Origin of the sequence: Acinetobacter sp. YH01025 (genome assembly GCF_013420185.1) — a bacterium.
Lineage (GTDB): Bacteria > Pseudomonadota > Gammaproteobacteria > Pseudomonadales > Moraxellaceae > Acinetobacter > Acinetobacter indicus.
Genome location: NZ_VOYR01000001.1, coordinates 115,344 through 173,014, shown reverse-complemented (window position 1 = coordinate 173,014; position 57,671 = coordinate 115,344). Strand labels below are relative to the sequence as shown.

Here is a 57,671-nt window from a genome sequence, read left to right as displayed (position 1 = left end):
AGAATCCAAAGTTTAAACAATAAGCGGATTTTTCCTCAAAAGCAGGCATTGTTGCGGTTTTCTGCTACAATGCCGTCCTTGTTCAATATCAGTGTAAGTGAACACGTCTTATGTCTATGCAGCAATCCTACGCAAACATTCTTACTGCCGTTGGTGAAGATTTAAATCGCCCTGGTCTCAAAGATACGCCTATGCGTGCTGCTAAAGCATTTTCGTATTTAACCTCGGGTTATAGCCAGACGTTGGCTGAAGTGACCAACAACGCCGTGTTCCCGTCTGATAACCGTGAAATGGTGCTGGTCAAAAATATCGAATTCTATTCGCTATGCGAGCATCACCTGCTGCCATTTTATGGCCGTGTGCATATTGCCTATTTACCGGAAGGCAATGTTTTGGGACTGTCTAAATTTGCCCGTATTACTGAAATGTTTGCGCGCCGTTTACAGATTCAGGAAAACCTGACCCAGCAGATTGCAGAAGCCGTGGCTGAAGTGACCAAAGCCCGCGGTGTTGCGGTAGTGATTGACTCTGCACACATGTGCATGATGATGCGTGGTGTTGGCAAGCAGGAATCGACCACACGTACCGTGTCATTTATTGGTGACTTTAAAACTGATAAAGATGCACGCCGTGAGTTTTTAAGTGCCGTACCTGAAAGTTACTAAACCTAAATAATGCTGGAGCCTCGACATCTGTTGGGGCTTTTTTATGTCCTGTTTCTTATACTACCGCTGGTTTCCCTGTTATTTTAAGGAATGCAAATGTCTTCAATTTATTTAGCCGGTCAGGGCCTGACCCAAAGTGAATGCAGTGTCGACTTCCCGCGTCCGGATCGTTTGGTCAAAGGCAATCCCAAACGTGATACCTATAGTGCCTATGAACATCCCAATATGAGCTGTGGCATCTGGCAGTGCGAAGTCGGCGCCTGGAATATTGTCTTTGCTGACAATAAACAGGAATTCTTTAATGTGATTGAAGGCGTGGTGCGTATTCATGACCAGCACGGACAATATATTGAAGTTACCGCCGGTCAGGCCGGAATTATTCCACCGGGTTTTGTCGGTACCTTTGAAGTGGTTGCAGCAGTGAAAAAATATTATGTGGTGGTTGAGGCCTAAAATACCGCTTGAGCTTTTTGATGTTTTGGCTGGTTTTATCTTGCTGCTTTGATATAAAAAACGCCCGACAGTTTTGGGCGTTTTTTCATGCCGGGATGAGACTTAAAAGGCTTATTTGGCCAGATAGACCTGATTACGTCCGGCATTTTTGGCGCTATATAAGGCTGCATCTGCGGCATCCAGAAAACGCTGATAATCCGGATGGCCATCATACTGCACTGCGCCAATACTCACGGTAAATTTAAAACTCTCACCTTCAGCAGAACGGATTGGGGTATCTTCAACCCGGCGACGGATGGTTTCGGCAATCATCTGGGCCCGGTTCCAGTCACTATCGACCAGCAGCAATAAAAACTCTTCCCCACCAACCCGGAAAGCATAATCACTGCCCTTGCTCGATTCCAGCAGCACTTCGGCCATAAACTGCAAGGCCAGATCACCGGCGGCATGGCCATAGCGGTCATTAATCTCTTTAAAGAAATCGGCATCAATCGCCAGTAGACTTAAAGGTGAGCGGTTTTTGCGCGAGAACTGGATTTCACGAATCAGGATGGTATTTAAATAACGCCGGTTTAACAGCTGGGTCAGCGAATCATTGCCCGTGCCGATATATTCCGCCACCTGAAACAGCTGATCGACCAGATGCTGGATTTCGCGGTTTTTACAGCGAATCTGCTGAATCAGTAACAGCTTCTGCTGCTGATTGGAAGTGTCCAGCAGCTGCTGGTTCAACTGATCCACCTGATAAATCCGCTGGATAATAAACTCGACCTGCTCGGCGCTGGCAAAAGCATAGGCTGCTTTATGAATGAACCACAGGCCAAATTCAGATTTGGAGAGTGGCGGATGAAACAGCTGTGACTGGTCAGAAAAGGCTTTAAACATCAGCTCATTTTCCCAGTCCAGCAGACAACCGCGCTGGCGGTCTTTTTGCACGGCCACATCCTGCATGGCAGAAAACAGGCGGTAGGTGTGTTTCATATCATTATGAATTTCCACCTTGGCCTCATAAGTGCGGCACATAATTTCCGCGGCCAGGCTCAGCACCTGGGTCATATAATCGGCAGCAGCCAGTACATCGGCCTGCGGGGTTTGCAGAAAAAAGGCAAAACTTTTGCGCTGGATTTCGCGGATGCCGCGAATAATCAGCCAGGAGGGAACGCCAATACGCGCATGCACTTCCCCAACTTTCAGCTGCTTGGCGACAATGGCTTTAAAATCCTGCTTGAACGGAACTGCAAAACTGTCCAGCAGCCATTGCTGCAAGGCATTTTTCAGGCGGCTACGCACCAGTTCATCAGACAGGAAATAAGAGGCTTCCTGCTCCTGCATCATCTGTCGATAAAATTCGGCCACCAGCACCGTGACATGCTGTTGAATGAACTCGAAGCTATAGCTTAAATCGGTTTCAGAAAATTGCCCGCAAATCGCCTGCCACTGCGCTGCAAGTTCCTCTATACGCTCTTGGTTCATACAACCGCCTCACACAGATGAATTACAGCGCAGATTTTAACGCAGCTGTCACATAAGACAATTCTTTTGTGAATTAAATGAATATTCACTTAATAACAATCTGGATTTTCAAGCCTGACTTCACGACTTCAGCTTAAAAGAACCAGGCATAACCAAGACTGGTCTGATGCCAGTCCTGTTGATCCTGCTGCTGATATTCCCAGCCCAGACGAATCGCATGCTGCGGATTCAGCACATATTGCAGCTGGCTGTGCAGTCTCAAATTCCATTGCTGGGCATCTTCCCAGTATGGCAATTCCACTTGCAGCACACTATTCAGCTGCGGACTCCAGATATTCTGGCAGCCCAAGGTGGGTCCGACACCCACGCGCCAGCCACGACCCAGTGCTTTACCGGCCTGTAGATGGTTTTGTAGCTGGGCATAGCAAATATGCTCACGGTCGGCACTGGCCCAGCTATAGCCCATCTGGACCTGTAAATTGGCTACACCATGCTGTTCCTGAGTGCTGAACTGACCATGCTGATCGAGCGCTTCCTGGGTCCAGCCCAGATTAAAACCCCAGGACAATGGTGTTTTAAACGGCGTAATCGGGTTATAGGAGTTCACCGCCAGCACATCGAGCTGACTCAGTTTTAGGGTTTCATCCCGATATTGCAGCGCACCCTGTAAAAATAGCAATTGAGTCCCAGTGCGAAAACCACCTTGCGGATCGAGCAGATCATGATAGGCTTGCCGATGGCCCAGTTCGATAAAGGATTGTCCCTGCACTTCACCAGTGCTTAACGTCAGATTACGCGCATGATGGCCCTGGCTTGGATCAACGTTTGGGACGTCCGGCGCGCGGCGCTGCTTGTCGACCTGAAGCTGGCTTCGCAGGCTGAGTAATTGGCGTAAACGTGGCTGGGCAAAACCGGTTTCGACCTTGCGGGCTAAAAACTGCAGGTACAGATCATCGTAGGCCATTTCCAGTATTTTGGCCTGCTCTAATGCGGTATAAGACTGTAATAACGTATTTAAATCGGCAGATTCGGCAAAAGCCAGCTGATGTGCAGCTTGCGCCAGGTCTGTACCATGCTGGCGGGCTTGAGCCAGTAACTGGGTTTCTAGTGCCGGGCGATAGACCGTGTCTTTGACCAGATCTGAATCTGCCAGCGCCTTGATGGTTTCAACTGGAATCGACGCCACTTTAAACTGTTGCTGTAAATTCAGCTCTGGACGGACCAGATCAATCAGGCCCAATAAACGATAGGCACAGTTATCACTGACAAAATAATAGGGAAAGCTGACGTGCTTCATTTCCCAGATATGTTCCACCAGAAAACGGGTTTCATCCGGGCTTAAATCCAGCTCGTATTCCCATAAATCGCGGCTTTCCAGATCACCATATTCCTTAACCTTGCGGTAATACGGCATGAGGGAATATTCACCCGGATACTGTCCGGTCAGACCTTTCCAGGCATAGGACCAGCTTTGCTCACCCGGCACTGTGGCCGCATAATTTACCGCATAGGAAATCAGGTTCAGTTCCTGCTGATCTTTCGGGTCCAGTCGCAGCAAGGTATGCCCGAACATGGAGCTGGGATTGCCCATAAAATCGGTGGCATAAATTAAAGTGGTTTTGTATGGACGAATCTGGCCAATCCATTCATCCAGTTCCGGACAGGCCACGGCAGCCAGTTCCGTCTGTGGAATATTCAGTTGTTGCACCAGCCAGCGGCTACGTGCCGGAAAACGGCATTGTACCGATTGATTTGGCTCGGCCTGCTGAAACAGCGCTGCAATATTCGCCTGTAATTCCTGATTTAAATCGGGTGTTTTGGCCTCTGTTAAAAAATAGCCGGCATAGCTGACAGTACTCTGCCCGGAAGTATTGGCATACATTAAGCGTTGCCAGGTATTTTGCTGTGCCAGTTGCTGCTGTTCAGCACGCTGGATATACAACTGTGCCGGCGTTGAAGATTCAGAAGAAGACGTCGCGGCATACGCCACAGGAGATAACAAAGCAGCACATACAAAAGCAAGAGGTTTCATTCAGCAGATCAATTCTTATTCGGTTCTTATATAGAGAAAAACCCTGCCAGAAGACAGGGTTTTATGGGATGCTTAATTAGACGTAGGCTTTTAAGATGTCGTCTTGTGCCATCACTGACTGTAAAGAAGCCAGCACTTCAACAGAAGTCTGGTTGTCAGCTGAATAAATTTCAGAGAAGTTTTGTTTGGTCACTGCAAAGAAACGTGCTTTGTCTTCTGCTTTAATGCTCAGTAATTCAGCCAGTACGTTCAGGCTTTCACCCTCGCCTACAGCCATATCACGCGCCAGCGTTTCGGCATTTTCATTGGTAAATGTCACCACTTGCGCAGTTACAGTACCAGTACCGCTACAGCCTAAAGTACCGAAGGTAATACCGAACAACTGGTTTGCAAAAATACCATTGGTTGTAGCAGCTAAAATTTTAGGCACTTTACCAGACTGACCTGCCCAAACTTGAGAACCAATACCACAGCCGGCATCAGCGTCTGCAAATGCTGCTGTTGAACCTGCTGCCAATACTGCTGCCAAAGCTAATTTTTTTAACATAAAAGTCTCCAGAATTTATTATCTGAGTTTGTTATTGTTTCACAATGTGTAATTTTTATTACACTGTTTAAAGATAACGCATCCGCCAGCGAACACAAAACACTTTATACCAAAGTGGAAAAATTATTTTTCTGTATCCTTTAAGTGCGCAGGTTTCAGTTGCCAGATGCCATTTGGCTGACGATCACCCAGAATTTTCAAGACCAGCACCAGACTCAGCAATAACAGCAGATACCAGGACCCCAACTTGCCCCAGCCAACCATATGCCAGCTGTCGACCTGACTTGGATACAGCCAGATCTGGTAAAAGGTGCTGATATTTTCTGCAATCCAGATAATAAAGGCCAGTAACAACAAGACCGGTAACATCGGCAGCTGCATCCGGTGATGCTGCAATTCAAACTGGATACGGGTTTTCCAGAATATCAGTACGCTCCAGGCAAACAGCACATAGCGGATATCCGGCACAAAAAACTTGCTCATAAAATTAATATAAGACAGCACCGCCAGACTCAGCATATTGGCAAAACCCGGCAAGCGAGTAAAAGATACCCGATACAAACGCAAGGACCGGGCAAAGAAACTGCCGACGGCCGAATACATAAACCCGGCAAACAGCGGCACGGTCATAATTTTAAATACGGCCGGCTGCGGATACTGCCAGGACGCAATCGCCGGATGGGTCAGAAAAATTTCCATAATCATCGCCAGCAGATGAAACAGCGCAATGACTTTAGCCTCGGCCCAGGATTCCAGCTTGAGATACAACAGTAAAATCTGGATAAGGACCGCATAAAACAGCAAATAGTCATAACGGAAAAAACCGTAATAGTCCTGGCTACCCAGACTGGCGGTAAAAGCAAAAGCTATCAGCAATAAAATTCCAAATAAGGCAGCCGAAGCTGCCTTATAAGTGAATTCAAAACCTGATTTTAAAATTGTGATCAAGGTTGAATCCTAATATTGTTGCATCTTCTTAAAGGTACTTGGCACTGTATTCATGCACCGTATCAATAAAGACTTTCGGATTGGCCGGATCAACCCATTGGGTAATACCATGTCCAAGGTTGGCAATATAGCCAGTTTTTTCACCATGGGCATAGGCATCATCCAGCATGGCTTTGGTCGCCTTGGCAATTGAGTCCGGGCTTCCATATAACGTGGCTGGATCGAGGTTGCCCTGTAAGGCAGCACGGCCATTCACGGTTTGGCGCGCCACATTTAATGGCGTGGTCCAGTCCAGACCAAAGGCATCGGCACCGGTGGCCACCATTGGCTCCAGCCATTGACCGCCGCCTTTGGTAAATAGAATGACCGGAATTTTACGGCCATCTTTTTCACGTTGCAGACCCGCTACAATCTTTTGCATATAGTTCAGCGAGAACTCGATATATTCACGATGCGCCAGTGCCCCGCCCCAGCTGTCAAAAATCTGTACCGCTTGTGCACCAGCATCAATTTGCGCATTCAAATAGTCAATCACGGCGACTGCCAGACGGTCGAGCAAGGCATGCATCACTTCCGGCTGGGCATACATCATCTGCTTGGTAAAGCGGAAATCCTTGCTTGAACCACCTTCAACCATATAAGTCGCCAGCGTCCACGGACTGCCAGAAAAACCAATTAACGGCACCTGTCCGCCCAGAGCCGAACGAATGGTCGACACCGCATTCATGACATAGTCCAGATCTGACTTGGCATTAAAATTCGGCAGATTGGCGACATCCTGCTCGGTACGCACAGTTTTATGAAACTTCGGACCTTCACCAGCTTCAAAGTACAAACCTAAGCCCAAAGCATCCGGTACGGTTAAAATATCGGAGAATAGAATGGCTGCATCCAGCTCATAACGGCGCAAAGGCTGTAAGGTCACTTCACAGGCAAATTCGGTATTTTTGCACAAGGAAAGAAAATCTCCGGCCTTGGCACGGGTTTCACGATACTCAGGCAGATAACGTCCTGCTTGACGCATCATCCATACCGGCGTGGTATCTACGGGTTCACGCAACAAGGCACGTAGAAAACGATCATTTTTTAAGGCCGTCATTTACTTTCCTAACTTCGACTGAATCTTGCATCCATCATATCAAAAAGGCAGAAATTTTAATAACTTCTTTAGTCCTTTAAAAATGCCGGACTGTAAAAGATAAAAGTGATATTTACACAAAACAGATACTGCATCTCCTCATTTTTTCTGTAATACTTGTGTAGTTTTTAAAATGTAAATGAATAATTCTTAAGGTTGACTTACATGTTCGTTCGCACAGTACTCGCCATGAGTTTAAGTTGCATGTTTGCTGGTACAGCCCTGGCTGCAACCACTGCTGAACAGCCGTTGAATCCTCAATTGATTAGCGATACAGCGGTTGAAGATCCGATTGATCCGCTTGCAACAGACGCATCAGCGGCAGTCGTACCTTCAGAAGTTGAAACGCAAATTACGCAACAAGAAGAACAAGATTTAAACAAGGCTTCAGCGACCCTTGAAGACCTGCAAAATGCCGAAGATACCCAGGCTGATATCGGCAGCGCACCGACAACTGCTGCGCCTGCAACGACTTCAGCCAGCACAGCGCCAGCCAAAGCCTCCTGGACTTTAGATGGCCTGAACAATGCCAGCTGGTATGAAAATATTGGCAAAGGCCAGTTCCCGGTCTATGCGCGCGCGCATGTGATGCTCAATAATGCTCATGCTTCTCCGGGTGCGATTGATGGAACCAGCGGTAAAAATACCCTGAAAGCGATTGCCTCTTTCCAGCAGATGAACGGGATTAAACCGACCGGTGTGCTAACGCAGGAAACCTGGGATGCTTTAATTGCCCGTCAGGGTTCAAAACCGGCTTTCGTGGAATACACCATTACTGAAGATGACCTGAAAGGTCCGTATGTGAAATCAATTCCGGGCGATTATGCACTGCAAGCCAAAATGAAAGGCCTGCACTACACCAGCGTCACTGAAATGCTGGGTGAAAAGTTCCATATGGATGAGAACTTCCTGAAAAAGCTCAATCCAAATGCCAACTTTAACAAAGCCGGTCAAAAACTGATTGTGGCCAATGTGCGTAATGACCTGCCGGAAGATATCCACCTGATTGTGGCGCACAAAGGCGCTAAGCAGCTGTATCTATTTAACAGCCGCAACCAGATGATCGCATCATTCCCGGCCAGTATTGGTAATACCAACACCCCTTCACCAACCGGGACTTATAAAGTGACTGGTGTGGCACCAAACCCGTGGTACAGCTACTCGCCAAGTAACTTTATCCAGGGCAAAAACATGAAGCCACTGTCCTTACCACCAGGTCCAAACGGTCCAGTGGGGAATATCTGGATTGGTCTGAGCAAAAAATCCTTTGGTATTCACGGTACGCCAAACCCGTCGATGATTTCTAAATCCTATTCGCATGGCTGTATCCGTCTGACCAACTGGGATGCCAACGACCTGGGCCGTAAAGTCCGTTCAGGGGTTACGGTTAAATTCCTCGAATAATCTGCTTATACCCCATAAAAAGCCTGCCGATGCAGGCTTTTTTGATTACGGAGGTTTGAATCTATGACGTTGCGAATCTGGAACGATATGTTGCATTCCATGCCTAGAACAGGCACCAGGTAAAACACTAAGATAGCCTCAAGCTCAAAAAGAATTAGAGGATTATCTGATGAACGCCTACTTACATCGTAGTGAAGAACGTGGTCATGTTAAAGCCGGCTGGTTAGACACCAAACACAGCTTTTCATTTGGCAGCTGGTACAACCCGAAATACATGGGTGTGAGTGTGCTTCGTGTGATTAATGATGACCGGATTGCTGCCCACAATGGTTTTGGTACCCATCCGCATGACAACATGGAAATTTTAACCTGTGTACTGGATGGCACCATTTCACATAAAGACAGCATGGGCAATGAACGGCATATCAGTGCGGGTGAATGGCAGCTGATGAGCGCCGGAACCGGGGTTCAGCACAGTGAAATCAACCAGGGCGATGTACCAGTGCATATGCTGCAAATCTGGATTCATCCAAATGTGCGTGATGCAGAGCCAAATTATCAGCAAATTAAACTCGACCCACGTGAACAGCCGAACCAATGGCACCTGATTGTTGGCCCGAACGAGCAGGCTCCAATGCATATTCGCCAGCAGGCTGAAGTGAAAACCGCGGTACTTGAAGCCGGCCAAAGCCTAAACGTACAGGCGACCCAGCAGCTCAACTATGTGCATGTGATTCGTGGTGAAGTGCAGATTGGTGAACATACGGTTAAAGCTGGTGATGCACTGTTATTCGCGGAACATGCGGATATTCAGGCAACCGAAGAAAGCCAGATGATCTGGTTTGACTTACCGGGCAAATAAACCCGTCCTTCTCTCCCAAGGGCCATGATGATTTTGGCCCAATAGCCGCTCCATTGAGCGGCTATTTTTATGTCTTAAAGCCGGCCTTGATTGACTTTTACCTGAGTGTGAACAGCCTGTTTAAGCTGCACCCTTTGCAGCAACTCAAATACCATTTATGAAAATAAACTGAATAAAATCGGCCGATCGCCTGTAACCCGATAAAACTCTCAAAACTGAAACTATTTACATTCTCATTGGTAAAAACACTCTACATGAGAAAAATTCTCAGTTATGATAACTGCATAAAAATCATCCTGTGAATTGACCATGAATGCTTATACTGCAGCTCAGGCCAATGTCTTGACCATTCGGCAACTGAGCAAACAATTCGGCTCGCGTTTTGCGGTGCATCAGGCCAGCTGGTCTGCACAGCGCGGACAGATTCTCTGCCTGCTGGGCCATTCTGGCTGTGGCAAAACCACCATGCTTCGTCTGATTGCCGGATTAGAAACCCCAAGCAGTGGCTCAATCCAGCTTGAACAGCAAATCCTGTGGAATGAACAGCAACAGATTCCAGCCGAAGCGCGCAATATTGGCCTGGTGTTTCAGGACTATGCCCTGTTTCCGCATTTAAGCGTACTGGACAATGTCATGTTTGGCCTGAAAAAACTGCCCAAAGCACAGCGTCAGGCGGTGGCCGAACAGGCGCTACAGCATGTTTCGATGCAGCATCATCTGCACAGTTATCCCTATACCCTGTCTGGTGGCGAGCAGCAGCGCGTGGCCCTGGCCCGTGCCCTGGCACCTAAACCGCAGGTGCTCTTGATGGATGAACCTTTTTCCAATCTCGATCATCGCCTGCGTGACCAGATCCGGCAAAATACCATCGAAATTCTGAAGCAGACCGGCACCACCACAGTTATTGTTACCCATGATCCGGAAGAGGCGCTGCAAATTGCCGATCAGATTATCCTGATGCATCAGGGTGAAATTATTCAGATCGGTACGCCGAAAGCCCTATACCGGCAGCCAGCCACCTTATTTGCCGCCCGTTATTTTTCTGCCCTGAATGAAATTCCGGCGCAGCGTGTCGCGCAGCAATTACAGACCTGTTTTGGCGCACATCCCATCAGTGAAGCGCTGGCGCATCACCAAGAGCCAATCCGCTGCTGTTTCCGTCCACATCAGGTGCAGGTGTTTAGCCAGCCGACTACCGGTGCAATCCCGGCGACCGTGCTGTCCTCCAGCTTTATGGGGCATGCCGAACAGCTACGCCTGCAACTGGACCCCGAGACTATTATTCTGGCGCAGGTCAGCCCGGCACAGACCGCTTATCAGGAACAGGTTTATGTGCGCCTCGATCTGCAGCAGTGTTTTTTCTTCGCTCAAGATTCACAGCCGAAAGCCCATACAACCACCACGGCTGAAGTGGCCAACGCTTTTTAAATTGACAATAAGGAATGAAAAACGATGAAAGTAACAATCAAAATTCCACTGCTGGCCAGCGGCCTGCTGGCGCTGAGCGGTCTGGCGCAAGCCGCGCAGGTAAACCTGTATACCACGCGTGAACCGGTGCTGATTCAGCCCTTATTAAAAGAATTTACCGAAAGCAGCGGCATTAAGGTCAATACCGTGTTTATTAAAGATGGTCTGCTGGAGCGAGTGAAAGCTGAAGGACGCCGTTCACCGGCCGATGTGATGCTGACCGTCGATTTTGGCAATCTGGTGGATCTGGTCGAAGCGGACCTCACCCAGCGCGTGAATTCCAAAGTATTAAATAATGCCATTCCGGCCAATTTACGTGCAGCCAATGGCCACTGGTATGCCCTGTCAATGCGTGCCCGTGCAGTCTATGCCTCCAAAGAACGTACGCCGCTGAACGCCATTCATTATGAAGATCTGGCCAATCCGCAATGGAAAGGTAAAATCTGTATCCGTTCGGGTAGCCATCCCTACAATACCGCGTTAATTGCCGCCTATATTGCCCATCATGGTGAAAAAGCGGCAGAAACCTGGTTACGCGGCGTTAAAGCCAATCTGGCGCGTCCAGCCAGTGGCGGTGACCGCGATGTGGCGCGCGATATTCTGGGTAAAATCTGTGATATTGGTGTGGCCAATACCTATTATGTGGGCACCATGCGCAATGGCAATGCTGAACAGCAGCGCTGGGGCAATGCCATTAATGTGGTGTTACCGCGCTTTAAAAATGGCGGCACCCATGTCAATGTCTCAGGTGCAGTTGTAGCCAAACATGCGCCAAACCGCAAAGAAGCGGTACAGTTACTGGAGTTCCTGGCCTCAGATCAGGCCCAGGCCATGTATGCACAAAGTGGTTATGAATATCCCGTCAAACCAGGCGTGAAGATTGATCCGATTATCGCCAGTTTCGGCAAGTTAGATATTGATTCACTGCGTTTAAGTGAGATTGCTCGCCATCGTAAGGCAGCCAATCTGCTGGTTGATAAAGTCCAGTTTAATCACTAAACCTGAATCATCAGATAGCGCGGGCAGACTGCTGCTCGTGCTATCAGTCTTATGTCCATGTCCAGCCTGTTGATCCCCCGATGACCCAGAAAAAATCTCCTGTAACTGCACTTTTTTCACTCAGTGGCCTGTTTACCCTGCTGGCCTGTCTGCCTGTGCTGGCTTTGCTTTGGACGGCCTTACAGGGCAATAGCGAGATTTGGGACCATCTGCTGCAATATGTGATTCCTCCCACCCTGATTGAAACCGGCCTGTTGCTGTTTGGTGTCGGGATTCTGACGATTCTGATTGGTACCGGCAGTGCCTGGCTGGTCACGGCCTATCAATTCCGTGGCCGTGGTTTTCTGGACTGGGCACTGTTACTGCCCTTGGCCGTACCGACCTATATTATTGCCTATAGCTATATTGATATTTTGCATCCGATTGGTCCTGTGCAGACCCTGCTGCGGGACTGGCTTCAGCTAGAAATGCAGCAGCTCTGGTTTCCGAATATCCGCTCGCTCTGGGGCGCGATTTTTCTGCTTAGTTTTGTGCTGTATCCCTATGTCTATTTAAGCACCCGTGCCATGTTCCTGATGCAGTCAGCCAGCCTGATTGAAGTAGCGCGCAGTCTGGGATTAAAACCGGAACAGGTATTTTTCCGGGTTGCGATTCCGCTGGCTCGCCCGGCCATTGCGGTTGGTGCCAGTCTGGCCCTGATGGAAACCATCAATGATATTGGTGCCACCGAATTTCTGGGCATTAAAACCCTGACCCTGTCGATTTATTCGACCTGGACCAACCAGTCCGATCTGGCCAGTGCCGCCCAGATTGCAATTTTTATGTTGCTGATCATTAGCCTGCTGGTACTGGCAGAACGGCTGGGACGACGCAAACAGCGCTATATGAACTCGGCCCAGCGTAGCCGGCTGATGCCCGCCCAGCCAGTGACCGGCGCCAAAGCCTGGCTGCTATTCGGCCTAGGGCTGATTCCGGTGATTATTGGTTTTCTGATTCCGATCAGTCATTTACTGGTCGAATCTTATCAGCGTTTACAATATGCCGGTTTCTCTGAATATCTGCTGCAAGCCTCAATCAATACGCTTACCTTAGCCAGTATTGCCACTTTTGTGACCATGCTGATTGGCTTTATGATTGTGAGTACCGCACGGTTTAGCCGAAGCAGCTGGCTAAGCCGGGTTGCCAGTTTGGGCTATGCCATTCCGGGCACCGTACTGGCCATTGGCCTGATGCTGTCTTTGGGCGCGATTGATCACGCCGTGGCGGATTTTCTGGAATTCCAGCTTGGTCTGGATACCGGCCTGCTGTTTTTAGGCACCAGTTTCACCTTAATTTACGCCTATGCGGTACGCTTTCTAGCCATTTCAATTGGCGGGATTGAATCGGGGTATAACCGGATTCATGGCGTTTTTGATGATGCCGCACATAATCTGGGCCAGAGCAAAGGCGGGATTCTGACCCGTATCCATTTGCCTTTATTACGTCCTGCACTGATTTCAGCAGCCTTACTGATTTTTGTGGATTGTATGAAAGAGCTGCCGGCCACATTGTTGCTACGTCCGCTGAATATGGAAACCCTGGCCACGCAGTTATATACCGAAGCCTCACGTGGTACCTATGAAGAAGGCGCAATTGCAGCCTTATTGATTGTTCTGGTCGGACTGATTCCAGTGATTTTACTGGCACGGTTGGGGAAAACTGTACGTTAATCTGAACTAGATGAACTGGCTAAACTCTGCTTCAACATTGAGTGCAAGTTTAGCCTTCTCTCTTTTTATAGTGAAAATCGTTTAAAGATAATAGCCTTATAAAATAGAGATACACTTTTGATTTTTAATAAGCTTGGGATAAAGAATTTTATTCAGAAATAGTTTAGGCAGATAGTGCTTAGAATATTATCCTTAAATCCAATTATTTTTTTATTATTCAATAATAACTAAGAATCAAGAATTAAAAACCAATTATTCATCCGTTTAAAAAAATAAAACGGACAATAAAATACTTGGATTGTTAAGAGAAAATGCACGTATCTCAATTACAGAAATTGCGCAGAAAACCCGAAATTCCCGGGCCACGGTTCAAAAGCGAATCGAGTACATGGAAGCGACTAGCATCATTACCGGCTATACGGTACGCATTAAACCGAACCTGAATCCGCAGCTTATTCAGGCCTGGATGAGTATTATGGTGGAAGGCAACAAGGCACAGGCCGTCATCAAGGAGCTACGTCTCGATCCGGCTATTCAGACCTTACATACGACGAATGGCAAATGGGATTTACTGGTAGAAATCCAGTCCGACAATTTGGTGAATTTTGATTTAATTTTAAGTCGGATCAGAAGTATTTCAGGGATTTATAACAGTGAAACCAATATATTACTGTCAACCTATAAAATTTAAATAATTGATTTTAATCTTCATCTGTCGCATATACATTGCGACAGGTGAAAGATTATCGATGATTATTTTATAGAAAAGCAATCTATATAAATATTCGTTTTTCATATTTTATGGTTTTTTATTTTTAGATATTCGAAGCAAAATAATATATCTTAAAGGTATTTATATAATACCTATAAAATATGTTTAGCTCTCCTCTTTAAAATAAATCAGTTCCATATAAAGAATATAAAAATAAAACGGAGCGCAATAAAAAAAGCCCTGACAATGTCAGGGCTTTTTGAATTTGGCGGAAGCGGTGAGATTCGAACTCACGGAGGACTCACACCCTCGTCGGTTTTCAAGACCGGTGCATTAAACCACTCTGCCACGCTTCCAATGGCGGCTATCATATAAAGAAAATTTTAACTTGGCAAATATTTTTCCAGGTTTTCGCAACCGACTGTACAAAATAAAATCAAAATCGTTTAATTTGCTGAATTTTCAAACTTTTCATAGCGAATGTCGACAATATACCAGTGTTTTGCACCTGATGGCGTCTGCACTACTGCTTCATCATCCACACTTTTGCCCAGCAAGGCGCGCGCCATTGGCGAGTCAATTGAAATATGTTGTGGATGATGATCATAAATTTCATCAACCCCGACAATTCTTAGGGTTTTCTGCTCGCCATCATCATTTTCAATATCGACCCAAGCGCCAAAATAGACCTTGCCCTCCTGTTCAGGTGAAAAATCAATAATTCGCAGCTCTTCCAGCCGCTTGCCGAGGTAACGTACCCGACGGTCAATCTTGCGCAGCAGCTGCTTGTTATATTGGTAATCGGCGTTCTCCGAACGATCGCCGAGACTGGCCGCCCAGTTCACTTTTTTGGTAATTTCAGGGCGTTCTTCATGCCACAAATGCTGAAGTTCCGCGACCAGTTTGTCATGTCCACCACGGGTAATTAAGCTCGATTTCATGGCCTTTAACAGCAGAAAAATATGCCTGTAGCTTACCAAAAACTGCTGCCTTCTCCCCAATTACTCCACTTTTAAAGTTTAAAAAATATTTTTCCTAAATAGAATCATTTACTTATGAAACAGTTTTTTATTTTTTTATGGACAAAATTTGACAACTCAAATTTTGGTCTTTATTATGCGCACATCTTTTAATTATGATCATTTTTTAACCTGTGTGGCGTAGCCACATTTTTTATCTTTCATCCCATGTCATTTTGAATGACGTCATGAGTGCCCACCCTCTTATTGAATTTATCAAACTTGAAAAAGTCTGAGGCCTTTTGCCTCCTGCTTTGTAGGGCATAAATTACTTGTAGCGGAGACAACATGCACAGTAGTTCAACTTCTGGGTCGAGGCTTGGCCTTCACTCTTTTTTCAACTCTCTCCCTTTAAAAGTCTTAGTATTAAGCAGTGCGTTAATTCCGTTTCATAGTATTAATGCAAGTAAAGCAGCGTATCAGTTTGATCGCGTGGTCAATCACAATAAATTGACCGTGGTTTCTGTTTCGAATCCGACCACCGTGTTTCAGAACAGTCAGCATCTGCATGGCTTTGGTTATGACCTGGTGCGCAACTATGCGCATAGCCTGAATGTCAAACTCGAGTTTAAAACCGTACCGGACAATGCGACAGCGTTGCAATGGGTGGCGTCAGGTAAAGCCAACTTTGCCATGACCACTGCCAGTATTCAGAGCATTGAAAACAAGCATCTGACCGGTTTTTCGGCCACCTGTGGCGATTTAAACACCTTGCAGAAAAATGGCCTAAACAGCAATTTAAACTGGGTATTTAAACATGCCGATGATCCGCTGAGCCAGACCGCCAGTGCCTTTGTCTGCCGTGGCAAACAAAGCGGTGCCATCAACCAGCTGGCCTCGTTCTATAACCAGAATGTGGTTAAGCAGGAATCCTGGAATACTATCCAGCGTGACTTAAGCAATCGCATGCCTTTATATAAGGCCAGCTTCCAGCGCACTGCGCAGCAGTATGATCTGGACTGGCATTTACTGGCGGCCATTGGTTATCAGGAATCGTACTTAAAGCCGAACTCTGTTTCACCAACCGGTGTTCGTGGTTTGATGATGCTGACCAACAGCACAGCCAAAGCCATGGGCGTCAGTAACCGTACCGATCCAACCCAGAGCATTCAGGGCGGTGCCAAGTATTACAACCTGATGCTGAACCGTTATAAGCATATTCCGTTTCCAGACCGTAACTGGTATGCACTGGTGGCCTATAACATGGGTCCGGGTGCCGTGAGCCAGATTCAGAAGCGTATTCAGGCCACCGGTAAAAACCCGAACAACTGGGTCAACCTGTATGCTTACTTAGACGGCAATAAAGCCAAGAACGGACGTTATCGTCAGGCCTTACAATACGTGACCCGTATCCGTGCCTATCTGGAACACATCAAGACCACGCCGCAGCTGGTGAATATTTAAATGCTTCACCGTTGATCTTCAAGGCAAAAAAAAGCTTACCTTCGGGTAAGCTTTTTTGTGTCGGGTCACAATCAGGTGGTTTGCGCCAAAACGTTTTTGAACAGGTCTTTTTGCTCTTGGCTTGGTTTTGCAGTTTGCAATGCCATTAATTGAGACATATCGCCTTGTACTTTGATTTTACCGGTCATGAAGGCTTGCATGGCTGCAGCCATATCAAACTCCAGGAACACTTTACGTAAGGTCTCAGCATCCATATTCAGGGTTGTTTTTGCATTTGCAGACAATCCTTTCTGGATTTTGCCACCGTCTAAAGCTAATTCTGTATTGCCTGAAGCATCCGTAACAACCAAATTAATTGCAAGATTCGCAAGCGCAGGTGGTAAATTTAAGTCACCAGCTTGAGCCGTCAGGTTCTCTACGGTTGCAAACCAATCATCAGATAAAAAAGCAGGCATGATTATTCCTCAATTTATTTGTTCATTTGTGTCGCCTGTCCAGACAACATTTTTGTGAAGCAATGATGCTTGTGACCTGTTATAGCATGTAATCATAAAAGATGGCTAAGATTTTTTGTACGATGCGTTCAAATTTTATATTTTTAATACAATATTGAAATAATTCAAATATATAAAAAAAGCACTGAACTGAAGTTCAATGCTTTTTTTGACTATTTAGTCAGCTGCATAGCCTAAATTGACCATGTTGATGCGGTTGGACTGACCATCTTCATTCTCGTGCGAATAACTGCCTTTAAAGTCAAACTCGCGCTCGCTATCGAGTGCTTCAAAGTCAAACAGCTCGCGGTCTGCCAGTTGCGATGGTGATACATTTTGCAATGCACCAAAAATACTGTGCAGACGTTTTGGATGGGCATTGTCCCATTCACGCAGCATGTCATTGATAATCGCACGTTGCAGATTTTCCTGCGAACCACACAGGTTACATGGAATAATCGGGAACTGGCGCATTTGCGCGTATTTGATGATGTCTTTTTCTTCCACATAAGCCAGTGGACGAATCAGCATATTCTTCTTGTCGGAAGATAACAGCTTCGGTGGCATCGCCTTTAAGCTGCCGCCATGGAACAGGTTCAGGAAGAAGGTCGCCAGAATATCATCACGATGATGCCCCAGTGCCACCTTGGTTGCCCCAATTTCCTGGGCAAAGCCGTACAGTGAACCACGACGCAGACGCGAACACACTGCACAGTAGGTTTTGCCTTCCGGGGTCAGACGCTTGGTAATACTGTAGGTATCTTTTTCCAGAATATAATACGGGATATTATTTTCTTCCAGATAACGCGGCAGCACATCTTCAGGGAAGCCCGGCTGTTTCTGGTCCAGATTCACCGCCACCACATCAAAATGAATCGGGGCAATACGTTTAAACTGCAACAGAATATCCAGTAAGGTATAACTGTCTTTACCACCCGAAATACACACCATGACCTTGTCACCGTCTTCGATCATCTTGTAATCACGAATGGCATGACCCACCTGGCGACGCAGCTTTTTCAGCAAACGGTAATACGCAGAGCTGGTTGGCAGTTCTGGTTTAAAATTAAATCCTTGATCGGACTCAACTGGCGAGAACATAGACGAGATTTACCCATAAAAAAAATACCGCGCAATTTTAGCCGATTCAGTCCCGGCACGCATCAAAAGAATGTAATTTCCTGCTTGTCATTTTTTGTCATCTCGCTGTCTTTATTTTTATGCTAATTTGAACGTTTGCGTTCATCTTTTAAGCAAGATGCTTATCTTTTGGACTTTTCCACAGTTTTCCACAAAAGCTGTGGATAACTTTGTGGATTTAAAACAACTTGACAAGGTCACTTGCCTGCAATTGAAGGCTTCTATTTAAATTGATCATTTTTTAATCAATTTTATTTATAATTAAAATCAATGGTTTAAGTGTGTCAAGCAGACCAGAATAAAAAAAAATAAATATTTTTTTTTGATTGTTCTGTCAGCAAACAGGGCTTGATTTTTACAAAGTAAACAGGGAAATAAATGTAAAGACTCTTTTCATCAATGTTTTTTTTGTTAAACTCAAACCACCTGTTTGGGGACAGTATGAACTTCGTTACCATAATGAATACGATAATGTATAAAAGATTACATTTTAAACAACTGGCTTTTTGGGGATGTGTGACGCTGCTTGCGGTTGCATCGCACAGTCATGCCGGACAGATTTATGTCTATAAAGACAATAATGGCTCTACCCTGCTGACCAATCGTAAAAGTTCAGACCAGTCCCTGAAAAAAGTCAAAGTGACGTATTATCCCGACAGCAATATTCATCGTTATAGCAACTGGGGCAGCTCTGAAGCATCGGTCTTACCAAGCTATAGCCGCAATAAAAATGCCTTTGACCATATTATCCAGCAGGCCGCGCAGCGCCACGGTATTTCGTCTGGGCTGATTAAAGCCGTCATGCACACCGAGTCCGGCTTTAATGTCAATGCTCGCTCTCCGGTCGGGGCCCAAGGCTTAATGCAGCTGATGCCGGCCACTGCCAAACGTTTTCAGGTTTCTAATGCCTACGATCCTTATGAAAATATTATGGCCGGGGCCAAATATCTGGCCTGGTTACTAAAACGTTTTAACGGTAATACATCCTTAGCATTGGCCGGTTATAATGCCGGTGAAGGCAATGTCGCCAAATACGGCGGCATTCCGCCCTTCCGTGAAACTCAGGACTATGTGCGCCGCGTGACCAGCCGTTATCACAATCTGTACGCCGGTGGCGTCAGCAGTAGCGATCAGGGACCGTTACTGGCCCAATCCAATACGCTTTCTTCTGGTTCGCATTTAACCGCAGCTCAGCCTGCACGCCCATCGCGTGAAATTATTGTTGCTGCAGATGGCAGCTTTACCGATGCACCGGTCCGCTCCTATGCCACGGCACATGCCTCTGCCGCAGCCCGAATCACCATTTCGGACTAAGACGATTTTTTGTTGATTTTCACGATTTTTTCTTGAATTTTTAATACATTCACCGCATATTTACTTGCATGATTTATGAATCAGATTACATTTTCATTTTAAGAGGATTTACTCAATGATGCGGATTGGTTTGTTCTTGCTAACCAACCTCGCGGTACTGGTTGTAGCTGGCATTATTTTGTCACTCTTCGGTGTCGGTAGTTACCATGGCGCGGGTGGCTTAAATCTAGGCAACCTGTTGGTCATCTGTTTTGTCTTCGGTATGGTCGGTTCTTTAATTTCCCTGTTCATGTCTAAATGGATGGCGAAAAAAACCACCGGTACAGAGCTGATTGACCCGAATGCCCCACGTAACCAGGCTGAAGCGTGGTTATTAAATGAAGTTGCACAATTGTCGCAACGTGCTGGCATTAAAATGCCAGAAGTGGGTATCTTCCCTTCTTATCAGTCGAATGCCTTTGCAACCGGCTGGAACAAGAATGATGCTTTGGTGGCGGTTTCAACCGGTCTGCTGGAGCGTATGAACAAAGATGAATTACGTGCCGTACTGGCGCACGAAATTGGTCACGTGGCCAATGGTGACATGGTTACGCTGGCGTTAATCCAGGGTGTGGTCAACGCCTTCGTGATGTTCTTTGCCCGTGTTGCCGGTGATTTCATTGATCGTAACGTATTTGGCCGTGAAGATGGCGAAGCGCCAGGCATTGCCTACTTCGTGATTACCATTGTGCTGGATATCGTGTTTGGTATTCTGGCTTCGGCCATTGTGATGTGGTTCTCGCGTCAACGTGAATACCGCGCCGATGAAGCGGGTGCCCGTCTGGCTGGCAAACAGGCCATGATTTCTGCCCTGTTACGCTTACAGGCCGAATCTGAAATGCCAGATGCAATGCCAAAAGAAATGAAAGCCTTCGCGATTTCTGCCGGTCAGGAACAAGGGTTTAGTCTGGCAGCGTTATTCCAGACCCACCCGACCATTGAACAGCGTGTGGCGGCATTACAGCAGTTAAACCTGCCTTAATAATAATGCCCAACCGTTAAATAGACAAAAGCCTCCATATGGAGGCTTTTGTTTTTATGTGTGATAGATACTGGTTGGAATGATGACAGCTTACTTAAAGATTTAAACCCTGCATCCACTGCCAGACCCATTGCAGCCCGGCCAAGGTCGCCACCACCAGAATGATCAGGAACAACAGGCCTAATAAATCAGGAAGATGAATCCACAGCCAGGCCACCACAGGATTACGCCAGAATGCCGAATATTGCTGCTTCTGCTCCAGTTTTTCATGCAAGAAAGGATGCACCACATGATGGTCACTCTGGATATCATATTCCTGCCGGATATGATCATGCACAATATCCAGCGCCTTACGGCTAGGGCGAATAAAAATATCAAAAATCGTCCCGGCAATCGGAATAAAGCCCACCACCGCATCCATAACCGCCAGCTTCATGACCGGATTCAGTTTGGCTTGTGGCACGCCGACCTGTTTGGCTTTATAAATTGCATAACAGGTCAGCACAAAACCGGCCAGATCGCCGGCCACCGGAATGGTACTTAAAGCCGCATCAGCGCCCACGCCCTGTTTGGTAAACGGAATCCGCACCACCGAATCCATCATATTGGCAAACTTGGCCAGATCACGCTCCAGGCGAATCACCTCTTGCCGGGAAAGTTTGGGTTTGGTGCTGTGCAGCTCTGTCATGAATCAACCTGATTTTTATCTATTTATGTCATGTTTTTACTATACTCGAGCGCGCTGCTCAAACGTTTTACTGCTTTGTAAATACGGGCTAAAACAGCAGCTGGGAAGCAATAAACAGATAAACCACCACCCCGCTGGCATCGCAAATTGAGGTCACCAGAGGTGCCGACGCACTGGCCGGGTCCAGTTTCAGCTTATTGAGAATAAATGGCAGGCTCATGCCAACCAGACAGCCCATCAGTACAATGCCCAGCATACTTAAGGCCAACACCACCGCCACCATCAAATCGCCACGCACATAACCCAGTACCGACACGGCCAGTGCCATGGTGCCACCTAAACAAAGCGCCACCAGACTTTCCCGCCCGAGCAGATAGAACCAGTCACGAAAATGCACATCGCCGGTGGCTAAAGCACGGACCATTAAGGTCGCCGATTGCGCCCCGGCATTCCCGCCACTACCGACCAGCAAGGGCAAGAAGAACACCAGCACAATATGCGCGGCAATAATCTCTTCAAAATGGGCAATCCCAAAACCGGACAGCAAACTGCCAAACACCAGAAATACCAGCCAGAACACGCGCTGGCGATATAAAGATAAAATTGGTGCATTTTTCAGGCTCAGGTTGGGCAAGGATTCAATCGCACCGGATTTTAAAATATCTTCAGTAGTTTCGGCCTCGACAATGTCCATGGCATCATCATAGGTGACAATCCCGACCAGACGCTGCGCCTGATCAACAATCGGCAAGGCCAGAAAATCATAATGCGCCAGCTTCCAGGCAATCTGTTCCTGATCTTCATCGACCTGGCCCATCACCAGATCCGTGGTCATGAGATGCTGCAGCTGTACCTCTGGCGCGGCCTGAATAATCTGCCGCAAGGACACCACACCGAGCAGATGCTGTAGCGCATCTACAATATAAATCAGGTACAGGGTTTCCCGGTCTGCCGCCACCTGACGCAACTGTTCAATCGCCTGCTGGATCGTCAGCTCTGGGGATAAAGTCACAAAATCCGAACTCATGATCGCCCCGGCAGATTCTTCCGGGTAAGCCGCCAGCTGCTGAATTTGCTGACGTTTTTCCGGGGCCAGCTCGGCCAGAATCCACGGCTGTAGCGTCGGACTCAAACCTTTAAACAGGTCGGTCCGGTCATCTGAATGCATGGCACTCATCAGCTGCAACAAATCGGCTGGGTCCAGCTGTTCGGCAATTTGCGCCTGCACAGTTTTTGGCAAAAACTCAAAGATCAGCGCGGCCTGCTCCAGGGTGGGAATCAATCGAACCTGCGCTTGCAGCGACAGCTGTTCAATCCAGACCGCCAAATCGGCCGGATTCATATGCGCAATCAGGGTCTGTACCCGCTCTGGATGCTGCTGCAAAATGGCCTGTTCCAGTGCCTGAAGTTCAAAAGGATTCAGCATAAACCTCTCATCATTATTCTTGGTTATTTTTTAAAATGTAAAGTGATTTGCACTGCATCTGCGTGCTGCCGCAGTGTCCCTGAAGCAGCAGCATTTTTCTCTGTATAAACCCGGCGGATCAGGCCTGTTTCAGTTTAAAGATCGAACGCACCAGTACATACATAAAGGGAATAAAGATCAGCACCAGAACCGTACCGAAAATCACCCCACCCAGCACACTCACGCCAATTTCCTGACGGCTGACCGCACCGGCACCAAAGGCAAATACCAGCGGAATGACCCCGGCCCCAAAGGCCAGCGAGGTCATCAGAATAGGACGTAAACGCAGACTCGCTCCTTCCAGTGCGGCTTCCACGGCGCTGCGCCCCTGCTGCTGCGCCATCGAAGCAAACTCGACAATCAGAATCGCATTTTTACAGGACAGGCCGATGGTGGTCAGCAGTGCAATCTGGAAATAGATATCATTCGGGAACCCGGCCAGGTAGCTGAACAGGATATTACCACCAATACCCAGTGGAATCGCGCTCATCACCGCAGTTGGAATGGTCCAGCTTTCATACAGCGCTGCCAGACACAGGAAGATAAAACCAATTGATACCAGATACAGCAATAAAGCCTGATTGCTGGACTGCTTTTCTTCAAAGGACAAGCCGCTCCAGGCCAGATCGACACCGTCCTGCTGGTCAACCAGCTGCTGAATATCCTGCATGGCCTGACCAGAGCTGGCACCGGCTGCGGTATCGGCTTCCATTTCCAGTGCGGTATAGCCCATAAACCGGTTCACCACTTCTGGTCCGCCGCCCCAGCTCAGGGTAGAGAAATTACCAAACGGCACCATCTGCCCGTTGGCATTACGGACCGACCAGGCCTGCAAATCTTCCGGGGTGGCACGGAACTCGGCATCACCCTGCATAATCACCCGTTTAATCCGGCCACGATCAATAAAGTCATTGATATAACTGCCGCCCCATGCCGCCGACAAGGTGCTGTTAATCGCGCCTTGGCTCAGGCCATTGGCCATGGCCTGTTTCTGATGAATATTGACATTCAGCTCGGCTTTTTCCGGATTGGATTTTTTATCCAGATTGGCAAAGCTGGAATAACGGTCGGCCTGACTGCGCAGGCTCTGGAATTGCTGCTCCAGATAATCACGGCCCTGCCCATTTAAATCTCGCAGCCAAAACTGCAGGCCATCGGTCTGGCCTAAACCGCGCACCGAGGCCGGCATCCCAATCATAATCTGCGCATCTGGATGACGCTGGAAATGCTGCATGGCCCGCTCACGAATTGCCTGCGCAGCATTGTCACTGCCCGGACGATCATCCCAGTGTTTCAGCGCAATAAAGCCCTGCCCCAAGTTCTGGCCAGTGCCGGAGAAGTTACGGCCATAGCGAATCATCACTAGATCAACATTGGCCTGTTCCTGTTCAATAAAATAGGCACGAATCGTTTCACCAACTTCACGGCTTTTTGACAGGGGCGCGCCTTCTTGCAACTTAAATTGCACCGTGAGCATGCCCTGATCTTCACTTGGAATAAAGCTGGTCGGCAAGGCTCGATAGAACAAGGCAAATACCCCGATTAAAGCCACAAAAATCACCAGACAGATGGTGCGATGTTGCAGGGTCCAGCTTGAAGAACGCAGATAATGCTGTTTCAGATTTTCCAGTTTCTGATTAAACCAGGCGGCCCATCGGGCGGTTTTCTGCTTTGGCTTTAAAATTAAGGCACATAAGGCCGGGGTTAAAATCAGTGCCACCAGCAAAGATAAGGACATCGCGGCCACCAGGGTGATGGAGAACTGACGGTAGATGACCCCGGTCGAGCCACCAAAAAATGCCATCGGAATAAACACCGCGGTCAGCACCAAGGTAATCCCGACCAGTGCCCCGCTAATTTCCTGCATCGACTGGATTGCCGCTTGTTTGGCCGAAAGCTGCTGCTCATGCATCAAACGTTCAACGTTTTCTACGACCACAATTGCATCATCGACCAGCAGGCCAATCGCCAGTACCAGCGCAAACAGGGTTAAGGTATTAATGGTCATGCCCAGCACATACAGCACCGTCAGGGTACCTAAAATCACCACCGGTACGGTGATGGTCGGAATTAAGGTGGCGCGCCAGTTCTGTAAAAACAGGAACATCACAATCACCACCAGAATAATCGCTTCAATGAGGGTTTTTACCACCTCTTTCATCGACTCCTTCACAAACGGCGTATTATCGCGTGGATAGACTATCTTGTAGCCTTCGGGCAACTGTTTGGAGAGATGATCAATTTCCTGCTGGATTAAAGCCGAGGTCGCCAGTGCATTGGCGCCAGAGGCCAGGGAGATGCCCAGCGCAGCTGAAGGATAGCCGTTAATCGTATTAAAGGACTGATAATTTTCTGCCCCCAGCTCGACCCGCGCCACATCTTTTAAATAAACAAAACTGCCGTCCTGGGCCGACTTTAAAATTACATTTTCAAATTCTTCGACAGTTTTTAAACGTGAACCGGAGGTGACTTTGGCATTTAAATACTGATCGGTTGCGGTGGGTAAATCGCCAATACTGCCGGCTGCCACCTGGGTATTCTGGGCTTCAACAGCGGCCCGAATATCGCTTGGCATCAAGGCATACTGTTTCAGTTTTAAAGGATTCAACCAGATTCGCATGGCATATTGCGAACCGAAGACATCCACCTCACCCACGCCTTCAATACGCGCCAGATCCTGTTCCAGATGGGTCATCATATAATCGGACAGTTCAATATTGGAACTGTGACCAGCGCTGTCATACAAACCGATGACCATATGGGTATCACCCAGAGATTTGAACACATTCACGCCTTGGCGCTGTACATCTTCAGGCAAACGGTTAATGGCGCTGTTAATCGCATTTTGCACCTGCACCTGTGCGGTATCTGGGTCTGTGCCATTTTCAAAACTGATACTGATACGGCTGCGCCCCGAAGAATCACTGCTCGAGCTAAAATACAGCAGATGATCCAGCCCTCGAATCTGCTGCTCCAGCACCTGGGTCACGCTCTCCTCCACTGTTTCTGCCGAAGCTCCAGTATAAGTGGCACTCACGGTAATGCGAGGCGGGGCAATATCCGGATAACGCTCGACCGGTAAACCTAAAGTGGAAAAAATACCAAACGCCATGACAATAATGGCCAGGACTCCAGCAAAAATAGGACGTTCAATAAAAAATTTTGACAGCATAGATTTGGTCACATGATGGGGTTGAGCCAAGATTTGGTTGAGCACTTCTGAAGGCGCTTTACCCTAGCAAATTTATATTGATATTCAGTGACTAAAGCCAAAAATACAAGAAAATATTACATAAAGATGTGTTGAACGAAAAATAAGGAGAAAATGTGGAGATAAAAGATTTATCTCGCTCTAGCATCATTTACATTGTCGCTATTTTGCAACCTGTCATGAGAATGCAAGTTTTTCCTTCAACACTACGCATGCGTCAAATAAAATAGCAGCATCATCAGAGGACCGCATGCTAAGAAAAACACTGATACTGACCAGCATTCTCACTTTAACTGCTTGTAATAGTGATGATCGTGATAATCAAACGCATAATCCCACTCCAACGCCGACACCACCGGCCTATGTTGAACCTGAAATTATTATTGTCGGACATCGAGGCGCTAGCGCCTTGCGTCCTGAACATACCTTGGAGGCTTATCAAAAAGCCATTGAGGATGGTGCAGATTTTATTGAGCCTGATCTGGTTCCAACCAAAGATGGTTATTTGGTTGCTCGTCATGAAAATGAAATTGGCGGTACGACCAATGTCAGTGAACTGCCACAATTTGCAGATCGTAAAACCACCAAAATCATTGATGGAGTCAGCTTAACAGGCTGGTTTACCGAAGACTTCACCTTAAGTGAACTGAAGCAGCTGAAAGCCCGCGAACGTATTCCAGATATTCGGCCACAAAACACTCAATATAATGATCAGTTTTTAGTGCCGACGATAGAAGAAATTATTGAACTGGCTGATCAGCACTATCAAAAAACAGGAAAAATTATTGGGCTGTATATTGAGACTAAACACCCAACCTATTTCCAGGATTTAAATCTGGCCATGGAAGACCGTTTATTGAGTAGCTTGGCGAAATATGAATATTCGCGAAGTATTGCCCCAGTCTATCTACAATCTTTTGAAGTTAAAAATCTGCAATATCTACGCAGTCAGCTAGATCGTTTAAACACCTTGCAACATGCAAAAATCATTCAGCTCTACAGCGGACAGAGTTCTCAGCCTGCTGATGCACTAAAAGCAGGTCTGGGGACTACTTATGGTCAATTGGCCAGTGCAGAAGGACTTAAAACGGTTGCGCAATATGCTGATGGTGTGGGACCAAGTAAAACCTATATCGTCAGTAATCAGGGAGTAATCACCAATTTTGTGAGTCTGGCACATGCACAGGGCCTGAAAGTACATCCTTATACCTTGCGCCCAGAAAATGATTTTTTACCTGATCGCCTCGATTGTAGTCCAAATCCTGCTGAGAAGTGTGAAACAGGGGCGTTGGCCGAGTTTGAAATCTTCTTTAAAGCCGGTGTTGATGGTGTCTTTACAGATGATCCTGGACTAGGACGTCAGGCTGCAGACCTGTTTTTAAAACAGTAAAAATTCTCATATATTAAAAAAGACGCGGCATGCGTCTTTTTTCTACTCTCAAACAAAACAGCCTATACGATATGCTCAAAATTTACGGTAATGCCCATCAGTAAATGAATTAACTCGGCCTGTGAATTACACTGGGTTTTTGCATAAATATTTTTAAAATAGGTTCGAACGGTACTTAAACTGAGCTGACAATATTCAGCGATCTTTTCTAAATCATGCTCATTAATAAATAACTCGCATAACTCAATTTCCCGGTTTGACAAGTGATATTGCTGTTTTAAAAAATCTGCAGCTAAATAATATTTTTGCTCGGTTTCAGTCACAAAAACCGCGACATAGGCCTGTTCTGGTAGTCCTTCAGTATTCTTTAGCTGGCTTAAATTAAAAGGAATAATGGTGAGCATTAATGTCGTCTGATCTGGAGCAGACAAGGCCATAACCCCACCCGGCTCTTTGTTCCATTGACTTAAATTCGAACCTGCCCCCTCAATGAGCTGATCGAGTTTGGCCTGAAAGCCGCGGCCCACTTTTAAATGATTATAACAGTCCAGCTCAATCAGGCTGGAGCGATTAAGAATTGCTTGAGCCTTTTTATTAGAATAGATTAAACAGGACTGCTGATCGAGTAGCAGCACGCCCGTTTTTAAGTGATCTAAAATATGGCCTAAAGCCAGTTTCTGCTGCTTGGCCTGACAAAGCTGCCGATGAATTTGTAGTGCCCGGCGTAAATGCTTACCGATCCGCTTAAGAAATTCATGCTCTTCCGGACTATAAGGCTGAGCATCGGGCACCCGGTGAATACCCAAGACCGCCCAACGATGTTGCCCCTGATCGAGTAAAACAGCTGCGATATGACAAATCCCGGTTGGTTCCAGACAGCGCTCATAAAAGATATATTCATCTGTGCCCGGCATCTGGCCATACGACTGCAAGTTTTGCTCAATGGTATCCCCCACCCCGGTTTGCTGCCATAACGGCGCATGCAGTTTCATATCAATGACTTTAATCCGTTCATCCTGATAGGCATCAATACAGGCTTGCGGAATATTATAAGTATGCACAAAGTCATAACTTGGACTTAACTGGTCCAAAGCGGTAAAAATCGCGGTTTTACTGTTGGTGTAGTGCACAATGGCTTCAATTACTTGCGGCCATAAACGCGTATCCATCGCGGCATCATAAATTAACCCAATGATCTGGTGTTCTTGTTCTTTCATCTCTCCCCCAGCTTAATCATTAAGCCCTACCAATTTAATACAAAAGCTCATCATACATTTAATTATTTTTGAACCATTTATCTATTTCTTACTTTTTTATGCATTAAGTTTAGTTTTACTCCATTGTGTTTTTTATTGACCTGCATATAAAAAAATCCCCGCAATTGCGGGGATTTTTATGATCGAATGACCAGCAGATGTATTACATCATGCCGCCCATACCACCCATGCCGCCCATGTCAGGCATTGCTGGTTTTTCTTCCGGGATTTCAGTGATCATGCACTCAGTTGTGAGCATTAAGCCCGCAACAGATGCAGCATGCTCAAGTGCAGAACGGGTTACTTTCGCTGGGTCAAGAATACCCATTTCAAGCATGTCGCCGTATTCACCAGTTGCAGCGTTATAACCGAAGTTACCTTCACCATTTTTCACAGCGTTGATCACAACAGATGGTTCATCACCTGCGTTTGCCACGATTTGACGAAGCGGCGCTTCGATTGCACGGCGCAGGATGTTGATCCCTACGTTTTGGTCATCGTTGGCACCTGTTACACCGTCAAGTGCTTTGGCAGCACGTACCAGTGCAACACCACCACCAGCAACCACACCTTCTTCAACTGCAGCACGAGTTGCGTGAAGTGCGTCGTCTACGCGGTCTTTTTTCTCTTTCATTTCAACTTCAGTTGCAGCACCGATCTTGATCACTGCTACACCGCCTGCCAATTTAGCAACGCGTTCTTGAAGTTTTTCTTTGTCGTACTCAGAAGTCGATTCTTCGATTTGCGCACGGATTTGTTGAACACGCTCAGCGATTTGGCCTGCGTTACCCGCACCATCCACAATCACGGTATTTTCTTTAGATACAGTTACTTTGTGTGCAGTACCTAAGTGTTCAAGCGTTGTTTGGTCTAACTGCATACCGATTTCTTCAGAAATCACAGTACCACCAGTTAAAATCGCGATGTCTTGCAGCATTGCTTTACGACGGTCACCGAAGCCAGGTGCTTTCACCGCACATACTTTGATGATGCCGCGCATGTTGTTCACAACAAGCGTTGCAAGCGCTTCACCTTCAACATCTTCAGCGATAATTAATAGTGGCTTACCGGTTTTTGCAACTGCTTCAAGAACCGTAATCAGTTCACGGATGTTGCTGACTTTCTTGTCTACCAGCAGGATGAACGGGTTTTCAAGTTCAGCAGTCAATGTATCTTGTTTGTTGGCGAAGTATGGAGAGATATAACCACGGTCAAACTGCATACCCTCTACAACGTCAAGCGCATCTTCAAAGCCTGAACCTTCTTCAACAGTGATTACGCCTTCTTTGCCCACTTTTTCCATTGCTTGTGCAATTAAAGCACCTACAGTGGTGTCAGAGTTTGCAGAGATCGAACCGACTTGTTCAATTGCTTTCGAATCAGATGCAGGTTGTGCAGTTGATTTGATTTCAGCCACTAAAGTTTTCACCGCGATGTCGATACCGCGTTTCAAGTCCATTGGGTTCATACCCGCAGTCACTGACTTGATGCCTTCGTTCAGGATGGCTTGCGCCAATACAGTTGCAGTTGTGGTACCGTCACCTGCAATGTCATTGGTTTTAGAAGACACTTCACGAACCAGTTGCGCACCCATGTTCTCGAACTTGTCTTTTAACGTGATTTCTTTCGCAACAGAAACACCATCTTTAGTGATGTGCGGTGCGCCGAAAGAACGGTCGATCACCACGTTACGGCCTTTAGGACCTAAAGTTACTTTCACTGCATCTGCAAGAATGTTGACACCCGCAATCATTTTGCTACGAGCTGAATCACCAAATTTTACGTCTTTAGCTGACATGATTTACTCCAATTTTAAATCTTAACTAAATCTGATAACCATTGAGTTAGTGAGAAATTAGCCTTCTAAAACAGCTAAAATGTCAGACTCTTTCATAATAAGCAGTTCTTCACCGTCTACTTTTACAGTGGTGCCGGCATAGGTACCAAACAATACTTTATCGCCAACTTTCACATCTAATGCACGTACGCCATTGTCTGTGATTTGACCATTACCAACTGCAATGATTTCACCCTGAGCAGGTTTTTCAGCAGCAGAACCTGGCAATAAAATGCCGCCAGCAGTTTTTGTTTCTTCTTCGACACGACGAATTACTACACGGTCATGTAATGGACGAATGTTGCTCATAAATAACTCCATCAGACTAAGTCTTCGTTAGATAACTGATGACGACTTATTTATTCCTTTGGTCATCATCAAAATGAATTTTAGATGTCACTTTTGTGGGGATGGAAAAAAACGCTTCAAGGGGAAAAATGAAAAAAAATCTGTTTTTTGTCTTTTTTTTCGCCAGCCATCAGACCACTGTCGCTTTATTCCCCATATTTCTAATACGGTTCAAATTTTTGTGTGCGTTCATTAAAAAAATAGGCCTGAATTTCACCGCTGTCATGAATCACATTAAAGCTGTTATTAAAACGATGATGCAGACGATAAGACAGCGCCGTGCCGGCATGAATATCCAGCACCGGATGACTGGCCTGCAAATGATAAATCTGGTTTAAATCATAGACTGCGGACTGATGCAGATGACCATGCAACAGCCCGAACAGGCCATGCTGACTCCAGCTTTCCAGCGCCATTTTGCCAAGCATTGGACAGTCTTTTACCCCATGCGGATCATCCGGCGGGGTATAAAACGGTTGATGCGCAGCAATCAGCTTGATTTTATGCGCCGGCGCCGCGGCCAGAATCTGATCGACCAGCTGGATTTGCGCCAGCGAAATATGCCCGCGGGTATGGTAACGCCGCCGGATACTGTTTAAACCAATCAGAAAAAAATGCTCGGTTTCCAGCACAGTTTCCATCTTGCCAAAAAACAGCTGATAACGCGCAAATGGATTGACAAAACGGGTCCATAAATCGAATAGCGGAATATCATGATTGCCCGGCACCACCAGATACGGCCGCTCCAGGCTGTCGAGAAACTGCTTACAGTCATAAAACTGTTTAAAACGCGCACGCTGGGTTAAATCACCACTGACCACTATCGCTTCAGCCTGATGCTCCAGGCAAAATTGCCGGATGGCTGCCATGCAGACCGGCTTTTCGGTGCCAAAATGCAAGTCAGACAGATGCAGAATCATAAGGCACCATCATATTTAAGGCATTTTTTTCCACTGTGACTATTAGCGGTGGTCGCATCCGGACAATTTCACCATCAATGGCCACCTGCATGGTTTTTAGTTGTGCATGAATCACCACCTGATCTGCAGCAAAAGTATATACATCGGGCGCTTGTTCAATTTCCCCTTTCACCAGCTGCCATAAAATTTTAAACAGGGTCAGCTTATCGCTTTTCGCCACCACAATGCCGGCCACCTTGCCCTGTGCCACCGCTGCAGCAATACGCAAATTCATCTCCGACAATTGCAGCTGGTTATTGCCAAAAAATACCAGCGGAGTTTTCACCGGAAACAGCTTGCCATCGACTTCAACTTTTAATTTCAGCTCCTTGCGATGGCGAATCATTACATCCAGACCGGAGGTATAGGCATGTAAAGGAAAGCGACCCAGATAGCGGTTATACAGCTCCCGTTTCTGGATAAATAAAGGATATAGCCCCAGGCTGGCATTGTTTAAATAGATATGTTCATTGATCCGCGCGATATGCGCCTTGCGTGGCCGGCCGGTTGCAATCACATGCGCTGCCTGAATAATATCCACCGGAATATCAAATACGCGGGCCACATAGTTAAAGGTACCTAAAGGTAAAATGCCCATGGGAATATCGGTATGAAGCAGTTTGGCGGCCACGGCATTCAAGGTGCCATCTCCTCCTGCAGCTACCACCACGCCATAATTGTCCGGGTCCTGATGACGTAAAAATACCTGCGCCATTAATTCATCAAAACTAGAATACTGTTCGATATCAAAGGACTGGATTTCAAAACCGTATTGGGAAAAAATCTGAATCAGCTCTTCATATACCTCGGTTTTATGGGTCGCATGAAAGCCTGATTTTTTGTTATACACAATAGACAATGGCTTGAATTGTTCAGACATTTTGTCCACATCTTTAAAGCATTTGTTCTAATTTCAGCCAATTAAGTGGAAATTTAAAGCACCTTTATGTAAAAATCGAATTACCACCATTTATTTAATCAATAATGATTCTCAGAAAAAATTTAGATATAAATTATTGTTTTAAAAAGAAATAAATAAATTAAATAATATACATAAATATAAAAAATAAATAAGACACCCCCTTATTTAAACATTATCTTTTTGTTTTTTATAAACTTATCATTTAGATTGCATTAACTACCAAAATAATTCCTTTAGTCCTTTAGTCTTATTTTTTTCGTCATTTTGTGCTTTAATACAGCCACTTTTTTTTCATATTTCATCTGAGCGGTTCATTTCATCTCTCAGATTGTACTTTGTACAACAGTTTGTACACATTTTAGATAGGCCTCACCATGACCCAAGTGAACGCACCAGAATTCGTTCGTCACCCTAAGCTTATTGCTTGGGTGGAAGAGATTGCTAAATTAACAAAACCAGCAAAAATTGAATGGTGTGACGGTAGCGCAGAAGAATATCAACGTTATATCGACTTGATGATCGCTAACGGCACAATGCAAGCGCTTAACCAAGAAACTCACCCTGGTTCTTATCTTGCAAACTCTGATCCTTCTGACGTAGCTCGTGTTGAAGACCGTACTTACATCTGCTCTGAAAACCAGGAAGATGCCGGTGCGACCAACAACTGGGAAGCGCCTGCAGTAATGCGCGAAAAATTGAACGGTTTATTTGACGGTTCAATGGCAGGTCGTACGCTGTATGTGGTTCCATTCTCAATGGGTCCACTCGGTTCACACATTGCACACATCGGGATCGAGTTAACTGACTCTCCTTATGTTGCAGTCAGCATGTCTAAAATGGCTCGTATGGGTAAAGCTGTTTATGACGTATTAGGTACAGATGGCGAATTCGTTCCATGTGTACACACTGTAGGCGCTCCGCTTGCCGAAGGTGAAAAAGATGTTGCATGGCCTTGCAACAAAGAAAAATACATCGTGCACTATCCAGAAACACGTGAAATCTGGTCTTACGGTTCAGGTTACGGCGGTAACGCATTGTTAGGTAAAAAATGCCTGGCGTTACGTATTGCATCGTTCATGGGTCGTCAACAAGGCTGGTTAGCTGAACACATGCTGATTCTTGGCGTGACCAATCCTCAAGGCGAAAAACACTACATCGCAGCGGCATTCCCATCTGCATGTGGTAAAACCAACTTCGCGATGCTGATTCCACCAGCTGGTTATGAAGGCTGGAAGATTGAAACTGTAGGTGACGATATTGCCTGGATCAAACCAGGTGAAGATGGTCGTCTATACGCAATCAACCCTGAAGCTGGTTTCTTCGGTGTAGCACCTGGTACAAACACCAAAACTAACCCGAACTGTATGGCGACGCTGCACAAAGACGTGATCTATACCAACGTTGCTGTGACTGACAATGGCGAAGTATGGTGGGAAGGTCTTTCTAAAGAAGCACCTGCAAACCTGACCAACTGGAAAGGTCAACCACATACTGGTGAAGAAAAAGCAGCGCATCCAAACGCGCGTTTCACCGTATCTGCAGGTCAATGTCCTTCAATTGATGCTGACTGGGAAAATCCAGCAGGTGTTCCAATCTCTGCATTCATCTTCGGTGGTCGCCGTGCAGACACAGTGCCTCTAATTTCAGAAGCATTTGACTGGGTTGATGGCGTGTATAAAGCGGCAACCATGGGTTCTGAAACCACTGCTGCTGCGGTTGGTCAACAAGGTATCGTTCGTCGTGACCCATTCGCAATGCTGCCATTCGCGGGTTACAACATGGCGGACTACTTCTCTCACTGGTTAGAAATGGGTGAGAAAGTGGGTGCGAAAGCTGAAGCTGCAGGTAACAAACTGCCTGGTATCTACAACGTGAACTGGTTCCGTCGTGATGCTGAAGGCAACTTCGTATGGCCTGGTTTCGGTCAAAACATGCGTGTACTTGAGTGGATCATTGACCGTTGTGAAGGTCGTGCAGATGCTGTAGACACTCCAATTGGCCGCGTTCCAACTTACGAACAGCTGAACTGGACTGGTTTAGATTTCTCTAAAGAGCAATTTGAAACCGTGACTGCACAAGACAAAGATCAATGGATCAAAGAACTGGAAAGCCACACTGAGTTATTCAATAAACTGGGTGATCGTTTACCAGAAGCATTGAAAAAACGTCAAGCTGAGCTTTTAGAAGCGGTTAAATCTGCTTAATTGCTGATTAACATGAAAGAGGTCGCGAAAGCGGCCTTTTTTATTGCCTGCCTATACACGCTACATTTTACCGGCAATAAATTTCAACACATCATTGAGGAAAGCAGTCGTCCCCAGGTCAGGCTTTTATGGCATACTTGAAAGTATAAATTAGAGATCATGAGCCATAATAGCGATGAACAATACTTATAAACTTTTAGGACTTGCCTGTACGGTTACCCTGCTCACTGCCTGCCAGAGTGGGCCACGCGAATTTAATGGCAATGTCGGTTATCAGATCGAAAGCCGCACTGACAGCACAGCCACCTTGGCTTACACCCTTGCAACACGCAACAATCAGCAATTAGATGAACAGCGCCTACAACGTGCCTGCCAGAAAGTGCTGGCCAGCAATAAAGTCTTTAAATTAAATATTCTCAGCGTCAATGAAATTGCCAACCCGGCGGCCGGTAATAATCTTACTGCTCCAGGACGTCAAATTGGCGATACCCGTGCCACCTTTAGCCTGTCGAATACCCCTGGCCTGCACAGCAGTGAAAATCCGGCCACACGTGATGCCCTCACTGCCCGCCCAAGCACTTTAACTGTGGTGCGCTATACCTGCTCTTAAGCTTCTGCAAGCCAATAAAAAAGACGCTGTTTACAGCGTCTTATAAAAACTGACATTACGAAATTCGGGCGACTCATCTAAATCGGGCCAAGTGGTGGCACTACGCTCATCCAGCTTTTCATATTTGGGATGGCTAAAGTTTTTCACCCGGCTGTCCGCCACCCACACTTCTGGGGCAAATTTTAAAAACTCATCCAGGAAAAAACGGTTGCATTGATCGTATAGCACATCCGCTGCGAGTAGTACATCAACCTGCTCGGCTTTGTAGAGATCATCCAGATATTCCAGCTCGACGCCATTAAGTTCGGCATTGGCCCGACAGGCATCCAGACTGACCTGATCAATATCACAGCAGATCACCCGCTTGGCACCTGCCATTTTGGCAGCAATCGCCACCACACCTGAACCTGCGCCAAAATCCAGCACCACTTTATTTTTCACATGATGTGGTTCAGCCAGCAACCACTGCGCCATGGCCAATCCTGAGGCCCAGCAGAAAATCCAGTACGGCGTATCATTCCAGATCCGGCGGATGACTTCATCATCGAGTTTATCGGTGGGAAAAACCGGCGGAATCAACCAAAGTGAAATCGGTGTTTCAGGCAATTGCTGTGCCTGCAGTTCACAATGTGGAATCACATCATGCAAAGCACTTAATAGATGTTCAGGGGCTTTAGGAAATTGAAAGGTGCAGCTCATTGGTTTTTTATTCTTTATGTATTTCAGCAAAAATCTGATGTTAGAGGTTTTACCCTCATCCCAACCTTCTCCCTGAGCCGTATACGGCGCAAGAGAAGGAGTATCCATTATTTTTACAATGAATTTTCCCTCTCCTGAGCAAGATTTAAAGCACTGCTTTTAAATCGAAGCGCAAGAGAGGGTCAGGGAGAGGTCAATTTATTAACCCAAAGCCTTCTCAGCCGCTTCTACGGTTTGACGAATCAAGGTTGTAATCGTCATCGGACCAACACCACCTGGCACTGGTGTGTAAGCAGAAGCGATGTCTTCGATACCAACGAGTTGGATATCACCAACACCGCCGCCTTCACGTGGGTGGAAGCCCGCATCAACAACCACTGCACCTGGCTTAATCCAGTCTTTCTGAATCAATTCAGCTTTACCAACTGCGCCCACAATAATATCTGCCTGCTTCACGAATTCAGCCAGATTTTGTGTGCGTGAGTGGCAGGTAGTTACGGTTGCATTGGCTTCTAGCAGCATCGCCGACATTGGTTTACCCAGAATAGCCGAACGACCAACCACCACCGCATGTTTACCCGCGATTTCGATGTTGTTTTCTTTCAGAATAGTCATAATGCCCGCTGGCGTTGCAGAACCATAGGCCGCTTCACCCATCGCCATACGACCATAACCCAAGCAGGTTACACCATCGACATCTTTTTCAAGCGAGATGGCATCGAAACAGGCACGCTCATCAATTTGTGCCGGTACCGGATGCTGTAACAGAATACCATGTACATCAGGATTGGCATTGAGCTTTTCAATTTCAGCCAATAACTGCTCAGTGGTGGTTTCCTGTGGAAGCTCGATTTTTAAAGAGTCCATACCGACACGGCGGCAGGCATTCCCTTTCATACGTACATAAGTTGCAGATGCACCGTCGTCACCTACCAAAATAGTCGCCAGAATTGGGGTACGACCTGTTTTCGCCTTTAATGCTTCTACGCGTGTTAACAAGTCAGCTTCAATTTGCTTTGCTAATGCACGACCATCCAAAACTAATGCCACGGCACATCTCCAAATGTTGATAGGAATCAATTTTGCAAATAATACATGATAATTTAGGCAATTTTCTTTCATATGCCGAATTTATGTGCATATGCGCGATTTATAGTATTGTTTTTTTTCCAGAGCTTGCTAATATGTGCATCACCAAGACGTGGCGGGGTGGCAGAGTGGTCATGCAGCGGACTGCAACTCCGTGGACGCCGGTTCGATTCCGACCTCCGCCTCCAATCTTGGTAAAAATGCCCGAGTGGTGAAATCGGTAGACACAGGGGATTTAAAATCCCCCGCCCTCAAAGCGTGCCAGTTCGAGTCTGGCCTCGGGCACCATTTTAACAGATCTTAAAATGGTGCAGTAAAGAATCCAGCGTCAAGCTGGTTTTTTTATGCCTGCAATTTAGCTTCTGCGTTGACCCTGTCCATGACCCCACAACAGCCCCTGCTTTTTCTACAACAGCTACAACAACACCATCCGGCTGCATTTAAACGCAATTTTCTGCTGTATGGCGCAATAAAAATCAAAGGCATGCTGGATGAGTGGAAAGAAATCCTCCCCTGGGTGCTGGCCCTGCTGATTTTTATTCCGCTGTCGATGGTCCTTGCAGATGTGATTCAGCAGCACTTGCCACAGTTTGATGCCGCACAAAGCAAAAGTATGGCAATTTTAGCGCTCATGTTGCTGTTGATGCTCACGACACCCTATGTGATTTATCAACTCAAACACAGTGCAGCGGCCTTATATCGCATGCTCCGCCATACCCCAATCAAACTGGCGATCGTGATTTTAGTGCAGGCGCTAAATGTCTATTACTGGCAAAGCGTGCTATTGCAAGGGATACTGTTCTTTTTTGCCCTGAGTTTTGGCTTTGTACGTTTTTATAAAGAAAACCTGTTTCGTCATGAGGCTACACCAGAACAGCAATACTGTTTGCAGCAGATTCGCCGTGCAGCGTACTGGTCATATCGTCAGCTTCGTAATACCCACCTAAAAATGTACTTTTATCCCAAAAGTTCAGCACGCTATGCAGACCTGGCGGTACAGCGGATGAAATATGCCAATCTGCATCAGCAAATCATGCAGGTTGAACACAAGTTTGCGCAGCAGATTAAATTTATTGATCTGGACAGTTATCTCAACGAAATCAGCCAATAAAAAAACCGGGACAATCCCGGTTTTTTATAGAAACAGGGTTTAAGCACTGGCCGGCAGGTCTTTAATTTCCACCAGAGCCGGCGTGTATTGCAGACGGTGATAACGCGCATCATCCAGTTGATAATCTGCTGCTTTGACCGTGTTCACGAATTTCCACTCGGCCAGCATCTCATCTGCCGTAAAGCTGACGGTCAGATAACCTCGCTGATTCAGGTTGCAATAACTCAGCTCATCAATCAGGGTATTAAAGGCAAATTCAAATTCGTATAGCTTGGCCGCCGGAATCTGCAGATATTTTTCCATCCCCGGAGAGGACACCGAACTGGTGGCCAGCTCCACCCCGACAAAGTTCTGCTGGGCATCATACAGCTGTGCAGACCAGGCATTATGAGTATCGCCCGCCAGCACCACCACTTTTTTACCCAGTTGACCCAATACGCTATACAGTGCTTCACGCTCATAAGCATAGCCATCCCAAGCATCCAGATTATACGGCACCACGGTCAAAATACGGGCCTTTTCCTGTGCGGTTAAAGTGGGATCGCCCTGTAAATAACGGCTTTTCAATGTGACCAGTTCTACCAGCATCCGCTCGACATTGGCCAAGGTCTCTACGGTTGCCTGACCACTGTTGATTTGCCCGAGCACCTGCAAGATTTCCGCCGGAATCAGCATTTTCGCCATCAGCACCTGTTGCCCCAGCACATTCCAGGTGGCTTGAGATTGAGTCAGCTGCTGGGCCAGCCAGGCAAACTGAGTACGTCCAAGCAAGGTACGGTTAGTGTCAGTTAAATCTGCGCTAAATCGGGCGGCATCCAGACCGGTCGCGGTTAAATAATGGGCATAATCCAGCTGCTTGTGACGTGCTAGTACCCGCGTATCCAGCATATTCAACTGCACCAGCTGACCGAAATTGAACTGGCGGTAAATATTCAGATGGTCATTTTCAGAGACCGGACGAATTGGCATCCACTCAAAATAGGCCTGCAATGCAGCCAACTTGCGTGCAAAGAAATCACCTTCGTTGTCCTGATGATTCTCCGCCCCTTCCATCCAAGTGTCATTGGTTAGCTCGTGGTCATCCCAGATTACAATAAACGGATGACGCTGGTGCACTGCCTGCAAATCGGCATCTCCACGATACAGAGCATAACGCTTGCGATAATCATCTAAACGGATAATTTCCTGATTATTATCGGCGGCCAGGGTACGTCCCAGTTTTTCCGCATCTTCAGTGGCATAACCATCGGCGCCATATTCATAAATATAATCACCCAGATGGATGACCACATCCAGATTTTCCTTGGCCATTTCCTTATAGACATGGAAATAACCGGCCGGATAGTTGGAGCAGGAACAGACCGCAAACTTTACAGCAGCAGTATCAAGCGGCAAGGTTTTGGTTTGGCCTACCGGTGAGCTTTGCGCGCCATAGCGGAAACGGTAGAAATAGGTCTGATTGGCTTCTAAACCGTCTGCATCAACTTTGACGGTAAAGTCCTGCGCCTGTGTGGTCAGCACTTTGCCCGTATTTACAATGTGCTGAAACGCCTGATCGGTCGCGATTTCCCACTGTACTTCCAGACGCATAGCCGTATCTTCGGGGCTAAGACGGGTCCATAGAATCACCCGGTCTGCCAATGGGTCACCACTGGCCACACCATGTAAAAATTGTATTTGTGGCGCATCAGGAGATGGATGCTCTGGATCATCATCGCCACAGGCAGTTAAGCTGAGTGGCAAAGACAGTGCCCCAAAACCAGCAATGGTTTTTTGAATCAGTTCACGACGGTTCATGTGCGTTGTCATACGGTTTTCCTGTTGTTTTTATTTGATCTACCTTAGAAAACCGAGGTTTAGCTTTGATCTCATTTTGATGAAAAAATGATGACAGTCGTTTCCTTCCCTGCCGAGAGTTTAGGCTAATACAATGATTTGCTTGAAAAGAAAGCAATTGTAAGCAAATTTACTTGCCAAGTTTTCCATCCTCCTCTATTATTGCGCACATGCCCGAGTGGTGAAATCGGTAGACACAGGGGATTTAAAATCCCCCGCCCTCAAAGCGTGCCAGTTCGAGTCTGGCCTCGGGCACCATTTTAATAGATCTTAAAATGGTGCAATAAATTACCCAGCGTCAAGCTGGTTTTTTTATGCCCGAAATTTAATAAAACAGATTGAATAGAAAGAGAAGAAATATAAAAAGAAGGATGAAATATCAGGTCACCCTACTCACCTTGCCAAGCTGTTTTTCAAGCATTTATGCCGCCGATGAATCAAGCATTTAATATGATCAAGAAACGCCCGTACAGCAAAGCAACCTGCTGAGTAGGTCTTGCAGGTAGATGAGAGGACTAAAGCATATCCGAAACAGAGCTGCTATTTACTGTACACTCTGTAAGATTGAGCGATAGAATCATCTCAAACCCAGATCACCCCATTATAAAAAAAGAGAGCGGCTTACCACTCTCGATTCGATACCAGCTCTTCCATTTCCAGCTCGAAATAGCCGGCATCTTGCAGCACCATCATCATCGCTTCGGCAATATAGTCCGCCGCAGTATCATCCAGTGATGAGTCCAGATCTTCAAATTGTGGTTTCATCTTGTTGATGACACTTACCGTTTCATGGGCGAAGTGATAAATATCCGCCTCGGACAAATTCGGCTTGGCGACTTTTTTCGCAAACTGTTCAATGGACTGTTTGATTTCAGCGACCAGAATATCGGGATAATAGTCATCGTCAAACATGGGGAGAAGTAAATCTGTAAACATACAGGCACTCAAAACTACAAAAGGTCAAATTCAAGACAGGCTATATAGCACAAAGCCCCTGAAAAGCCAAACTGAGCGAGATTTGAATACCTATATGATATAAAGCAGGCTGGTATAGAGCAGCCCTTAAGCCAATTGCATCGCCTGCCAGATTTTAATGGCATCGGCGGTAGCTTTCACATCATGCGCGCGCACCATACAGGCACCCTGCTGAATACTCAGCAAATGCGCAGTGGCTGAACCAACTGCACGTTGCTGTGGCTCTGCGGCATCCAGCACACTGCCAATAAAACGTTTACGCGACAAGGCAGATAAAATTGGATAACCCATGTCAGTCAGTTTATGGAACTCATTTAGCAATTGCAGATTTTGCTGGACATTTTTGGCAAAACCAAAGCCCGGATCAATCATAATGTTTTCAGCCTTGACCCCGGCATCCAGTGCATCCTGAACCCGTTGCGAGAGTTCACGAATAACATCTGTAGTGACATCTTCATATTGATCCAGATTATTCATGGTGGTTGGCTCACCGCGCATATGCATGATGATCACCGGAATATTTAATTCAGCTGCGGTTTCCAGCGCCTGAGGACGGGTTAAAGCCCGCACATCATTCCAGATATGTGCACCGGCCGCTACTGCCGCACGAATCACTTCCGGCTGTGAAGTATCAATTGAAATCACCACATCCAGTTTGGCCAGCTCCTCGACCACAGGCACCACCCGGCGGATTTCTTCATCAATTTCCACCACCGCTGCGCCGGGACGGGTCGATTCACCCCCCACATCAATGACGGTGGCACCTTCAGCAATCATCTGTTTGGCACGGGCAATCGCCTGCTCTTTTTCATTGTGCTGCCCCCCGTCACTAAACGAGTCCGGGGTTACATTCAAGATTCCCATCACATGCGGCTGAGACAGATCCAAAGTTAAAGCTCCAAAGCTCCATTGACGCTGCGGTAATGGCATCAGCTGCATGTTTTTCTCCTCATTCACAATAAGGCAAATATTGTCTTATGGATAATTCAGTAAAGTAAAGCCTTAGATGTCAAACTGCGGCTTATTTGCATATTGCAACAGCTTGGACAGTCGGCTTAATTTCACAAAAGGGATCATTTTTTTCGTCCGACAAAACAGCTGATAGATCCCCTATTAAAGACAGGAGATTATGACTGACCCTGATAACGCCCCGGCCGATGATTGAGGGCCAAAAAGATACCCATAATCACCGCTGCCAAGATAGACCACAACACCTGCTGATATGGCATCACCCCAAAAGCCAATGCAACGACCACACAATCAATGGCCATTTGTACCTTACCGGCACTGATGCCAGCTTTGTCTTGCAAATACAGCGACAAGATGGTGGCGCCACCCAAACTCGATTGATGCCGGGCCAAAAACAGAATACCAGTTCCCAGCATTAAGCCACCGGCAATGGCGGCAAAAAGTGGATGCAAATAATGAATGTCCAGATATTGCGGCACAATATAGGTCAATAAAGAAAGTAAGGCCACACAAATAAAGGTTTTCAGCGTGAAGCTTTTGCCCAGTCTGCGCCACGCAAACCAGTAAAACGGCAGATTAATCAGAAAATACAGCAAACTAAACGACCAGCCAGTTGCATAGTGCAGCACAAAAGCAATCCCTGCGGTACTCCCGGTCAGCAGACCTGCCTGTTCATACAGAATCAGGGTAATTCCGACAAACAGCGTTCCTGAGAACAGTGCTAGGCTGTCATCCATATAACTATGTTTAAGCGGATGCATCGATGGTAGAGGCGCAGCTTTTAACGCGCTTGGATTAGATTGGTTATTCATGTTGAGAATCCCCTGTTCACCCTGTACTTGTGGTCTGTGGTGAATAGCATGTGTGTGCTTGTGGCACGTGGTATTTTTATTGCGTTTTTAATATGACAAAGGATAAAAATTTCTACAATCTTTAATTGTTGTCTTTTCTCCTGTCCGGGTTTATGGCTTGCATAGACCTTTCATCTAACCAATTGGGTCAGGTACCCATAAATACATGCAAATTTCATGCATAAAAAAACCACCCGAAGGTGGTTTTCTTAAAATATTCTTAGTTGGCTGGCAATGGTGGTGGTGTGCTTGGACCATTGCTTGGGGTTACATCAATCACCGGATTTTCTGCAACATATACTTTTGGTGGCTGTGGTTCACGGCCTTCCATAATGTCACGAATCTGCTCACGATCAATGGTTTCCCAATCCATCAGCGCTTTTACCATGGCATGGGCAATCTCTTTGTTGTTTTCCAAGATATCCCAGGCCACTTTATATTGCTCATCCAGAATGCGGCGCACTTCACGGTCCACTTCCAGCTGTGTCGCTTCAGAAATGGTCCGGCTACCCAGGCTGCCCATGAAGGATTGCTGTGAATCATCTTCATAAACCATCACGCCTAGTTTGTCCGACATACCGTATTTGGTCACCATGGCACGTGCCATTTTGGTTGCACGCTCAAAGTCGTTCGATGCACCGGTAGATTGCTGATTAATGAAAATTTCTTCAGCAATACGACCACCAAACAGGATTGAAATTTCTTTCAGCATCTTGTCTTTGTAATGGCTGGTCTGATCAAACTCAGGCAACTGCCAGGTTACACCCAGCGCCCAACCACGCGGCATAATCGTAACTTTATGCACAGGATCCGTACCCGGCAGCATTTCCGCCACAATGGCATGGCCTGCTTCATGATAAGCCGTCGCACGACGTTCTTCTTCACGAATCACCATCGATTTACGTTCAGGACCCATGTACAGCTTGTCTTTGGCGTCTTCAAAGTCATGCATGTCGACCGTGTTCTTGTTACGACGTGCAGCAAATAGCGCTGCTTCGTTCACCAAGTTGGCCAACTGTGCACCCGAGAAGCCCGGTGTACCACGTGCAAGGACTTTTACATCCACACCTGTGGTTGAAGGCAATTTTTTCAGGTGAACATTCAAGATTTGCTCACGACCTTTAATATCGGGTAAGCCCACCATCACCTGACGGTCAAAACGACCTGGACGTAATAAAGCTTTATCCAGTACATCGGCACGGTTGGTTGCGGCAATGACGATAATACCTTCGTTGCCTTCAAAACCGTCCATTTCGACCAGCATCTGGTTTAAGGTCTGCTCACGCTCATCGTGACCACCACCAGTACCTGAACCACGGTGACGACCGACCGCATCAATCTCATCAATAAAGATAATACATGGCGCGTGGCGTTTCGCCTGCTCGAACATGTCACGGACACGAGATGCACCGACACCCACGAACATTTCTACGAAGTCAGAACCTGAAATACTGAAGAATGGAACTTTCGCTTCACCTGCAATCGCTTTTGCAAGCAGGGTTTTACCCGTACCCGGAGGACCCACCATCAGGACGCCCTTAGGAATAGTTGCCCCCAGACGTTTGAATTTGGCCGGATCTTTCAGGAAGTCAACGATTTCCACGACTTCCTGTTTTGCTTCATCACAACCCGCAACATCAGTAAAGGTGACTTTAATCTGGTCTTCAGACAGCATTTTTGCCTTTGACTTACCGAAGCTCATCGGACCGTTCTTACCGCCTGCACCGCCACCCATGTTGCGCATAAAGAACATGAATAACAAAATGATTAAGAGCACAGGGAAACTTGCAATCAGCAACTGCATCAACAAACCTTGACGTTGAGGTGCAGTACCTTCAACAACAACGTTGTTTTCAATGAGGCTCGGCATGAGTTCAGGATCTTGAACCGCCGGACGAATACTTTCAAATGGTGAGCCATTGGCTTTTTCACCACTAATTCTTTCGCCATCAATTGTAACTTTTTTAATTTGACCAGCATCCACCGCCGCAACGAACTCGGAATAGTTCATTGACGTTGGCTTATCACTGCCATTGATGTTACTGAAAATCAGAATCAGTACACCAAGTATAATTAGCCACAATACGGCATTCTTGAAGAGATCGCTCAAAGCTTTATTCCCATATCAATCTAATTTGATCATGCCCTTTACAGGGTGACCTTAATGTTAAAGCTGAAGATCAGCCTACAAAACTCTTAAAAACGTACAAAATGCACAATTTTTAACGGCTTGGCAAGTAAACTTTATTTGAATGCCTTCTTCCGGCCCTGTCCGATCAAAAACACTTCTTTCGAACGTGCACGAGAAGCTGCCGGTTTTGCAGTCTTTAATACATCGAAGCTGTCGACGACCTGTTTGCGAAATTCATCGAAGCCAGAACCCTGGAACACCTTCACAACAAACTGTCCGTTTGGCCCCAGCACTTTTTGCGCAAAGTCCAAAGCCAGTTCACATAAATAGATTTGTCGTGGCTGATCTACTGCTCTATTACCTGATGTATTGGGGGCCATATCGGAAATTACAACGTCTACAGTCCGGCCATTTAAAATATTTAACAATTTTTCAAAAACTTCTTCCTCACGGAAGTCACCTTGCAGGAAGGTCACATCTGGTAAGGCATCCATAGGCAAAATATCCGATGCAATCACCAGCCCTTTGTCACCGACCAGTTTGCCGGCAATTTGCGACCAGCTGCCGGGCGCAGCCCCCAGATCGACCACCGTCATGCCGGGTTTGATAATTTTATATTTTTCCTGAATCTCTAGCAGTTTATACGCAGCACGCGCACGATAACCTTCCTTCTGGGCTTTTTTCACGAAAGGGTCATCCAGGTGCTCTCTCATCCACGCACGACTACTTTTGGATAATTTCTGGTTGGTAATGCGTGTTGCCATAACTCTCTAAATATTAAAAACCTTCTAATTTATAATTGTACGTGAAAATTGCCGCGCTTGCAGTACAGATGTGTAGTTAAATGGACGTAGAGGGTGTGATTTTTTCTATTATTTGCATCGATTATTTGCGCAGATTTTACAGCGTTTCAAATTGGGATTTGCTATACTAAGCCGTTTTTAAAATCAGGTTATTTTTATGGCGGCTTTATCTATTCAGGAACGCAAGCGTTTACGTCAAATCGGTCATGCACTCAATCCGGTTGTGATGATTGGCGGACAAGGGCTTACTGAAAATGTCATTGAAGAAACCACGCGTGCGTTAAACGACCACGAACTGATTAAAGTGAAAATTGGCGGTGAAGACCGTGAAGCACGTGCAGCTGTAATTGAGGCAATTGCAGAAGCGACTGGTGCAGAAGTGGTACAGACCATTGGTAAAATTGCCCTGCTGTATAAAAAAGCCAAACCGCAAAATCCAAAATTATCGAACCTGGTTCGTCACGCGCATCTGGCAAAATAATTTTTCCTTATGGCAAGTTATGAACTGAGTGCTTTTGATCGCCGTTTTCAGGCCATCTCCCTGGTCGGGGCGATTGAGCAGCAAAGCCCGTTTAACCTGAATATTGGTTACTGGCTGCGTGATCCGAACCAGTATGTGCAGTGGCCCGATCTGGTGTCTGCGCATCCGCGTCAGGATTTTCTCTGGCAGAACACCTGTTTTGAAGTGTTTATTGGGGTTCATGGGGAAGATTTTTATCGTGAAATTAATCTTTCTCCATCTCAAGCCTGGCAGGCCTATCAGTTTGAGGAATATCGCTATCCGGAAGATATGCCGCCGCAAGCCGCCTATGATATTGAGCTCAACCAGCTGAAACGCACCCATTATGGACTGAATGTCAGTCTGGACTTGGGCGAATTCATGGCCAAGCATAAATTAAAGTGGTCGGATCTGTTCATTGGTTTAACTGCCGTGTTAAACACTTCTGAAGGTGAACACTATTACGCCATGCAGCACAGCAGTCCACAGGCCGATTTTCATAACAAGCGCGATTGGCTGCATCAGTTCTAGGCATTATGTCTGAACTAAAACGCAGTATAAAAAAGTGAGGCACATGACCTCACTTTTTTATTGCCTGCATCGCACGCACCCGCTACAACACGCCTTAGCTTTTAAGGGTGGTGTCGGTTTCAGAAGCAGGTGCCGCCTCTTTTGCTGGTACAACTTTTTTCCAGGTTTCCAAGGTATGTTCTTTGGAGCGCTTGAAGGTTTCAGTTAACTGGTCTTTATGCTTGACTGAAATCTGGCTGACATCGGCTTTAAGCTCTTTGCCAATTTTATTCAAATCTTCAATCACCGCATTAAACTCGGTTTTCACGAACTCTTTTAGTTCACCAAGATCTTTTTGTGAGCTGCCAAAATGCCCCTTGAGCGATTCAATTTTCTGCAGTAGCTCCTTCTTGAGCTGACTGAGCTGCTCCTGCACGCTGCCATTAAATTTTTTCGCTTCGGTCTGCAGTTTTTCCTGGGTCTCCCCGACTGCTTCAGTAACCTGCTGCTTGGCCTCTTGCGCTGCCTGTTCAAGCTTTTCAGTGCCTTCTGCCACCACGTCTTTTAAGGAGTTTTTAGCCGCTGGCTGTTTTTGTTCTGCTGTCATTGCCGTTCACCCGCCTGTTATTATGAAAGACCACAGCATAGTAGAAACAGATAAAATTTAAGTTTTGATTTGTTAGACAATTATTAAATGCTTACATTTCTGTGACATTGCGTGACAAACATGCTTTTGCACCAAAAGAATACTTTTTTATTGGATATTCCGCTTCAAGAACGTGGACTTTTTCAGAGTTGGTGCGTATAATGCGCTGTTAAGTTCAAGCGAGCAGATGTGAGGAGGGTAGGTTGTATAGTAGCCTTCCTTTTTTTTCGTCTACTCGCTTTTTTACAGCCTAAATTTCAGGAGCTTTGGTTTGAGCACCCCCGCCATTTTAGCCCTTGCCGACGGTACGATCTTCAAAGGAACGTCAATCGGTGCATCGGGTAGTACGACTGGTGAAGTCGTTTTTAACACTGCCATGACTGGCTATCAAGAAATTTTGACTGACCCGAGTTATGCACAGCAACTTGTGACTTTAACTTACCCGCATATTGGTAACACAGGTTGTAATGAAGAAGACGCAGAATCTGGTCGTATTCATAAAGTATGGGCCAACGGATTAATCATTCGTGATTTGCCTTTATTGCATAGCAACTTCCGTTCTACACAGTCTTTAGCGGATTACCTGAAGCAACACAATGTGGTTGCCATTGCCGATATCGACACGCGTAAACTGACTCGTATTTTACGTGCAAAAGGTGCGCAAAACGGTTGTATTCTGGCTGGTGAAAATATCACTGAAGAAGAAGCAATTGCAAAAGCACGTGCATTTGGCGGCTTAAACGGTTTAGACCTTGCAAAAGAATGCTGTGACCCGAACGGTTTTGAATGGACCGAAGGCTCATGGGAACTTGGCAAAGGCTTTACTCAACCTGAACTTAAATTCCATGTGGTTGCATACGACTACGGTGTCAAAACCAACATCCTGCGTATGCTGGCAGACCGCGGCTGTAAACTGACCGTTGTGCCTGCACAAACCCCTGCTGCTGACGTACTTGCGTTAAATCCAGATGGCGTGTTCCTGTCGAACGGCCCTGGCGACCCAGCTGCTTGTGATTATGCAATTGAAGCTGTAAAAACTATTGTTGAAACCACCAATCTCCCTGTGTTTGGTATCTGTTTAGGTCACCAGATTCTTGCTCTGGCTTCTGGCGCAAAAACCATGAAAATGGCGCACGGTCACCACGGTGCCAACCATCCTGTACAAAACATCGAAGATGGTACAGTGATGATTACCTCGCAAAACCACGGCTTCGCAGTGGATGAAAGCAACCTGCCAGCAGTCTTGCGTGTTACCCACCGTTCACTGTTCGATGGTACTAACCAGGGTATCCACCGTACAGACAAGCCGGCATTCAGCTTCCAGGGTCACCCTGAAGCCAGCCCAGGTCCACACGACTGTGCCCCACTGTTCGATCATTTCATCGAACTTCTTGAAGCAGCTAAGAAGTAATTAAGGAGCAAATAATGCCAAAGCGTACGGATATTAAAAGCATCTTAATTATTGGTGCTGGTCCTATTGTTATCGGTCAGGCCTGTGAGTTTGACTACTCGGGTGCTCAAGCCTGTAAAGCGCTGCGTGAAGAAGGTTACCGCGTCATTCTGGTGAACTCGAACCCGGCGACGATTATGACTGACCCGGCAATGGCGGATGCAACCTATATCGAGCCAATCACCTGGCAAACCGTTGCAGCGATCATTGAAAAAGAACGTCCAGATGCAGTTTTACCAACCATGGGCGGCCAGACTGCACTGAACTGTGCCCTTGCTCTGGATGCCAACGGTATTTTAGAAAAATACAATGTTGAGCTGATTGGCGCGACTAAAGAAGCGATTGAAAAAGCAGAAGACCGTAAACTGTTTGACGAAGCAATGCGTAAAATTGGTCTGGAATGTCCAAAAGCTGCGATTGCGGAATCTATGGAAGAAGCGCTGGACATTCAGGCGCGCTTCGGTTTCCCTGTGATTATTCGTCCATCATTCACCATGGGTGGTTCTGGTGGCGGTATCGCGTACAACCGCGAAGAATTCCTTGAAATCTGTGAACGTGGTTTCGACCTGTCTCCGACTCACCAGTTATTGATTGATGAATCACTCATTGGCTGGAAAGAATACGAGATGGAAGTTGTTCGTGACAAAAACGACAACTGTATTATCGTCTGTTCAATCGAAAACTTTGACCCAATGGGCGTGCATACTGGTGACTCCATCACAGTTGCTCCGGCACAAACATTGACCGACAAAGAATATCAACTCATGCGTAACGCGTCTTTAGCGGTACTGCGTGAAATTGGTGTAGAAACCGGTGGTTCTAACGTTCAGTTCGGTATTAACCCGAAAGATGGCCGTATGGTTATCATTGAAATGAACCCGCGTGTATCGCGTTCATCTGCCCTTGCGTCTAAAGCAACAGGTTTCCCGATTGCGAAAATCGCAGCGAAACTGGCAGTGGGTTATACCCTGGATGAGCTGAAAAACGACATCACTGGCGGTACAACTCCTGCATCGTTCGAGCCATCAATTGACTACGTTGTAACCAAGGTTCCACGTTTCAACTTCGAAAAATTCCCGCAAGCAGATGCAACACTGACGACTCAGATGAAATCTGTGGGTGAAGTAATGGCAATTGGCCGTAACTTCCAGGAATCTGTCAACAAAGCCCTTCGTGGTCTAGAAGTCGGTGCTTCTGGTTTTGATGAAAAAATCGAAGTGGGTACTGAAGGTGCGCGCGAGAAAATCCTGCAAGAACTTAAAGTTCCAGGCCCAGAGCGTATCTGGTACGTAGCGGATGCCTTCCGTCATGGCTTCACTTTAGATGAAGTATTTGAAGCGACCAAAATTGACCGCTGGTTCCTGATTCAGATTGAAGACATCATCAATACTGAAAACCAGATCAAAACTTTAGGTTTCGGTGATTTAAACGCAGACAACATCCGTGCGTTCAAACGCAAAGGTTTATCGGATCTGCGTATCGCCAACCTGATGGGTATTTCACAAAAACAATTCCGTAAACACCGCTGGAACCTGGGCGTGACTCCGGTTTACAAACGTGTGGATACATGTGCGGCAGAATTCGAATCTGATACCGCTTATATGTATTCAACTTACGATGAAGAATGTGAATCGAATCCATCTGCGAAAGACAAGATCATGGTCATCGGTGGTGGTCCTAACCGTATTGGTCAGGGTATCGAATTCGATTACTGCTGTGTACACGCGGCGCTTGCGATGCGTGAAGACGGTTATGAAACCATCATGGTGAACTGTAACCCTGAAACGGTTTCTACTGACTATGACACCTCAGATCGTCTGTACTTCGAACCAATTACTTTGGAAGATGTGCTTGAAATCGTGCGTACCGAGAAGCCTAAAGGCATTATCGTACAGTACGGTGGTCAAACACCGCTGAAACTGGCGCGTGCGTTAGAAGAGGCTGGTGCACCAATCATTGGTACATCTCCAGATGCGATTGACCGTGCCGAAGACCGTGAACGTTTCCAGCAAATGATTCAACGTCTGCAACTGCGTCAACCAAACAACAGCATCGTAAAATCTGCTGAAGAAGGTATTGCTGAAGCGGCGAAAGTGGGCTATCCACTGGTGGTACGTCCATCATACGTACTAGGTGGCCGTGCGATGGAAATCGTGTACAACGAAGAAGAATTGAAGCGTTACTTACGTGATGCCGTTCAGGCGTCGAATGATGCCCCTGTTCTTCTTGACCGCTTCCTGGATGATGCGATTGAAGTTGACGTAGACTGCGTATCTGACGGTAAAGATGTGGTGATCGGCGGGATCATGCAGCACATTGAACAGGCGGGTATTCACTCAGGTGACTCTGCATGTTCGATTCCACCTTACTCGTTATCAAACGAAGTACAGGACGAAATGCGTCGTCAAACCGTAGCGATGGCCAAAGAGCTGGGCGTTATCGGTTTAATGAACGTACAGTTCGCGGTAAAAGGCGATGACGTTTACATTCTGGAAGTGAACCCACGTGCTTCTCGTACCGTGCCGTTCGTATCTAAGTGTATCGGTGAATCATTAGCGAAAATTGCTGCACGTTGTATGGCGGGTCAATCTCTGGAGTCACAAGGCTTCACAACCGAGATTATTCCTGAGCACTTCTCTGTTAAAGAAGCGGTGTTCCCATTCAACAAGTTCCCGGGTGTTGACCCAATCCTTGGCCCTGAAATGAAATCTACAGGCGAAGTAATGGGTGTGGGTAAAACTTTTGGTGAAGCATTCTACAAAGCTGTGTTAGGCTCGAATGAACGCTTACCAGGTTTGCCAACCGAAGGCGAAATCAAGCATGCATTCATTTCGGTACGTGATTCTGATAAACCACGTGCAGCAGGTATTGCCAAACAGCTTGCAGACTTTGGCTTCAAAATTATCGCTACCGGCGGTACTTATGATGTGATCAAAGCCGCAGGAATTGAATGTGAACGTGTGAATAAAGTAACTGAAGGTCGTCCGAATATTGTGGACCGCTTGAAAAATGGCGAAATTCACCTCATTATCAATACCACTGAAGGCAAACAAGCGCAGCAGGATTCATTCTCAATCCGCCGTTCTGCCCTGCAAGGTAAGGTCTATCATACGACTACCCTGAATGGTGCCGATGCGGTATGCCAAGCGTTAGCCATTAAATTGCCGATGGATGTTTATCGTTTGCAAGATTTAAGCAAAGGTTAATTGTCTACCGAGAAGTCCCGTCACCTCTCGGTGGCGGGCTTTTTTTCATTTATAGAGCTGTATTTTTCTAATATTCAACTTGAGGGACAACAATGCAACGTTATCCTATGACTCCTGAAGGCAAAGTCGCCTTAGAGAAAGAATTACACCAGTTAAAAACTGTTGAACGCCCACGTATTACTGCTGCGATTGCAGAAGCACGTGAACACGGCGACCTAAAAGAAAATGCAGAGTATCATGCAGCACGTGAGCAGCAAGGTTTCTGTGAGGGGCGTATTCAAGACATCGAAGGTAAACTCGGTGCTTGCCAAGTCATTGATGTAAAAGAACTTGAGCAAAATGGTCGTGTTGTATTTGGGGTAACAGTAACCATTGAAAACCTTGACACAGAAGAACGTAAAACTTACAAAATTGTAGGTGATGATGAAGCAGATTTTAAAATTAATAAAATCTCTGTGAACTCTCCAATCGCGCGTGGCCTGTTGGGCAAAAATGAAGGCGATGACGTAAAAATTGTCACCCCGCAAGGTGAAGTTGAGTACGAAATCGTCAGCGTTGAATACATCTAATCCTTAGATGGTTTGACATCCCAAAGCCCCTCTTCTGAGGGGTTTTTTATTATCTTTCAAACAAAAGTTCACGAAAAAATTACAGCAAATGTATATGCTTTAATAGTCAATATTTTTCTATAAATTTTAAAATGCAGCTTATTTGGTTCCGTCAAGATTTAAGAATTCATGATCATGCAGCTCTTTGGCATACTCGCGAAGCTGGCCCTTGCATTGCCTTAGTCGTGCTATCGCCAAAACAATGGCAAGTGCACAATGATGCGCTAATTAAAATTGACTTCTATTTAAGACAACTGAATTATCTAAAAAATGAACTTGCCACGTTAAATATTCCACTTGTTATTTTAACTATTCCATTATGGAAAGACCTGCCAAATCAATTATTAAGCTTATGCCAAAATCATAATATTCAAGCTGTTCATGCCGATATAGAATTGGGTGTAAATGAATTAAAACGCGATGCTCAAACTCAACAGCTATTAGAAAAGAATAATATTCGTTTTGAGTTGTATCATGACCGAACTATTTTCCCTGTTGGAAGCATTCGTAATAAAACTGGTCATCCATATCAAGTATTTGGTGCATTTAAAAAGCAATGCTATGAGAAACTCAGCATAAGCTTGCCACAATGCTACCCAACTATTGAGGTTCAAAAACCAATTCCACAGCACAATGACTTTACAAGAGAAGTTCCACAATTAAGTGATATTTACTCAAATTCAGAAGAAAAAGTAATCAGCGAAAACCTACAAAATCTTTGGCAAATTGGTGAGCATCATGCTTGGGAACTTTTAGATGAGTTTATTGAAAATCAAGTTGAGTATTATCATATTGAACGTGATTTCCCGAATTTGAATAGCACGAGTAAACTTGCAGCTTATTTAAATATTGGCATTCTTTCTATTCGCCAATGTTTACAAGCTTTGTTTCGCCACAGTCACGGCTGTATGGAATTTGAAAACAATGGGCAACAAATTTGGTTAAATGAACTCCTTTGGCGTGAGTTTTATCAGCATATTTTATTCGACTACCCTCGCGTATCGAAAAACTTACCATTTAAATTAGACACTCAACGCATTGTATGGCGCAATGCTCCTGAAGATTTACAGGCTTAGCAGCATGGGCAAACAGGTATCCCAATTGTAGATGCTGGCATGCGACAGTTACTTGCAACGGGTTGGATGCATAACCGTGTTCGTATGATTTGCGCGATGTTTTTAAGCAAAAATTTACTGATAGATTGGCGTTTAGGCGAATCATGGTTTATGCAGCATTTAATTGATAGTGATTTGGCTGCCAATAACGGTGGATGGCAGTGGTGTGCATCTACAGGAACAGATGCTGCACCGTATTTCCGTATTTTCAACCCTGTAAGTCAGTCGCAAAAGTTTGATGCAAATGGCGATTATATTCGTCAATGGGTACCTGAAATTTCACATTTAAATGCGAAACAAATTCACGAACCTTATGCGAAAAATCCACAACTAAAATTGGATTATCCAAAGCCGATTGTAGATTTAAAAAGCAGTCGTGTTCGTGCAATTGAGGCCTTTAAGCATTTGAGTTAACTTCGGCTATAATGGCGTTACGCTTGTTCTTTGATTGCTCTTATGGCTGAACCCTTAATTAATTCCCCTGTTAAGCATTGGTGTGAATTCGAATTTATTTCTAAAACTATGAAAAACCCTAATATTCACATTAAGGGAAACTATTCTTATTATTCTGCTTATTGGGATCAGGGTTTTGAGCGTTGTGTTGTGCGTTATTTGCATGACAAGCCTTCTACGCCTGAGAAGCCAATTGATCAGCTTTATATTGGCAATTTCGTGTGTTTTGGGGCGGAATGCGTGATTATGATGGGCGGTAATCAGTTACACCGAACTGACTGGATTTCTGCCTTTCCGTTTGATACGCGCAGTTTTGTACCTGCTGGCGATACTGTTATTGGTGATGGTTGCTGGATTGGCTCACGTGCCATGATTATGCAAGGCGTGACGCTGGGTGAAGGTGCAATTGTGGCAACTGGTGCGGTCGTAACAAAAGACGTTCCACCTTATGCCGTGGTGGGAGGAGTTCCTGCCAAAATTATTAAATATCGCTTTCCACAAGAAGATATAGAAAAACTGCTTTCCCTTAAAATTTACGAGATGGATGAAAAGCAGTTTTTAAAGATGCGGGAACAGTTGCAGACAGAGGATGTTGCTGCTTTGGTTGATTATTTCAAAGACTGCTGATTATTCCCTTGGACTTTTGCTTAGGCCAAGCATCAGGTCAAAACTTTCATCTAATCGATATTAAAACTCAAAAAACCTGAGCTAAACACATTCTAAAGCTAGACTTAATGAAATAAGCCTTCAACTTTAGTGTAAACTGCTGATTAATTACTCAAAAACATGTTAAATTAGAAAGGCTTAAACTTTCTTAAAAAAATAATTATCCCTATGAAATTACTGGGTTTTATTATTTAAAAATAAGCGCTAAGATAACATTAAGGCAATAGAAAGTGTTCCCTCAATTTTTTATTGTTGAATGACACAATAAGGAGAAATAACGATGGCATTTCAACACATTTTAGTTCCAGTGGACGGTTCTGAAACTTCTTACGCAGCAGTTGCCAAAGCAGTCGAGCTTGCCAAAGCTTTCGGCAGTAAAGTAACCGTTGCACAGGTGTTAACACTCGATCCATATATTGCATCAGAATACATTTCAGCAGGCCAGACCAATGACCTGATTGAACGTGCGCGTGTGTCTATTCTCAAAACACTGGATGAAGCCAAAGCAAAATTCCAGGAACAAGGTGTAGCAGTTGAGTCTCGTCTGCTTGAAGGTCAAGTGATTCATCGTGAAATTGCACGTGCTGCAACTGAAATGAATGCAGACCTGATTGTGATGGGTTCTCATGGCCGTACCGGTTTGAAAAAGTTATTCCTCGGTAGCGTCGCGCAAAGCGTACTGGGCGAAGGTAATGTTCCTGTACTCATCGTACGTTAATCTTTCCTCCAGAAAATTCCCTGTACCTGCGGGTATGGGGAATTTTTTATTTTTAGGGCTGCCATTGATACTGCTTTAAGCTCACCTTGTTATTCAGGACCACTACACCCTCCTGTATCAGTTTTAACGCCTGTATATTTTCACCCTGCGCATTGATTTTGCTTAGGCTAATTTTCCCTTGCGCATTTAGCACCCGATGCCATGGCAACACATGCCCCGGTGCCAGATGTTTCAGTACATAACCCACCAGACGCGCATGTTTCGGCAAACCGGCCAGTTTTGCAATCTGACCATAGGTGGCAACTTTACCAGGTGGAATCTGGGCAATCACCGCGGTGATATAAGCGGCCAACTCCTGACTGGGACGTGCTGGAATAGACATAAAAAGAATCTTAGAGTGTTGAAATCTATTGGGATGAAAAGCTGTGCTGGTTAGAAAAGCTAGGCTTAAAAAACTAGAGGACATGCAGTTGCACATCCTCCTGTATTCACCTTGAGTTAAAAAGCGGATGCAACACTTTAGATGGCTTGTCCAAAGGTATCGCAATCATTCATATTGCCCGACTTCAGACCAGTATTAAACCATTGCACGCGCTGGGCACTGGTACCATGGGTAAAGCTATCCGGCACTACTTGTCCGCTCGAACGTTTTTGCAAATAGTCATCGCCAATTTTATGTGCGGCATCCATCGCTTCCTGTACATCGCCCTGTTCCAGGAATTGAGTACGCTGATGGTTATGATGCGCCCAGACACCGGCCAGACAATCGGCCTGAAGTTCCTGACGAACCGATAACTGGTTGCCTTCGACCTGACTGGCACGCTGACGCATCTGCTGTACCTGTCCGGAAATCCCCAGAATGGTCTGAATATGATGGCCGACTTCATGTGCAATCACATAAGCCTGGGCAAAATCTCCAGCCTGATCCTGACGCGATAATTCGGTCTGGTTCTGCTCGCCGGAAATTCCCATCTGGGTGCGCATATCTTTAAAGAAACCAGTATCTAAATAGACTTTCTGATCGGCCGGGCAATAAAACGGCCCCATGGCAGCGCTGGCATTGCCACAGGCGGAACTGACCGCACCATTAAACATCACCAGTTTGGGTGGCACATATTGCTGGTTCAGCTGCTGGGCAAACACCTGCGTCCAGGTATCTTCGGTATCGGCCAGAATGGTACCAATAAACTCCATCGATTCCTGCTGCTCCGGCGTCGGATTTTCCAGACCACGCGTTTCCGCGCTCTGCCCCTGATTGGTCACCTGTTTGGTGGCCTGATAGGCTGTTTGCGGATCGACCCCAAAAAACTTCCAGGCCACAAAAGCCACCACCAGACCCAGAATACTGATCCCGCCGGCTTTGGCACCGCCACCACCGCGACGATCTTCTACATTGCTACTGACGCGACGACCTTTCCAACGCATAGCAATCTCCTTATTATCTTTATCTCTTGGCTAGAATTTTACATAGTTTAAGAGGCTTTGGAACGTGGCCAGACCTTTTTCACCAGACCAATTAGCGCCACCACAATCAAACCGGCAATAAAGCCCACAGCAAAATTGATCAAGGTTGGAGTAAGCGCACCAAAAATACTGCCGATATTGGGAATTTCCTGCACGTATTCCACACTGTCTTCGGTAAAGT

General features: G+C 46.1%; 50 protein-coding genes, 4 tRNA genes and 2 pseudogenes (2 of these 56 cut by a window edge). 27 read left to right on the top strand and 29 right to left on the bottom strand.

Annotated features, from left to right (window positions below; genetic code table 11):
- From FTT89_RS00795 to FTT89_RS00785, 3 genes are all read left to right on the top strand, one after another.
- On the top strand, positions 1-23 hold the end of the coding sequence (locus tag FTT89_RS00795; protein ID WP_180006713.1) for a Smr/MutS family protein. The gene continues 661 nt to the left of window position 1, outside the view; only the last 23 of its 684 coding nucleotides appear in the window; its start codon lies off the left edge, out of view; it ends in the stop codon at positions 21-23.
- A 93-nt stretch (positions 24-116) separates the two neighbouring features.
- Positions 117-665: a GTP cyclohydrolase I FolE gene (gene folE / locus FTT89_RS00790; RefSeq protein ID WP_005176473.1), complete on the top strand. Its 549-nt coding sequence runs from the start codon at positions 117-119 to the stop codon at positions 663-665.
- A gap of 96 nt (positions 666-761) precedes the next feature.
- Positions 762-1,118: a cupin domain-containing protein gene (locus FTT89_RS00785; RefSeq protein ID WP_005176472.1), complete on the top strand. Its 357-nt coding sequence runs from the start codon at positions 762-764 to the stop codon at positions 1,116-1,118.
- Positions 1,119-1,229: 111 nt separating this feature from the next.
- Here the strand turns inward: FTT89_RS00785 and FTT89_RS00780 are convergent, their stop codons facing one another.
- The 5 genes from FTT89_RS00780 to hemE all read right to left on the bottom strand — a co-directional run bounded on the left by FTT89_RS00780 (position 1,230) and on the right by hemE (position 7,217).
- Positions 1,230-2,591, bottom strand: a complete 1,362-nt coding sequence (locus FTT89_RS00780) for a diguanylate cyclase (protein WP_104473477.1) — start codon at positions 2,589-2,591, stop codon at positions 1,230-1,232.
- Positions 2,592-2,724: 133 nt separating this feature from the next.
- Positions 2,725-4,623 (bottom strand): DUF4105 domain-containing protein, encoded by a 1,899-nt coding sequence (locus FTT89_RS00775; protein WP_180006714.1) that lies wholly within the window; start codon positions 4,621-4,623, stop codon positions 2,725-2,727.
- Positions 4,624-4,699: 76 nt separating this feature from the next.
- Positions 4,700-5,170, bottom strand: coding sequence for a DUF3015 family protein (locus FTT89_RS00770; RefSeq protein WP_005176467.1), 471 nt, complete (start codon positions 5,168-5,170; stop codon positions 4,700-4,702).
- Positions 5,171-5,293: 123 nt separating this feature from the next.
- Positions 5,294-6,118, bottom strand: a complete 825-nt coding sequence (locus FTT89_RS00765; protein ID WP_016659970.1) for a DUF817 family protein — start codon at positions 6,116-6,118, stop codon at positions 5,294-5,296.
- Positions 6,119-6,146: 28 nt separating this feature from the next.
- Positions 6,147-7,217 (bottom strand): uroporphyrinogen decarboxylase, encoded by a 1,071-nt coding sequence (hemE, locus tag FTT89_RS00760; protein WP_168398982.1) that lies wholly within the window; start codon positions 7,215-7,217, stop codon positions 6,147-6,149.
- A 204-nt stretch (positions 7,218-7,421) separates the two neighbouring features.
- Here hemE and FTT89_RS00755 point away from each other — a divergent pair, with 204 nt between their 5' ends.
- From FTT89_RS00755 to FTT89_RS00730, 6 genes and pseudogenes are all read left to right on the top strand, one after another.
- The gene (locus FTT89_RS00755) at positions 7,422-8,660 is read left to right on the top strand and encodes a L,D-transpeptidase (RefSeq protein ID WP_016659969.1); all 1,239 of its coding nucleotides are present in this window, start codon (positions 7,422-7,424) and stop codon (positions 8,658-8,660) included.
- A gap of 169 nt (positions 8,661-8,829) precedes the next feature.
- Entirely contained in the window at positions 8,830-9,522 is a 693-nt protein-coding gene (locus FTT89_RS00750) for a pirin-like bicupin family protein (RefSeq protein ID WP_005176460.1), read from the top strand.
- Positions 9,523-9,831: 309 nt separating this feature from the next.
- Positions 9,832-10,950: an ABC transporter ATP-binding protein gene (locus FTT89_RS00745; RefSeq protein ID WP_168398984.1), complete on the top strand. Its 1,119-nt coding sequence runs from the start codon at positions 9,832-9,834 to the stop codon at positions 10,948-10,950.
- Between the two features lie 24 nt (positions 10,951-10,974).
- A complete protein-coding gene (locus tag FTT89_RS00740) occupies positions 10,975-11,988 on the top strand; it encodes an extracellular solute-binding protein (protein ID WP_016659966.1) in 1,014 nt (337 codons plus the stop codon).
- 80 nt (positions 11,989-12,068) lie between these two features.
- Positions 12,069-13,697, top strand: coding sequence for an iron ABC transporter permease (locus FTT89_RS00735; protein WP_180036424.1), 1,629 nt, complete (start codon positions 12,069-12,071; stop codon positions 13,695-13,697).
- A 271-nt stretch (positions 13,698-13,968) separates the two neighbouring features.
- Positions 13,969-14,388, top strand: a pseudogene (locus tag FTT89_RS00730) (Lrp/AsnC family transcriptional regulator); the annotation flags it as partial.
- Between the two features lie 287 nt (positions 14,389-14,675).
- Here the strand turns inward: FTT89_RS00730 and FTT89_RS00725 are convergent.
- Both FTT89_RS00725 and greB read right to left on the bottom strand, forming a co-directional pair.
- Positions 14,676-14,765, bottom strand: a tRNA-Ser gene (locus tag FTT89_RS00725).
- 90 nt (positions 14,766-14,855) lie between these two features.
- Positions 14,856-15,350, bottom strand: coding sequence for a transcription elongation factor GreB (gene greB / locus FTT89_RS00720; RefSeq protein ID WP_005176376.1), 495 nt, complete (start codon positions 15,348-15,350; stop codon positions 14,856-14,858).
- A 366-nt stretch (positions 15,351-15,716) separates the two neighbouring features.
- Here greB and FTT89_RS00715 point away from each other — a divergent pair, with 366 nt between their 5' ends.
- On the top strand, positions 15,717-16,832 hold the full coding sequence (locus FTT89_RS00715) for a transglycosylase SLT domain-containing protein (protein WP_005176374.1): 1,116 nt from the start codon (positions 15,717-15,719) through the stop codon (positions 16,830-16,832).
- A 71-nt stretch (positions 16,833-16,903) separates the two neighbouring features.
- Here FTT89_RS00715 and FTT89_RS00710 read toward each other — a convergent pair whose 3' ends face one another.
- Together FTT89_RS00710 and ttcA are read right to left on the bottom strand one after the other, a co-directional pair.
- Entirely contained in the window at positions 16,904-17,287 is a 384-nt protein-coding gene (locus FTT89_RS00710; protein WP_016659963.1) for an SCP2 sterol-binding domain-containing protein, read from the bottom strand.
- A 216-nt stretch (positions 17,288-17,503) separates the two neighbouring features.
- Entirely contained in the window at positions 17,504-18,427 is a 924-nt protein-coding gene (gene ttcA / locus FTT89_RS00705) for a tRNA 2-thiocytidine(32) synthetase TtcA (protein ID WP_005176370.1), read from the bottom strand.
- Between the two features lie 510 nt (positions 18,428-18,937).
- Here ttcA and FTT89_RS00700 point away from each other — a divergent pair.
- Entirely contained in the window at positions 18,938-19,780 is an 843-nt protein-coding gene (locus tag FTT89_RS00700; protein ID WP_034597413.1) for a lytic transglycosylase domain-containing protein, read from the top strand.
- A gap of 115 nt (positions 19,781-19,895) precedes the next feature.
- Positions 19,896-20,801: a protease HtpX gene (gene htpX, locus FTT89_RS00695; protein ID WP_005176364.1), complete on the top strand. Its 906-nt coding sequence runs from the start codon at positions 19,896-19,898 to the stop codon at positions 20,799-20,801.
- A gap of 94 nt (positions 20,802-20,895) precedes the next feature.
- Here htpX and FTT89_RS00690 read toward each other — a convergent pair whose 3' ends face one another.
- From FTT89_RS00690 to FTT89_RS00680, 3 genes are all read right to left on the bottom strand, one after another.
- Positions 20,896-21,489: a DUF4112 domain-containing protein gene (locus FTT89_RS00690; protein WP_005176362.1), complete on the bottom strand. Its 594-nt coding sequence runs from the start codon at positions 21,487-21,489 to the stop codon at positions 20,896-20,898.
- Positions 21,490-21,577: 88 nt separating this feature from the next.
- A complete protein-coding gene (gene mgtE / locus FTT89_RS00685; protein WP_005176359.1) occupies positions 21,578-22,915 on the bottom strand; it encodes a magnesium transporter in 1,338 nt (445 codons plus the stop codon).
- 118 nt (positions 22,916-23,033) lie between these two features.
- Positions 23,034-26,126, bottom strand: a complete 3,093-nt coding sequence (locus tag FTT89_RS00680; RefSeq protein ID WP_168370418.1) for a multidrug efflux RND transporter permease subunit — start codon at positions 26,124-26,126, stop codon at positions 23,034-23,036.
- 289 nt (positions 26,127-26,415) lie between these two features.
- On the opposite strand from FTT89_RS00680, the gene FTT89_RS00675 reads away from it, so the two are divergent.
- On the top strand, positions 26,416-27,555 hold the full coding sequence (locus FTT89_RS00675; protein WP_180036422.1) for a glycerophosphodiester phosphodiesterase: 1,140 nt from the start codon (positions 26,416-26,418) through the stop codon (positions 27,553-27,555).
- A 62-nt stretch (positions 27,556-27,617) separates the two neighbouring features.
- Here the strand turns inward: FTT89_RS00675 and FTT89_RS00670 are convergent, their stop codons facing one another.
- The 5 genes from FTT89_RS00670 to FTT89_RS00650 form a co-directional block, all read right to left on the bottom strand.
- A complete protein-coding gene (locus FTT89_RS00670) occupies positions 27,618-28,772 on the bottom strand; it encodes a LuxR C-terminal-related transcriptional regulator (RefSeq protein WP_180006790.1) in 1,155 nt (384 codons plus the stop codon).
- Positions 28,773-28,974: 202 nt separating this feature from the next.
- Positions 28,975-30,609, bottom strand: coding sequence for a chaperonin GroEL (gene groL, locus FTT89_RS00665; RefSeq protein ID WP_127798938.1), 1,635 nt, complete (start codon positions 30,607-30,609; stop codon positions 28,975-28,977).
- A gap of 57 nt (positions 30,610-30,666) precedes the next feature.
- On the bottom strand, positions 30,667-30,957 hold the full coding sequence (groES, locus tag FTT89_RS00660; RefSeq protein ID WP_004810787.1) for a co-chaperone GroES: 291 nt from the start codon (positions 30,955-30,957) through the stop codon (positions 30,667-30,669).
- Between the two features lie 200 nt (positions 30,958-31,157).
- Positions 31,158-31,916, bottom strand: coding sequence for a metallophosphoesterase (locus tag FTT89_RS00655; protein ID WP_127798940.1), 759 nt, complete (start codon positions 31,914-31,916; stop codon positions 31,158-31,160).
- On the bottom strand, positions 31,897-32,835 hold the full coding sequence (locus FTT89_RS00650; RefSeq protein WP_168389704.1) for a diacylglycerol kinase family protein: 939 nt from the start codon (positions 32,833-32,835) through the stop codon (positions 31,897-31,899). The genes FTT89_RS00655 and FTT89_RS00650 overlap by 20 nt, the downstream gene beginning before the upstream one ends.
- Positions 32,836-33,251: 416 nt before the next feature.
- Here FTT89_RS00650 and FTT89_RS00645 point away from each other — a divergent pair, with 416 nt between their 5' ends.
- Both FTT89_RS00645 and FTT89_RS00640 read left to right on the top strand, forming a co-directional pair.
- The gene (locus FTT89_RS00645) at positions 33,252-35,081 is read left to right on the top strand and encodes a phosphoenolpyruvate carboxykinase (GTP) (RefSeq protein ID WP_104470892.1); all 1,830 of its coding nucleotides are present in this window, start codon (positions 33,252-33,254) and stop codon (positions 35,079-35,081) included.
- A 175-nt stretch (positions 35,082-35,256) separates the two neighbouring features.
- Positions 35,257-35,691: a hypothetical protein gene (locus FTT89_RS00640; protein ID WP_005176335.1), complete on the top strand. Its 435-nt coding sequence runs from the start codon at positions 35,257-35,259 to the stop codon at positions 35,689-35,691.
- A 30-nt stretch (positions 35,692-35,721) separates the two neighbouring features.
- Here the strand turns inward: FTT89_RS00640 and FTT89_RS00635 are convergent, their stop codons facing one another.
- The gene (locus tag FTT89_RS00635) at positions 35,722-36,390 is read right to left on the bottom strand and encodes a methyltransferase (RefSeq protein WP_034597408.1); all 669 of its coding nucleotides are present in this window, start codon (positions 36,388-36,390) and stop codon (positions 35,722-35,724) included.
- Between the two features lie 201 nt (positions 36,391-36,591).
- On the bottom strand, positions 36,592-37,440 hold the full coding sequence (gene folD / locus FTT89_RS00630) for a bifunctional methylenetetrahydrofolate dehydrogenase/methenyltetrahydrofolate cyclohydrolase FolD (RefSeq protein WP_005176331.1): 849 nt from the start codon (positions 37,438-37,440) through the stop codon (positions 36,592-36,594).
- Between the two features lie 153 nt (positions 37,441-37,593).
- Here folD and FTT89_RS00625 point away from each other — a divergent pair.
- The 3 genes from FTT89_RS00625 to FTT89_RS00615 all read left to right on the top strand — a co-directional run bounded on the left by FTT89_RS00625 (position 37,594) and on the right by FTT89_RS00615 (position 38,590).
- A tRNA-Cys gene (locus FTT89_RS00625) sits at positions 37,594-37,667 on the top strand.
- 14 nt (positions 37,668-37,681) lie between these two features.
- Positions 37,682-37,767 (top strand) — tRNA-Leu (locus tag FTT89_RS00620).
- Positions 37,768-37,858: 91 nt separating this feature from the next.
- A complete protein-coding gene (locus FTT89_RS00615; protein WP_005176329.1) occupies positions 37,859-38,590 on the top strand; it encodes a hypothetical protein in 732 nt (243 codons plus the stop codon).
- Between the two features lie 39 nt (positions 38,591-38,629).
- Here the strand turns inward: FTT89_RS00615 and FTT89_RS00610 are convergent, their stop codons facing one another.
- Positions 38,630-40,399 carry an alkaline phosphatase gene (locus tag FTT89_RS00610; protein ID WP_180172639.1) on the bottom strand — a complete coding sequence of 590 codons (1,770 nt, stop codon included), beginning with the start codon at positions 40,397-40,399 and terminating at the stop codon, positions 38,630-38,632.
- 199 nt (positions 40,400-40,598) lie between these two features.
- Here FTT89_RS00610 and FTT89_RS00605 point away from each other — a divergent pair.
- Positions 40,599-40,684 (top strand) — tRNA-Leu (locus tag FTT89_RS00605).
- A gap of 363 nt (positions 40,685-41,047) precedes the next feature.
- Here FTT89_RS00605 and FTT89_RS00600 read toward each other — a convergent pair.
- The 5 genes from FTT89_RS00600 to rlmE form a co-directional block, all read right to left on the bottom strand.
- Positions 41,048-41,362 (bottom strand): DUF5713 family protein, encoded by a 315-nt coding sequence (locus FTT89_RS00600; RefSeq protein ID WP_016659949.1) that lies wholly within the window; start codon positions 41,360-41,362, stop codon positions 41,048-41,050.
- Between the two features lie 126 nt (positions 41,363-41,488).
- Entirely contained in the window at positions 41,489-42,340 is an 852-nt protein-coding gene (gene folP / locus FTT89_RS00595) for a dihydropteroate synthase (RefSeq protein ID WP_180006792.1), read from the bottom strand.
- Between the two features lie 188 nt (positions 42,341-42,528).
- Complete coding sequence (locus FTT89_RS00590) at positions 42,529-43,182, bottom strand: YitT family protein (RefSeq protein WP_016659947.1); 654 nt, start codon at positions 43,180-43,182, stop codon at positions 42,529-42,531.
- Positions 43,183-43,441: 259 nt separating this feature from the next.
- A complete protein-coding gene (gene ftsH, locus FTT89_RS00585) occupies positions 43,442-45,331 on the bottom strand; it encodes an ATP-dependent zinc metalloprotease FtsH (RefSeq protein WP_168398992.1) in 1,890 nt (629 codons plus the stop codon).
- Between the two features lie 134 nt (positions 45,332-45,465).
- Positions 45,466-46,116 (bottom strand): 23S rRNA (uridine(2552)-2'-O)-methyltransferase RlmE, encoded by a 651-nt coding sequence (gene rlmE / locus FTT89_RS00580; protein WP_005176316.1) that lies wholly within the window; start codon positions 46,114-46,116, stop codon positions 45,466-45,468.
- 196 nt (positions 46,117-46,312) lie between these two features.
- Between rlmE and yhbY the strand changes: the two genes are divergently transcribed.
- Complete coding sequence (yhbY, locus tag FTT89_RS00575; protein WP_005176314.1) at positions 46,313-46,636, top strand: ribosome assembly RNA-binding protein YhbY; 324 nt, start codon at positions 46,313-46,315, stop codon at positions 46,634-46,636.
- Positions 46,637-46,645: 9 nt separating this feature from the next.
- The gene (locus tag FTT89_RS00570) at positions 46,646-47,185 is read left to right on the top strand and encodes a DOMON-like domain-containing protein (protein WP_075167187.1); all 540 of its coding nucleotides are present in this window, start codon (positions 46,646-46,648) and stop codon (positions 47,183-47,185) included.
- 94 nt (positions 47,186-47,279) lie between these two features.
- On the opposite strand, the gene FTT89_RS00565 is transcribed toward FTT89_RS00570, so the two are convergent.
- Positions 47,280-47,771, bottom strand: coding sequence for a hypothetical protein (locus FTT89_RS00565; protein WP_160243447.1), 492 nt, complete (start codon positions 47,769-47,771; stop codon positions 47,280-47,282).
- 310 nt (positions 47,772-48,081) lie between these two features.
- Between FTT89_RS00565 and carA the strand changes: the two genes are divergently transcribed.
- The 6 genes and pseudogenes from carA (at position 48,082) to FTT89_RS00535 (ending at position 56,026) form a co-directional block, all read left to right on the top strand.
- Positions 48,082-49,221, top strand: coding sequence for a glutamine-hydrolyzing carbamoyl-phosphate synthase small subunit (gene carA, locus FTT89_RS00560; RefSeq protein ID WP_005176309.1), 1,140 nt, complete (start codon positions 48,082-48,084; stop codon positions 49,219-49,221).
- A gap of 14 nt (positions 49,222-49,235) precedes the next feature.
- Positions 49,236-52,466, top strand: coding sequence for a carbamoyl-phosphate synthase large subunit (gene carB, locus FTT89_RS00555; RefSeq protein ID WP_016659941.1), 3,231 nt, complete (start codon positions 49,236-49,238; stop codon positions 52,464-52,466).
- Between the two features lie 92 nt (positions 52,467-52,558).
- Entirely contained in the window at positions 52,559-53,035 is a 477-nt protein-coding gene (greA, locus tag FTT89_RS00550) for a transcription elongation factor GreA (protein ID WP_152342225.1), read from the top strand.
- 131 nt (positions 53,036-53,166) lie between these two features.
- Positions 53,167-54,603, top strand: a pseudogene (locus FTT89_RS00545) (deoxyribodipyrimidine photo-lyase).
- A 42-nt stretch (positions 54,604-54,645) separates the two neighbouring features.
- On the top strand, positions 54,646-55,269 hold the full coding sequence (locus FTT89_RS00540; RefSeq protein WP_005176296.1) for a CatB-related O-acetyltransferase: 624 nt from the start codon (positions 54,646-54,648) through the stop codon (positions 55,267-55,269).
- Positions 55,270-55,588: 319 nt separating this feature from the next.
- Positions 55,589-56,026 carry a universal stress protein gene (locus FTT89_RS00535; protein WP_005176293.1) on the top strand — a complete coding sequence of 146 codons (438 nt, stop codon included), beginning with the start codon at positions 55,589-55,591 and terminating at the stop codon, positions 56,024-56,026.
- Positions 56,027-56,078: 52 nt separating this feature from the next.
- On the opposite strand, the gene FTT89_RS00530 is transcribed toward FTT89_RS00535, so the two are convergent.
- The 3 genes from FTT89_RS00530 to FTT89_RS00520 all read right to left on the bottom strand — a co-directional run.
- Positions 56,079-56,408 (bottom strand): MGMT family protein, encoded by a 330-nt coding sequence (locus FTT89_RS00530; RefSeq protein WP_168390664.1) that lies wholly within the window; start codon positions 56,406-56,408, stop codon positions 56,079-56,081.
- Positions 56,409-56,545: 137 nt separating this feature from the next.
- Positions 56,546-57,451 (bottom strand): neutral zinc metallopeptidase, encoded by a 906-nt coding sequence (locus FTT89_RS00525; RefSeq protein ID WP_005176288.1) that lies wholly within the window; start codon positions 57,449-57,451, stop codon positions 56,546-56,548.
- Between the two features lie 47 nt (positions 57,452-57,498).
- Positions 57,499-57,671, bottom strand: the final stretch of a protein-coding gene (locus tag FTT89_RS00520) for a DUF808 domain-containing protein (RefSeq protein WP_075174426.1). Its footprint extends 754 nt past the window's final position; 173 of the gene's 927 nt are visible here — the last part of the coding sequence; its start codon lies off the right edge, out of view; the stop codon is at positions 57,499-57,501.

Excerpts from the sequence above, each read along its gene's own strand:
- FTT89_RS00650 (WP_168389704.1), bottom strand. The coding sequence starts at position 32,835 with ATGTCTGAACAATTCAAGCCATTGTCTATTGTGTATAACAAAAAATCA.
- groL (WP_127798938.1), bottom strand. The coding sequence starts at position 30,609 with ATGTCAGCTAAAGACGTAAAATTTGGTGATTCAGCTCGTAGCAAAATG.
- FTT89_RS00525 (WP_005176288.1), bottom strand. The coding sequence starts at position 57,451 with ATGCGTTGGAAAGGTCGTCGCGTCAGTAGCAATGTAGAAGATCGTCGC.
- FTT89_RS00690 (WP_005176362.1), bottom strand. The coding sequence starts at position 21,489 with ATGACAGAGCTGCACAGCACCAAACCCAAACTTTCCCGGCAAGAGGTG.
- mgtE (WP_005176359.1), bottom strand. The coding sequence starts at position 22,915 with ATGCTGAATCCTTTTGAACTTCAGGCACTGGAACAGGCCATTTTGCAG.
- greA (WP_152342225.1), top strand. The coding sequence starts at position 52,559 with ATGCAACGTTATCCTATGACTCCTGAAGGCAAAGTCGCCTTAGAGAAA.
- yhbY (WP_005176314.1), top strand. The coding sequence starts at position 46,313 with ATGGCGGCTTTATCTATTCAGGAACGCAAGCGTTTACGTCAAATCGGT.
- FTT89_RS00750 (WP_005176460.1), top strand. The coding sequence starts at position 8,830 with ATGAACGCCTACTTACATCGTAGTGAAGAACGTGGTCATGTTAAAGCC.
- carB (WP_016659941.1), top strand. The coding sequence starts at position 49,236 with ATGCCAAAGCGTACGGATATTAAAAGCATCTTAATTATTGGTGCTGGT.
- rlmE (WP_005176316.1), bottom strand. The coding sequence starts at position 46,116 with ATGGCAACACGCATTACCAACCAGAAATTATCCAAAAGTAGTCGTGCG.
- FTT89_RS00735 (WP_180036424.1), top strand. The coding sequence starts at position 12,069 with ATGACCCAGAAAAAATCTCCTGTAACTGCACTTTTTTCACTCAGTGGC.
- FTT89_RS00640 (WP_005176335.1), top strand. The coding sequence starts at position 35,257 with ATGAACAATACTTATAAACTTTTAGGACTTGCCTGTACGGTTACCCTG.
- FTT89_RS00570 (WP_075167187.1), top strand. The coding sequence starts at position 46,646 with ATGGCAAGTTATGAACTGAGTGCTTTTGATCGCCGTTTTCAGGCCATC.
- htpX (WP_005176364.1), top strand. The coding sequence starts at position 19,896 with ATGATGCGGATTGGTTTGTTCTTGCTAACCAACCTCGCGGTACTGGTT.
- FTT89_RS00670 (WP_180006790.1), bottom strand. The coding sequence starts at position 28,772 with ATGAAAGAACAAGAACACCAGATCATTGGGTTAATTTATGATGCCGCG.
- FTT89_RS00715 (WP_005176374.1), top strand. The coding sequence starts at position 15,717 with ATGCACAGTAGTTCAACTTCTGGGTCGAGGCTTGGCCTTCACTCTTTT.
- FTT89_RS00700 (WP_034597413.1), top strand. The coding sequence starts at position 18,938 with ATGTATAAAAGATTACATTTTAAACAACTGGCTTTTTGGGGATGTGTG.
- ttcA (WP_005176370.1), bottom strand. The coding sequence starts at position 18,427 with ATGTTCTCGCCAGTTGAGTCCGATCAAGGATTTAATTTTAAACCAGAA.
- hemE (WP_168398982.1), bottom strand. The coding sequence starts at position 7,217 with ATGACGGCCTTAAAAAATGATCGTTTTCTACGTGCCTTGTTGCGTGAA.
- FTT89_RS00635 (WP_034597408.1), bottom strand. The coding sequence starts at position 36,390 with ATGAGCTGCACCTTTCAATTTCCTAAAGCCCCTGAACATCTATTAAGT.
- FTT89_RS00745 (WP_168398984.1), top strand. The coding sequence starts at position 9,832 with ATGAATGCTTATACTGCAGCTCAGGCCAATGTCTTGACCATTCGGCAA.
- FTT89_RS00755 (WP_016659969.1), top strand. The coding sequence starts at position 7,422 with ATGTTCGTTCGCACAGTACTCGCCATGAGTTTAAGTTGCATGTTTGCT.
- FTT89_RS00610 (WP_180172639.1), bottom strand. The coding sequence starts at position 40,399 with ATGACAACGCACATGAACCGTCGTGAACTGATTCAAAAAACCATTGCT.
- FTT89_RS00540 (WP_005176296.1), top strand. The coding sequence starts at position 54,646 with ATGGCTGAACCCTTAATTAATTCCCCTGTTAAGCATTGGTGTGAATTC.
- folP (WP_180006792.1), bottom strand. The coding sequence starts at position 42,340 with ATGCAGCTGATGCCATTACCGCAGCGTCAATGGAGCTTTGGAGCTTTA.
- FTT89_RS00535 (WP_005176293.1), top strand. The coding sequence starts at position 55,589 with ATGGCATTTCAACACATTTTAGTTCCAGTGGACGGTTCTGAAACTTCT.
- FTT89_RS00615 (WP_005176329.1), top strand. The coding sequence starts at position 37,859 with ATGACCCCACAACAGCCCCTGCTTTTTCTACAACAGCTACAACAACAC.
- groES (WP_004810787.1), bottom strand. The coding sequence starts at position 30,957 with ATGAGCAACATTCGTCCATTACATGACCGTGTAGTAATTCGTCGTGTC.
- FTT89_RS00530 (WP_168390664.1), bottom strand. The coding sequence starts at position 56,408 with ATGTCTATTCCAGCACGTCCCAGTCAGGAGTTGGCCGCTTATATCACC.
- FTT89_RS00565 (WP_160243447.1), bottom strand. The coding sequence starts at position 47,771 with ATGACAGCAGAACAAAAACAGCCAGCGGCTAAAAACTCCTTAAAAGAC.
- FTT89_RS00675 (WP_180036422.1), top strand. The coding sequence starts at position 26,416 with ATGCTAAGAAAAACACTGATACTGACCAGCATTCTCACTTTAACTGCT.
- FTT89_RS00600 (WP_016659949.1), bottom strand. The coding sequence starts at position 41,362 with ATGTTTACAGATTTACTTCTCCCCATGTTTGACGATGACTATTATCCC.
- FTT89_RS00645 (WP_104470892.1), top strand. The coding sequence starts at position 33,252 with ATGACCCAAGTGAACGCACCAGAATTCGTTCGTCACCCTAAGCTTATT.
- greB (WP_005176376.1), bottom strand. The coding sequence starts at position 15,350 with ATGAAATCGAGCTTAATTACCCGTGGTGGACATGACAAACTGGTCGCG.
- FTT89_RS00655 (WP_127798940.1), bottom strand. The coding sequence starts at position 31,916 with ATGATTCTGCATCTGTCTGACTTGCATTTTGGCACCGAAAAGCCGGTC.
- FTT89_RS00680 (WP_168370418.1), bottom strand. The coding sequence starts at position 26,126 with ATGCTGTCAAAATTTTTTATTGAACGTCCTATTTTTGCTGGAGTCCTG.
- FTT89_RS00775 (WP_180006714.1), bottom strand. The coding sequence starts at position 4,623 with ATGAAACCTCTTGCTTTTGTATGTGCTGCTTTGTTATCTCCTGTGGCG.
- FTT89_RS00785 (WP_005176472.1), top strand. The coding sequence starts at position 762 with ATGTCTTCAATTTATTTAGCCGGTCAGGGCCTGACCCAAAGTGAATGC.
- FTT89_RS00590 (WP_016659947.1), bottom strand. The coding sequence starts at position 43,182 with ATGAATAACCAATCTAATCCAAGCGCGTTAAAAGCTGCGCCTCTACCA.
- FTT89_RS00780 (WP_104473477.1), bottom strand. The coding sequence starts at position 2,591 with ATGAACCAAGAGCGTATAGAGGAACTTGCAGCGCAGTGGCAGGCGATT.
- FTT89_RS00770 (WP_005176467.1), bottom strand. The coding sequence starts at position 5,170 with ATGTTAAAAAAATTAGCTTTGGCAGCAGTATTGGCAGCAGGTTCAACA.
- FTT89_RS00710 (WP_016659963.1), bottom strand. The coding sequence starts at position 17,287 with ATGCCTGCTTTTTTATCTGATGATTGGTTTGCAACCGTAGAGAACCTG.
- FTT89_RS00740 (WP_016659966.1), top strand. The coding sequence starts at position 10,975 with ATGAAAGTAACAATCAAAATTCCACTGCTGGCCAGCGGCCTGCTGGCG.
- folE (WP_005176473.1), top strand. The coding sequence starts at position 117 with ATGCAGCAATCCTACGCAAACATTCTTACTGCCGTTGGTGAAGATTTA.